We start from the raw sequence: 57671 nt of genomic DNA on the forward strand, positions 1-57671 counted from the left end.
ATACTTAAATCCTACGTTCCTTTCAATCGCAATAACCAGTTATTACTCAATCAAGCGCCTTGTCTTTAAATATTTTCCCTTCGCACAGCTAGACCAGAAAATTATCGGAATTGGTATAATCTTATAAGATAATGCTATGGCGCCCAATAAACTTGAGTTTTCAACGTAGGGTGATGTAAAAATGCTCTAATTGGCATTTCAAAAATATTTTCACTTTCTTGTGCTTGCTCTAATACTGTTTTTTTATTCTCTCCACACAAGTGTAAAAAAATATTTTCACTTTGGCTTAATGCCGAAAAAGTAAAGCTAATACGTTCGTGTGGTGCTGTTTTAGGAGTAACCTTTAACAAGGCATCCTTATTATCAATCGATAAACCTTGTTCAATTTGCTCACTACAAGGAAAAAGTGAAGCTGTGTGACCATCTTCACCCATACCTAATATCAACACATCCAGCGGTAAAACCGTCGAGTTGGCTTCGAGGTTTAAGTCATTTAATGTTTCTACGCTAAACTCCTCTCCTCGTTTTAAATGAAAGAACTTTGCCGCTGCAGCCCTATTTTGTAAAAGATTTTCATGTACCAAACGGGTATTACTATCAACACTGTCATTTTCAACCCAACGTTCATCAGCTAGAGTGATAGTAACCTGTTCCCAAGCAATATTACTTTGTGATAATTCATTAAAAAAACCTTTAGGTGTTGAGCCTCCAGAGACTGCGATGCTCGCTTTACCGTTCTTTTTAATAGCTTGGTCAAGCAATCCACTTACCGTTTGTGCTAACGATAAATCCAATTCATTACGTGTAGAAAATTCTGTTAATGTTTTCATTACTCAACCCATTGGCGATCATCGCGCGCGATTAAAGAAATTGAAGAAACTGGTCCCCATGAGCCTGCCGCATATGGTTTAGGTGCTTCACCAGAAGCCTTCCACGCATCAATAATACTATCAGCCCAAATCCATGCAGCTTCCACTTCATCACGACTAACAAATAGAGATTGATTGCCATTTAGTATTTCTAACATTAAACGTTCATAACCATCGACAACACGTTCGTTTTTATAGGTATCAGAGAAGCTTAAATCTAATTTGTTTTCTTGGATGCGCATTTGTGACGCAATACCAGGAATTTTATTCATCATTTGCAATTCAACACCTTCATCAGGTTGCAAACGAATAGTTAATTTATTGGCTGGTAGATCACTGTAACTATCTTTAAATATATTATGCGGTGGCTTTTTGAAATGGACGACTATTTCGCTGTGTTTCTTTGGCATACGTTTACCAGTACGAAGATAAAACGGAACCCCCGTCCAACGCCAATTTTCAATTTCTGCTTTAATCGCAACAAATGTTTCGGTGTTACTGTTTTCGTTCGCATCGTCTTCATTCAAATAACCAGGTACTGCCGCACCTTCTAAGAAACCATCAGTATATTGGCCACGAACAGCTTTCTCTTTGATATTGTTTAAGTTGATTGCTTTTAATGCTTTAACAACTTTTAATTTTTCAAGGCGAACACTTTCTGCACTTAAATCTGCAGGTGGCTCCATTGCTAATAAAGACAATACTTGTAATAAGTGGTTTTGTACCATATCGCGCATTTGCCCGGCATCATCATAAAAGCCCCAGCGACCTTCAATACCAACGCTTTCTGCAACGGTTATTTGAACATGATCAATACTATTGCGATCCCAGTTATTAGAAAATAAAGAGTTAGCAAAACGTAAAACCAATAAGTTGAGTACAGTCTCTTTACCTAAATAGTGGTCTATGCGGTAAGTTTGGTTTTCTGTGAAAAATTCAGAAACTTGATTATTGATAGCAATTGAAGACTCTAATGAGTGTCCTATTGGCTTCTCCATTACTACACGGTCTGCAGCCGTTATTAGATCGGCATGATTAAGCCCCTTACAGATATCACCAAAAATCGCTGGTGCTGTAGAGAAATAATAAATACGAGTTTTATTACCGTTTGCTAATGTATCAGCTAAGTTAGTAAATGAAGTGATTTCTTTAAAATCGAGTTTTTGATAAACCAAACGATCCATAAAGCGAGCTAATACAACATCGTCAATTTTTTCTTTAACAAACGTATTCAAATTTTCAAGAACAACAGTTTTAAACTCTTCAAGACTATGCTCTTGTCTAGCCGCGCCAATAATACGGCTATCTTCATTAATAAGTCCGCAAACTTCTAATTGGTATAGAGCGGGTAATAATTTACGACGAGATAAATCTCCTAATGCTCCAAAAATTACGATTTCACTTGCGGGTTGACAATCTAAATTACTCATAGAATTTCTCTTCTGCCTCATATAAGTTTTATTACTGTGGTTCTACTTTAAACGTTAATCATTGTCTATTGTATAGATGATTATACTCAATCAATATTTCATGTATATTTCATGATAATAATTGAATAAAAGTAGAGAATATTGAATATAACGAAATTAGATAATACCTTAACTTATCGCTTGTTTAATTGACAGTAAAGAAGTTTTTGTAATTTTATTACAAAAAGTATTTATTTTTACATGATTTACATTTCATAAACATAAATACAGGTTCAACAACAAAACAGCATGCAGACCATAAAGTAATGGTCTTCAGTTAAGTTTAACTTAGCGCATAAATTTATAGCGCATAGTATAACGATTTAATTAATGAAATAAAATTTCATTTTTTCTGTTACTTAGCTAGAAAATAAATTACAGTGTATTCTAGTGTTATATTGTAAGGGACTCTTTAATTGTACTATTAAATAAGAATTAAAGAAGACTTAAAACATATAAAAATTGCGAGCTAGGATCAGGCCAGAATGAACATATTAGAAAAAATAACGAACGAACTAGACATGCTCAGTAAATCTGAACGAAAAGTAGCAGAAGTTATTTTAGCCTCACCAAATACAGTTATTCACTCAAGTATTGCAGCATTAGCTAAACAAGCAAATATAAGTGAACCAACGGTTAATCGCTTTTGTCGTCGCTTAGACACTAAAGGTTATCCCGATTTCAAATTACATTTAGCGCAAAGCTTAGCTAATGGTACTCCTTATGTTAACCGACACGTAGACGAAAACGATAGTGCCGATGAATATACAGCTAAAATATTTGAATCGACCATGGCCAGTCTCGAATTAGCACGTAAGAGCTTAAACGCTAATGACATTAATCGCTCTGTTGATGTACTAACACAAGCTAATAAAATTTCATTTTTTGGTTTAGGTGCTTCAGCTATAGTCGCACATGACGCCCAAAATAAATTTTTCCGTTTTAATGTACCTGTCGTTTATTTTGATGACATATTAATGCAGCGTATGAGTGCTATTAATAGCCGTCAAGGCGATGTTGTTGTTGTGATCTCACACACAGGACGTACTAAATCGCTTGTAGAAGTAGCAAGTTTAGCAAGAGAAAATGATGCAACTGTTATAGGTATTACCAGTATGGGTACCCCCCTATCGAAAGAGTGTAGTATTATACTTTCAGTGGATGTAACTGAAGACACTGATTTATATATGCCAATGTCATCTCGCATTGCGCAACTTGCCCTAATTGATGTGCTAGCGACTGGTTTTACTTTACGTCGTGGTAGTAAATTTAGAGATAACCTGAAAAAAGTAAAAGATAGTTTACGAAGTTCTCGCTTCGATAGAAAAGACTAATTGTTAATCACTGATATTTAACTGGTTATTTTAAATATCATTCACAATTTTGATAAACGTAATTTTAATAAACGTAACTTAAAAACGTAAGAGGATTAAAATGTCTAGAAGAACTAAAATAGTTGCGACCTTGGGTCCGGCAACAGATGATAAAGCAATTTTAAAAAGTGTATTAGCTGCAGGGGTAAATGTAGTTAGGCTTAATTTTTCACATGGCAATCCACAAGATCATATAGACAGAGCCAATGATGTACGAGCGATAGCAAAAGAGCTTGGTATTTATGTTGGTATATTAGGTGACTTACAGGGTCCCAAAATACGTGTTTCAACTTTTAAAAATGGCCCTATAAAATTAGCTGTTGGTGATAAGTTTGAATTAGACGCCACCTTAGAAAAAGGTGAAGGTTGCCAAGAAAAGGTTGGTATCGATTATAAAAAACTTGTTCAAGATGTTGGTGCTGGCGATATATTATTACTTGATGATGGCCGAGTACAGTTAAAAGTATTATCAACTTCGGACACTTCTGTATTTACAGAAGTTACCGTTGGTGGACCTTTATCGAATAATAAAGGTATTAACCGTCAAGGCGGCGGATTAACAGCCCCTGCCCTTACCTTAAAAGATAAAGAAGATATTAAACTTGCTGCACAAATTGATGTTGATTTTCTGGCGGTTTCATTTCCTCGTAATGCTGATGATATGCATGAGGCACGAAAACTTGCTGTCGAAGCAGGTTGTCACGCTAGCTTAGTCTCTAAAGTTGAACGTGCCGAGGCAGTAAATGATGATGAAGTGCTCGATGCACTTATTTTAGCTTCTGATGTTGTTATGGTGGCACGTGGTGACTTAGGTGTTGAAATTGGAGATGCTGCACTTGTTGGTAAGCAAAAACATATTATCGAACGCTCTCGTAAATTAAACCGCGTTGTGATCACCGCGACCCAAATGATGGAAACGATGATCGAACAACCAATGCCAACTCGCGCTGAAGTAATGGATGTATCTAATGCGGTATTAGATGGTACAGATGCTGTAATGTTATCAGCTGAAACGGCTGCAGGTAAATATCCGATAGAAACAGTTAAAGCGATGGCTAATGTATGTGCCGGTGCAGAAAAACACCGTTCTGTAAACAAATCTAGCCACAGACTTGAACGAACCTTTGATGGCGTATCTGAAACTATTGCTTTATCTGCTATGTATGCTGCCAACCACATGCAAGGCGTTAAGGCTATTGTTGCGTTAACTGAATCTGGCGAAACATGTAAACTGATGTCGCGTATCACTTCAGGACTACCAATTTTTGCGCTTTCTCGTCACGAAAAAACACTTAATACCAGTGCTATTTATCGTGGTGTTTACCCCGCATCATTTGATTCAATTGATACAAACCCTGAAAAATTATCATATAAGATAATACAAGTACTAAAAGATAAAATTGATTTATCTGTTGGTGACAAACTTATGTTAACGCATGGTGATTTGATGGAAACAATTGGGGCTTCTAATACCTTAAAAGTACTGGTTGTTAACGAAAGCCATCTTAAGTAACTGAAAGCTTAGCTTGTCATGCTACCCATGTAAGTAAATTACATTGTAGATAACTAACGATAACTAACAGTGTAGTAAAACTAAAATGATTTTTATCAAGACCAGATGCTTTGCATCTGGTCTTTTTATTTAAGATACTGACAATACACTAATTAATACCAATTCAGTATTAACTACAGCCAATGTATGGCTAATGCATATCGAGTTTAAAGCATAATAATCTGCTACAGTTATCCTATATTTCATATAACGCCTTTGATAAAGTAGGTATACTATAAACTCATTTATATTTAATGCTTAAGGTTAACTCATGACAAAAAAACACCTTATTTGGGATTTACCCCTTCGTATTTTTCATTGGTGCTTTGCTTTTACTATTTTCGGCTCTTGGTACACAGCCGAAAATAAAGATGATTATATAGACCTTCATATGCAACTTGGTTATGTTGCTTTAGGTTTAATTATATTTCGCGTGTTATGGGGGATTATTGGGCCTAAACATGCTCGCTTTTCACAATTTATTCCTTCACCAAAAACGTTAATTACTTACCTTAAAAAGTCAGATGCAAAACAAGCTACGCCCGGTCACAATCCACTTGGTGCGTTAATGGTCATCACAATGATTATTTTAATAACATTACAAGCCGTTAGTGGTTTATTTATAGATGATGATATATTTTCATCTGGGCCATATAATGGTGCTGTTAGTGATGGTATTGAAAATATAATGAGCTTTATCCACCACAACACTTTTAACTTTATGATTGCTGCAATTGTGATGCATATCTCGGCAATTTTTTTCTATTGGATAATAAAAAAACAAAACTTAGTTTTACCTATGATCACAGGAAAAAAGTCAGCTAAAGAAGTAAACGCTAGCGACGCTATTCCTAACTCTAAACTGTTATTGGGTATTGTTATAGCAGTATTATGTGCAGGCTTTGTTTACTGGTTAGTAGTAATTAATGCGCCTGTAATAGAAGACTTTTATTACTAAACAATTAAATAGTTGCCGACAGACTAAATAATAATCGCTACAAGCATTCTATTGAATATACCTAGCTTGTAGCGGTTTATATGTAGTTATACCTACTCGTAATCATACCTATTTTAAGTGTATACTTAACGAAAATTTAAAACATGGCCGCGTAACACCTTGAACGCTATTGAAATTAAGCAGTTAAGCTTTAAATACCCTCAAAATAACTATTATTCTTTAAGTGATGTTACTTTAAATATCAAAGCACAACGATGTACTGGCATTATCGGTCCAAATGGTGCGGGTAAATCTACTTTTATTTCAGCTTTATGTGGTTTAATACCGAATTTTGAAGGAAGTATAAAATACCCATCAAAATTGAATGAACATACATCATTAATAGACAGTGTAAAAAGTAAGGTCTCATTAGTACCACAAGAGTATGCCTTCTATCCGCAGCTAACCGTTATCCAAAACTTACATTACTTTCTATCACTCTGCCTTATTGCAAAAAACGAATGGAAAGTATTACTCGATGACATCTTAAGCCAATGCGAGCTCAGTGATGTACAACATAAAAAAGCTAAAAACTTATCAGGTGGTTATAAACGCCGATTAAACATTGCTATAGCCCTTGTGAAAAAACCTGATGTGCTCTTTTTGGATGAACCTACTGTTGGTATAGATCCTGAATCAAGGACTGTAATTATTCGCTTGCTTGAAACCTTTAAGAAGCAAGGAAAAACATTACTCTTCACTTCACACATGCTTGATGAGGTAGAAAAGATTTGTGATGATATTATTGTGTTTCGTGATGGTAAAGCGAAAATGAACGAAGAAGAACAGCAAAACAGCATTTTACTTTCAATAAGCTTTAATAAAGAACCTAAAAATAACGAATTTTTAGGTTTATATGAAAAAACTGAATTAAATACCTATCAAAAAACATTGTCTTCACAAGCTGAGTTATCAGCCCAGTTACAACTTTTAGCTAAATTTTCCGAGCAAATCAATAACATTAATTACTCTGCTAATTCTGTTGAATGTATTTATAACCAAACGCAGGCCGCTCAATGATTTTCAATAGCCTAAAAAAAGAAGCCCTGATCATATTAAGTGATATTCACAGTATTGGCGTATTGTTAATTCTCCCTGTCGCATTTATGTTAATTATGACATTCGCTATGAGTGGGCAATCACAAGATGTTATTGGTAAAATTAACATCAAAGTAACCAGCGTTGATAAAAACTTATATGTTGATGCTTATCAAGAGTACTTACAACAACAAGGTTTTAAAATAACGACAGAAGATAAAGTCGCAGATTTAGTTATACATTTACCCGATGATTTTGAAGAGAGACTCTTGACAGGCTTATCTGCTAAGTCTATTTCATTAACATTAAAAGCAAGCATTAGCCCGTCTATGCAACCTACAGTTATTCAATTAATATATGCCGGCTTTTCAAAGTTACGATTACATGCTTATATGCTAGACAGTGGCGATTTAGATGATCAGACATCGTTACTTGAGCAAATTAGCCAAGTAGAAAAAAGTACAGATGTTGAACAATATTTTGCACTTAATATAGCTGAAAAATCATTAGCTTCCCCTACTCTGTATAGTGTGCCTTCATGGATTATTTTTGGCATATATTTTATTGTTTTACCTGTGTCTATCACTGTTATAAATGAACAACAAAATGGCACGCTTATACGTTTAAAAACTTTCCCTATAAGTACTTCGCATTACTTTTTTACGAAAGTCAGTGCTTTTTGCTTACTCAGTACCGTACAATTTATAATTTTAACTCTTATAGGTATTTTTGCCGTGCCTTTAATTACAGCTCAACCAGCTATAACAGTTAATAGTTGGGCTCTTTATACCGTATCTGCTCTTATTATTGTTATTTCTGCCAATGCTCTAGCGTTTACCATTGCTGCCTTAGTAAGCAGTTATGAGCAAGCAATAGTACTTGGCGGTGGTATTAATATACTATTAGCTGCAATAAGTGGTTTTATGGTACCCATGAATATTATGCCTGAAATAATGGCTAACATTGCAAGTTGGTCACCTTTGTATTGGTCTGCGGAAATTATTAGAGCAACATTTATGGAAAGCAATACAGATTTAATATTCTCCTATCTGACTAATTTATTACTTTTTAGTGTGATAAGTTTAACGATAGCAAGATTCTTGTTTGTAATAAAAATTAGGAAATTAATGTGGAACTAGCGCAACTAAAAGAAAATCTTAAAAAGCTTATTGTAGAAGAATGTGAAAAAGAAGATGATATTGCTTGGCAAGATATCTTAGATGACGAACAATTATTTGGCTCTGAATCAAGAATTAACTTAGATTCTCTTGATGGTTTACAATTATCCCTTGTTTTAAAAAAATCTTTTGGCGTAAAGATAGAAGGCTCAAAAGATAGTCGTAAACATCTCACAACCGTTAATAGTATTGCAGCATTGATCACAGAGAGTAAGCAGTGATCAAAGAGTATCAGTCAGTCTATGTAGTAGCCTCATCTTCCATTAGTGCATTGGGTAAACAACAAGATTTACTCAACGATAATAAAACAAAGATAGAACTCGCCAATATTCCTACAGGTGAGCATCAAGCATTATATTATCCAATAAAAGATAACGTTTTAAACAAATCTTACGAAGTGATGATGAGCTTGCTCGCTGAACAAATTGACAAGTTATTGAGTCAAGCTGAGCTTACTAAATCACAACAACAAAAAGTCATGTTGTTTATTGGCTCTACATCTTTAGATATAAGCTGTATTAAACCTGATGATACAAAAGAAATTTGGCTATCTCAAACAGATAAAATAGGGAAAGCGCTGGTAGAATACTTTTCATTGAATGCCTTACATTTTACTTTTAATACTGCTTGTACAGCCGGGGCAAACGCGCTGCTCTACGCAACTAATTTTATTAAGCAAGGTAAAATTGATCATGCCATTGTTATAGGTTTTGAATTTTTTAATCAACTTTCTCTTAATGGCTTTGATTCTCTAGATTTAATTACTAAAAATAGCGTGAAACCTTTTTCAACTACACGAGACGGTTTAATATTAGGCGAAGGTATAGGTGCGATATTGCTGTCTAATGAGCCACCTATAAACCAGGTAAAGTCGCCTACTGAACAACCTGCTGAACATGGGTATTTAGAAATACTTGGCGGTTACTCATCTTGTGATGATCACAGTTTAACTATCACTGAAGAAGAAGGAACTCATATCGTTGAAGTGATAGAAAAGTCATTACACAACGCGGGTGTGAAACAAGCGCAAATAGATTTAATTAAAGTACACGGCACTGCTTCTATTAAAAGTGATTTAGCTGAATATAATGCTTTAAGTAAACTATTTACCACGATGCCAAAGGCCTTGGCATTAAAATCATTAATCGGTCATACCTTAGGGGCTTGTGGTGTTATTGAGTTAGCTTTATTTGATCATTTTAGTCATCATCAATATTTACCTAATATCCCCTATCAACAAAAAACCGATCTTTTAGTTCCATTCATAGACTCTTCTCATCAATTAACACAGTCCAATATTATGCTATTTAATCATTTTGGTTTTGGTGGAAACAACGCGGCTTTAATTATAAAAAAATGGGAATCAACATAAGATGAAGAAACTCATATTAAAAGCACATGAGAGCGTTCACTTTGCCGGTGATTTATCAGATAAAGACATTAGGAATATCGTAAAAAATGAAACAGGTCTTTCCGTCAGACGTTTAGATCGCTTCACGCTAATCGCATTAAATGCTGTTGATCGTTTAATAAAGCGTAATGAAACCTCGAAACATTTAGCTTTATATAGTGCTGCAGAATATATGTCGATTGAATTGTTTCAATCCGTTATTTTCGCCTTAGAAAATAATGAAGCAATACGTCCTTATGATTTTATTGCTACCGTAGGTAATGCTGCTAACTTCTATATATCTAAAGAATATAAAATAAATGGCCCTAATGTTTTTATCGGCGCTAGTGAAAATATTTTATTAAAAACAGCTTTATTAGCCGAAACGGATATCGAGTTAGGTCATTGCCAACAAGCTGTTATAGTGATCTGGCAAATAAACAATAAAGAGCGCAGTTGCCATGCTTTATTAGTTGAGCAAATAGAGGATAATTCGAAAGAAATAACTAATGAATGGCATAGTACTTTAAATAGCTGTAATGATTTATTAGAATTAACCGCTGATACAAAGTTGCCTATGTTATTAAATTTAAATTATAACTAACAATACAATGACGACCATTATTATCTCTGCTGATATTAATAGCCCTTGGTTTGTCGAACAACAAGCTTACTGGCTTGATCAACTAAATGATAAAGAGACTTTCCGATATAGTGCAATAAAAAGTCCTCGTAAAAAACAACAAATGTTATTAAGCCGTGCCTTAATAGCAAAAGCATTAACTAAATTTAATTGCAGACTCAATGGCAATTACGACATTATCAATTATGCTCATTTAGTTTTGCCTCTATATAACCAAACCTTTTCAATATCAATCACTCATAGTGGCACTATGGCAGCAATTATCTTAAGTGATAAGCAAATAAAGTTAGGTATAGATATCGAACAAATAAAAAAACGTAATTTTACCGAATTAGCAGCGGAGTTTTGCACCGATAGCGAGTTGTTATCAGTTAATCAAAATAACAATATAGAAGCAGACTTTTATCAGTTATGGACAGCAAAAGAATCCTTAGCTAAGGCAAGTCATTACCCGTTACATACTTTATATCAATGTGATTGCTCTATAGTACTGACAAATGATACAGGGGTAATACATTGGCAAAAAAACACTTTCTATTTTAAACTTTTTATTCTTCCTGGTTACAAAGGTACCGTTGTCCTAAATAGCCAAGAAAATATAGAAATAATCCCCTCCAACTAATTCCCTTTTTACAGATAACTATTTCACCTACAAATTTAAAACGTATAATGTAAGTTAATTAAATCTATTTAGTTGAATTGACTTGGGCGCTTAGGTAGAATTCGCGTCTCTTATATGTGCAATTGATTCACTCGATATAATTCAAATACAGGACAGTAAAGTTACCATGGAATTCCATATTGAAAAATTGTCCGCTTGGTGTGGAAATTTACACACAAGCCAACAGTGGCAACAATGGGCATTAGGTGAAATAACATATCAAGATGAAGATGAATTACCTGCATTGAAACAAATTCCCGCAATGCAGCGTCGACGTTTAAGCCGTTTTGCTAAATTAACAATGCAATGCGTTCTAGATGTAACGACCGAAGCGTCTATTGATGAGAGTAACCATATCCCTTGTGTATTTTCTTCGCGACATGGTGATTTACATAAAACATCAAAATTAATTGAAGATGTAGCACAAAAGCAAGATTTATCGCCTACCCACTTTGGCTTGTCTGTTCATAATGCGGTCGCAGGTTTATATAGCATTTTTTCAAAAAACAAACAGCCAATGACCGCTACTTCAGCTGGTGAAGATACTTTTTTAATGGCGCTTGTTGACGGTTATGCTAAGTTAGAAAGCCAAAAGCTAGATAGAATATTAGTGGTTTATACTGATGAAATAGTTCCTGAAAAATACACGCCTTATGTACCTGACACCGAAAAAACTATCTCTGTTGCTTTAATTTTAACGCGACAAAAAAGTCATCATAACGTAACCATAAACTTTACATCGCAACAAAATAAAAATATTGAAACTGAATTTCAGGCCTTATCTTTTTTATCTTTTCTTTATGGCAAAGAACAACATATTAATGTTAACTCCACTCGCTACCAGTGGAAATTAACTAAACTATGATTAATCATTACTGGCGACTATTTGCTACAGGAACTGCTTTTTTCTTATTTAGTTTAGGTGGAGGTATTCTTTCATTATTTGTTTTTCCTATCGTAAGATTATTATATCTAAGCAATGAAAATAAACGCCGCTCATGTGCACGTAAAATTGTTCATAAAACATTTAAAATGTTTATTGGCTATATGCAATTAGTCGGCATTATGAAAGTGGAATTTGAAAATGCTGAATTACTTAAAGCGAGCAAAGGCAATATTGTTATTGCAAACCACCCTTCATTAATTGATGTTGTTGTACTCATATCCATTATTGAAAATGCTGACTGTGTTGTTAAAGCTGATTTATGGAAAAACCCATTTTTAAAAGGTGTTGTCAGAAATACTGGTTATATTAATAACGAATCTGATCCTGATAAATTCATGCAAGATTGCACAAACTCATTCAATGAAGGCAATAATTTAATCGTTTTTCCTGAAGGAACCAGAACCACTCCAGGTAAAGCTATGCAATTTAAACGCGGTGCTGCTAATATAGCGCTGCGTACTAAAACAAACATGACACCAATATTATTATTTGTTACACCCTCAACGTTAAGTAAAGAATTAGCTTGGTATCAAGTACCAGAAAGACGCTTTACTTTTAAATTAGTGGTAAAACCAGAAATAGACGTAGCAAAGTACTTATCCACAGATGTTGTTTCAAATTCGGTAAGAGAGCTTACCAGAGACTTACTTAAATATTATAATGAGGAACTCAACCTTTATGAACGAGTTAATTAACGAAGTAAAACAATTAATTATTGAAACTTTAGAGTTAGAAGATATTGAACCTGCAGATATTGCCGACGACGAAGCATTATTTGTTGACGGCTTAGGGCTTGACTCAATTGACGCGTTAGAACTGGGCGTAGCAATAAAAAAAGCATATAATGTGAAAATTGATGGTGATTCAGCTGACAGTAAAAAACATTTTTACTCAGTAACTTCATTGTGCCAATTTATAGCTGAAAATAGATAACTAGGGTTATATTTTACATGAAAGATAGAAACGATATTTACAAAATGGTAAATGACATTTTGGTAACTATGTTTGAAATTGATGAAGACGATATTTCAATGGATGCACACTTATATGAAGATATGGATCTTGATAGTATCGATGCTGTAGATTTAGTCGTAAAGTTACGCGAAATTACAGGCAAAAAAATAGATCCTGAAGACTTTAAACAGGTAAGAACAGTAAAAGACGTCGTAGACGCCGTTGAAAAAATAACGAACACATAATAGTGATTAAAAATGTAGCGCTAGGACTGGTTTTTATTTTATACCCATTTATTATTTTTTTTGGGTTGAAATGGATAGAACCATCAGTACTTGCGCTAATTTTAGTTAGTTTAACATTACTCAGAATTTATGTTTCAAAAAATAAGAAAGCTATACCATTAGTTAAAGTAGTCGGTATTAATGCTGTTTTACTGCTTAGCTTAAATATATTTGTTAATTCAACAATCTTACTTAAGTTATACCCAGTCATCATTAACTTTAGTTTTTTAAGTGTTTTTATATATTCTATTTTCAACCCTCCTGCAGTTATAACGCTTATTGCCAGTAGCCAAGAAAAACTCACTGAAAATGCTGTTCATTACACTAGAAAAGTAACTTTAGTTTGGTGTGTTTTTTTTATGGTAAACGGACTGATTGCATTATGGACAGTATTTCAAAGTGATGAATATTGGACTGTGTACAATGGCATTATCTCTTATATTTTAATGGGGTTGCTATTTACGTGCGAATGGTTAGTTAGACGAAATTTCAAGAAAAATGATCAATCAAATTACATTACCTAATTCAAAGACCTTTTTTGTTGAGCAAAACACCAGCTTTGCTCAATGGCTAAGTTCAGTAAATTTCCATCGAAATCGCTTTATTAATACCTCAGGTAATACTTGGTTATTATACAGTGACGATGCTTATCAGTTTTCAGTATTGTTTTTTAGCTTATTAGCCGCTAATAAAACAATAATCCTTCCTCAAAACGGTACCACCAATCAATTACAATTATGTATGCAATCTGCTGATGGCTTTGCTGGTACTGCAGATATAAATGCTACTAACATTGTTGAATTTTGCACTCAAGGAAGTTTGCCTGTAACAGCCCCCTTAACAATAAACCCTAGCACCGACATTACCCTGTATACTTCAGGTTCAACCGGTGAAGCAAAAGCAATAAATAAAACGTTCCAACATTTATTAACCGAAGTTACCCAACTGGAAAACTGTTTTGGTGCTAAATTAGGTAATTCAACCATACTTTCCACGGTATCTCATCAACATATTTATGGGCTTTTAGTAAAGTTAATTTGGCCCATTTGGTTTGGTCGTGATGTTATTTTACAACCTTATGAATATCCAGAGCACTTATGCCATGATTTAGCTAAATATCAGTTAAATAAAATCGCCTTGGTGAGCAGCCCCGCACATTACCATCGATTAGTTAAAGATAACGTGTATTGCGATATTGCTGAAAATATCTGTGCTTTATTTTCTTCTGGCGGACCATTAAGTGAAGAGGCAAGCAAACAGCTCACGACTCAATTAAAACAAAGTCCTATTGAAATTTATGGCAGCACAGAAACAGGTGGTATTGCATGGCGACAAAGGTCACCAATAAACAGTAACCATTGGCAGCCGTTTAGCGACATTGAACTGTCGACACAGGAAGATACCCAGTGCTTAATGTTAAAGTCTCCTTATTTTGATCATGATGGTTGGTATACTACAGATGATCAGATAAAAATTGATATTGATGGTAGCTTCGAATTATTAGGCCGCGTTGATCGTATTATTAAAATAGAAGAAAAGAGAGTTTCTCTTGACCACGTACAGCAATGTTTAAAAGCTCTCGACTTTATCGACGATGCCCTTTGTTTAACACAATTAAATAAACGTGGTTTACAAATAGTCGCCGCTATCGTGTTAACAGAAGAAGCAAAAGCTGAATTACTTAATAGTAGAAACCTCGTCTTTAACCGTAAAATAAAAGCGCAGTTAACACACTCATTAGAAGTAGTAGCAATACCAAAAAAATTTCGTTATTTGCCCTCTTTACCTTATAATTCGTCTGGAAAATTAAATAAATTAGCGATGGAGAAGCTTTTTGAATAACGACGCTACACTACCTGAAGTAAATTATATTGAAAAAAATGAAGACACGGTAACTTTATCGTTAACCATTTCTGAAGATATTAAGTATTTCACAGGTCACTTTCCTGATGCACCACTTTTAGCCGGTGTAGTACAGGTTCACTGGGTTTTATACTACATTAATCAACACTTTAATATGCAAGTAAGTGATTATAAAACGATTGACGCACTTAAATTCCAAGTTATTATTGCTCCTAATAGTCAGGTAAACCTTTGCCTTAAAAAAATCACTGATAGTAAGTTTAGCTTTAGCTATAATTCAGACCATGGCAGCCATTCTTCTGGCAGAGTTGTTTATCAATAATGAAATATTGTTTTGTTATCCCTTGTTATAATCATGATTTGGTTATTCGCGAAACGGTTTTAGCCTTAACACAGCACCCCTTTCCTATTATTATTGTTAATGATGGCAGCCAGGCATCAACCAAAAAAATACTAGAGCTTATTGAACAAGAGTTTGATCAAGTTCAATTAATTCATAGAGCGGAAAATGGTGGTAAAGGTGCTGCTATGCAAACGGGGCTCACAGCGGCTATAGATAACGGTATGACCCACGCTTTACAAATAGATGCCGACGGACAACACGATTTAACTGACTTACAAGCTTTTTTGTTAGAAGCAAAGCAGCACCCTAAAGCATTAATCAGTGGTCAACCGGTTTATGATGATACCATTTCTAAAGGTCGCTTCTATGGCCGTTATATCACCCATTTTTGGGTTGCACTTGAAACCTTATCTTTTAAAGTTATTGATACCATGTGCGGTTACCGTGTTTATCCTCTCGCTGAATATCAAAAGCTGATCAGTAGCCAGCGCTTAGGTATGCGCATGGATTTTGATATAGAGGTAATGGTTAAGCTGATCTGGCAAGGTGTCGAAGTACGTTTTGTTGATACTAAAGTGCATTACCCTGAGTTTGGTATATCACACTTTCATGCATTTAAAGACAATGTATTAATTACTAAAATGCACACTCGTTTATTTTTCGGCATGCTCTGGCATTCACCGAAAATTATATATCGAAAGTTATTTTCAAGAAGAAATAGATAAAATTTATGAGCACTAAAGAAGACTTACATTGGTCTAAATTTAAAGAACGAGGTTCAATTCTCGGTATTGAAATACTCGTATTTATCCATAAATACCTCGGTAACTGGGTATTTAAAGTGATCCTTTTCCCGGTAATGATATATTTTTATCTTACAGGAAGTATTGCGCGCCAAAGTATTCATCATTATTTAGATAACCTTCATAAACAAAACAATATCACTCTTTCTAAAAGCCAGCGCTTTAAAGAAGGCTTTAAAGTCTTTTATAATTTTGGCTTAGCGATAGTTGATAAATTTGATGCTTGGTTAGGTAAAGTAAATATTGATGATATCGACATTGTTAATGACGGAGCTTATCAATCTCTCCTTAACGCTAATGGTGCGGTAATTTTTAGTGCGCATTTAGGTAATATGGAAGTTTGTCGTGCTATTTTCAGCTCGGGTGAGCATAAGCGCAAACTCAACGTCATTACCTACAATGAGCACACGCCTTCTTTTAATAACTTTCTCAAAAAAGTTAACAAAGATGCTGCAATAAACTTTATTCATATTAATAATTTTGGCCCTGCTGATTCAATTCAATTAAAACAAAAAATAGAAGACGGTGAAGCCATTGTCATTTTTGCAGACAGAACTTCAGTGAATAACCCTGACAGTGTTTATCAAGTACCCTTTTTGGGAGAAGATGCTCCTTTTGCCAAAGGGCCTTTTGCACTTGCGACTATTATGGAATGTCCGGTATTTTTAATGTTCTGCGTTAAAGAACAAGGTAGATTTAAAGCCTGTATTGAAGAATTTGCACAACCGCAAAAAGTAAAACGTAAAGAACGAACTGAATACTTTACTGGTCTTGCTGTAAGGTATGCTCAACGATTAGAATATTATTGTCAAAAGTCTCCATATCAATGGTTTAACTTTTTTAGTTTTTGGCATAACACCAAAAAATAATAACCAAATAATATCTAGAAATAGAACCTAATAAATAATAATCATTTTATTAAAATATATAATATTAGAATGTATAGTTAAAACAGCTTTGGAGAGAAGATAAGTGAGCCCCCTTAAAAATAAAAAAGTTTTATTTGGTGAAGGTAATTTAACCATTGAAGATATTGTAAATGTATCTAAATCAAATGATCCTATTGCTTTATCTGAAGCAGAAGACTTTAAACTTCGTATTGACTCTGGTGTAAAATTTTTAGACAAGATATTAAGAGAAGAAGGTCACATCTACGGCGTAACAACCGGTTATGGCGATTCAGTAACATTCGAAGTACCAACCGAACTTATTGATGAGTTGCCTATGCACCTCACTCGTTTTCACGGTTGTGGTTTAGGGGATTTCTTCACACCAGAGCAATCTCGCGCTATTTTAGCAACACGCTTAACATCTTTAACTCGCGGTTATTCAGGGGTTAGTTGGAACTTATTAGACTTATTAGTTGAATTACTTAACCGTAATATTTTACCTGTTATCCCTCAGGAAGGCTCTGTAGGTGCTAGTGGTGATTTAACTCCACTATCTTACATTGCAGGTACTCTAATAGGCGAACGCGATACTTACTATAAAGGTGAAGTAGTTGTTGCCGCTAAAGCATTTGAGCAAGAAGGATTATCGCCAATTAAGCTTCGTCCTAAAGAAGGCTTAGCTATTATGAATGGCACAGCGGTAATGACAGCTTTAGCTTGTACCGCATATAAACGCGCTGAATACGCAAGCAAATTAATGGCAAGAATTACCGCTTTATCGAGTTTGGCATTAAAAGGAAACAGTAACCATTTTGACGATATATTGTTTAGTGTTAAACCACACCCTGGTCAAAACCGCATAGCAAAATGGATCCAAAGTGATCTTAATCACCATGAACATCCTAGACACTCTCATCGTTTACAAGACAGATATTCAATTCGTTGTGCGCCGCATGTAATTGGCGTGCTCGCTGATAGCTTACCTTGGCTAAGAAGCATGATAGAAAATGAATTAAACAGCGCTAACGATAACCCTATAATTGATGGTATTGGTGAGCATATTCTTCATGGCGGTCATTTTTACGGTGGTCACATTGCTATGGCAATGGATTCAATGAAAAACTGTGTTGCTAACTTAGCTGATTTAGCTGATAGACAAATAGCCACATTAGTCGATATTAAAATGAACAATGGTTTACCACCTAATTTAACCGCATCAACCGGTGAAAGAAGACACATTAACCATGGCTTTAAAGCAATACAAATAGGTTGCTCTGCGTGGACTGCTGAAGCATTAAAGTTAACTATGCCTGCAAGTGTTTTTTCGCGTTCAACAGAATGTCATAACCAAGACAAGGTTAGCATGGGGACTATTGCTGCAAGAGACTGTTTAAGAATATTACAATTAACTGAACAAGTATTAGCCGCAACACTACTTGCTGCAGTACAAGGTATTCGTATTAGACTTATCAATAATGAAATTAGTCAAGATTCATTAACCGACGATGTTCAAGTAATGATTAATGACGTATCAAGCTTTTTTGAATTACTAGAAGAAGATCGCCCTACCGATACAATATTACGTCAAACTATTGAATACATTCAGCAAGAACGTTGGACTCTCTATGAGGAATGTTAAAGGCTTTTTAACCATTGCTCATGAAATTGATGTGCAATTTTATGATGTTGATGCCATGCGTGTTGTATGGCATGGCAACTATGTTAAATACATTGAAGATGCCCGTTGTCAGTTATTACGCAAGTTTAATTATGACTATAACGACATGGAAGACTCTGGTTACCTGTGGCCGATTGTCGATATGCGACTTAAATATGTAAAATCAGCTGCATTTACGGACAAAATTCGTGTGGAGGCAACACTGGTTGAGTACGAAACACGATTAAAGATTTCTTATCGAATATTCAATGCAAAAACTAATGAAACGTTAACAAAGGCCTACACTGTGCAAGTTGCCGTTTCTATTGAAAGCAATGAAATGCAGTTTGAGTCACCTGAAATATTACTCAAAAAATTAGCACCTTTATTAGCAGAAAAAGCAGCTGAAAAAACAGCTGACAAAAATAATTAACAATGAAGATAATAGCCGCTTTAATCTTAGTTTTTTTCTCTACGTCAGCTACTCAGGTGTATGCTGACGTGTCTGATAAAAGCGGTATTGGTGAGCAAGAAACTAATCAATTGAGTGTTAAAACAACGGGTATTAATGCTAGTAGTGCTAATAAAAAGGACACTAACCTAACAACTGCTCAAAGTAATCAAAGCTTAGAAACGTTTTTAACGCTACTTAAAATAGAACAAGGTACCGCACACTTCACCCAAAAAAAGCACTTTACCTTTCTTAATAAACCTATTGTTTCAAAGGGGGTTTTAAAGGTTTATCAAACTCGCGTCATTTGGCAAGTTAACAGCCCAGTTTTTTCTAAATTACTTATCATTGACAATCAAGTTTTACAGTTAGTGACTGCAAATGACAAGAACACTCCAGAGCAATATCAAGAAGTAGCCAGTCACTCTAGTATCGAAGCTTTAATTCGCGCAGTTTTTACTGGAGAAATAAATAGCACTCAATGGAACATTGCCTTTGATGAGCAACAATGTCTGCAGTTAGCGCCTAAAGATTTAGTTTTATCACAAGCAATTAAAGGCATTAACGTCTGTGTGCCAAGTAATCCTAAACAGCGATTTATAACACTTGAAGATGCACAAAATAACTTAACTGACATTGAACTAAATATAATAACTAATCAACTTTCAGATGAAGATATTCGTGAATTTAACAGCAATTAATAAGCTCTACCTTTGGCTAATACAGTTCGCATTACTGGCATTGATTTTAGTGTTAGTAGTCATGGAAAAACCGATTTCATTTAACAGTAACCTTACCTCGTTATTCACTGCAAAACATGACAATCAGTGGCAATCAATACAAACAAAAATAGAATCAAACATTAACAATAGTCTGCTCTATCTAGTAGGGCACAAACAACAAAGCCAAGCCATTGAAGCAACCAATGAACTGGTTCAGCAGTTAAAGAAAATAAAGGGTATTGCAACGGTATCAGCTCAATTAAAAAACATTCCTAATCAAGACAGTATGATTAATAGTTACACTGGTTTCGAGCAACAGCTGTTAACATCAAATTACCGAGACCACTTAACTAACGAACAAAACAATATTTTTGATTTACAGTTTCAATTATTAAATCAACTAGGTGATTCATTAGTCGCTAAAACTATTGATAAAGACCCTACCCTCGCATTTGCTAGTTTTTTAAATAGATCGCCTCTCCCTTCCAATAAATTAACTATCACTGCAGATGGTTACTTAACATTACACTATCAAAACATGCACTACATGTTAGTGACGATGAAAACAACAGATGGGGCATTTAACCTTAATACGGCAAAAAGCATAGTAGTGCAGCTTAACCAGTTACCTAAAATATCCGGTGTCGATTATGTTCGCTCAGGCGCTTTATTTTATAGTTATGAGGCAAGCGAGCAGGCAAAAAATGAAATGCAATGGCTAGGTGGTTTGTCAATTATAGCGACACTCTTATTAATTTATTTTGCCTACCGTCGCATGGTTACCGTTATATGTACTGTTTTTTTAATCGTTATCAGCATTGCTTATGGCTTCTTAGGATTAAATTTACTTTTTGATGAAGTGAATATTTTATCGATTGTTTTTGCTATTACTTTAATAGGTATTGCTGCAGATTATAGCTTCCATAGTTTGACCGAACTACAAAAGATACTGCCTAGTAACCTTAATCCATTAACAAATATTAGCTCATCCTTAGTACTCACCTTTTTAACAACGGCGCTAGGCTATTTATTATTGATTATTGTGCCTATTGTTATTTTTAAACAAATAGCTGTTTTCACTATTTTTGGTTTACTTGGCGCTCTGCTTACCGTGTTATTGGTATTTCCTTACCTACACCAAAAAGTGAATTTTCAAAGTAATAACTCCCGTACTCTAGACAATAATTCGTGGTTTAACCTGATTAATAAAATTCATAAAAAAATGCTTAAACATTGGAAGGCCCAAACCTATTTTTTGATTTTATTATTCGCCACATCTATCACAGTGTTAACTCAAATCCCCTTTTCAGATAATGCTAAATCATTCTATCAAGTAGCACCGCATTTAGTAGAAAATGAAAATAAAGTGAAAACAATGCTCGGACAAAAACTTGATAATCAGTACTTATTATTACAAGCAGATACCCCGCAAAAACTACTTGAAAGCGAAGAAACAGCGATAGCATTACTTAATAAGATGCAATTAAATAATGTATTTAGTAGCTACCAAGCTGTTGCGAGCTGGATCCCCTCAGTTAAACAGCAGCAATATAACAACCAATTATTACTTAACTCTTATACTCAAGGTGCATTTGATTCGTTAAAAGAAATGTTAGGGGTAAATCATCTTGATGTTGACTCAGCAAAAGAATACTTATTACCCGAACCTTGGTTTGACAGCCCTATTGGTCAAATATTTAAAAACCTTTGGCTTAAAAGTGATAGTAAATATTATTCTATTATTCGCTTTTCAGGCATAAAAGATGTTAATCAATTAACACTTGAGTTAAACGTTATTGACAATAGTATTTTCATTGATAAATTAGCCGATACAGAAAAAGAGCTCGCCACTTTTAGGCTTGTACTCGCTATTATATTTATTGCAGCGTGTTTTGCTGGGCTTATTGTATTTACCCTTCGTTATGGGCTAAAAAAAGCAAGCTTTGGTGTAGCGGTGCCTGCTAGTGCTTTTGCTATGGCGTTAGCATTAAGTGGGGTTATTCAAGGAGACATAACCTTATTTAACCTAGCCGCAGGCTTAGTTATTTTAGCATTAGGACTTGATTACTCAATATTTTACGCTGAGCATGGTTTTTCAACATCAATTACTAAAACCACATTAATGTCGGCATTAAGTTCTATTTTTGTCTTTGCCGTATTAAGTTTTAGCTCAACCCCCGCTATCGCAAGTTTTGGAAAAACCGTATTTTTGGGCATTGTTATTACTTTTATATTTGCCCCAATAATCACTAAAATCTTAGGAAAGAGAGACCAATATGCCAGTAAATGAGAAGTTTGATGTAATTATTATAGGTGCCGGCCCTTCGGGCGCAATAGCCGCCAGCATACTTGTTCAAAAAGGTTGGAAAGTACTTGTTATTGAAAGAGAACAATTCCCTCGCTTTTCTATTGGTGAAAGCTTATTACCTCAATGTATGGCGTTTATTGAAGAAGCCGATATGTTAGATGTCGTGCAATCGCAAGCTGAAGCCTTAGGCTTTCAATACAAAAACGGTGCAGCTTTTTATCGCAATGGTGAACACTCAAACTTTGATTTTACCAAAAAATTTAGTGACGGTGCAGGTACTACTTTCCAAGTAAAGCGCGCTAACTTTGATAAAGTGCTTGCCGACAGAGCTGATGAAATCGGTGCCGACATTCGTTATAAACATACCGTTAACGCAGTAGACTTCAAAGATGATTCAGCTGTTGTTTCAGTGACTAATGAGCAAGAATCTCTTCAGTTTGAAGCTAAATTTATACTTGATGCCAGTGGTTATGGCCGTGTTCTTCCGCGTTTATTATCTTTAGAGTTACCGAGTACACTTTCTGATAGGCGTGCCGTTTTTTGTCATTTTGAGGATGGCATAATCGATGAGCACTACGATAGAGATAAAATATTAATTACCGTACATCCAGAAAAAAATGATATCTGGTATTGGTTAATCCCTTTTTCAGATGGCACGGTAAGTTTTGGGGTTGTGGGTGATGTTAAATATTTTGACTCTACTCAAACAGACGAAGCCGTCTTTGATAGCTTTTTAGCGCAAGAGCCTTATTTGGCTGAGTTACTTAAACAAGCAAAAAAAATCACTCCAGTAAGATCGTTACAAGGTTACTCTTCAGATGTAACCAAATTATATGGTGATCGCTTTGCGTTATTGGGTAATGCCGGTGAATTTTTAGATCCAGTCTTTTCATCTGGCGTTACTATTGCCATGTATTCATCTTCATTAGCAGCCAACCTTCTTGATAAACAACTTTCAGGTGACGATGTCTCGTGGCAAACTGATTATGCTGATAATTTAAAAGCCGGTGTAGAAGTGTTCAAGCATTTTGTGATGTCTTGGTATGACACCGAATTACAAAATGTTATTTTTTTCCAAAAAGATGACAATGATGTTAAATCAATGATTTGCTCTATTTTAGCTGGCTATGCATGGGATAAAGAAAACCCTTATGTGAGTAAAACAGAGCGTCGACTCAATGCATTAGTCGATATTTGCCGACAAGGTAACGACGGTTAGTGAGCTACTTTAATAAGCTACACAAAAGGCTGCTACTTATATCCTTGTCTTTGCTTATTAGTGCTTGTTCATTAATAAAAAATGACCAAGCTGTGACGGACTTTTATCAGTTGCAGCCACTACCCTATGCATTAAAGAATAAAACCTATTTAGAGTCGTTAACATTTGAACAAAAAGATAAGCGCACTTTATTAACGCAGATAGAAACCCAAGAGCATACATTAAGTCTTGGCGCTATGACCTATAGCGGTTTACCTATTATGCAAGCAAAATGGGAAAGTAATAAAGGGCTGATTGGTTTTTCAAGCGCCGTATTTGATGAAAGCATGGTCTTACGCATCATAAGAGATATACAACTAATAAAATGGCCAGATAGTGATGTTAGTAACGGCCTTTTAGCTGGTTATCAAGTAACAACCACGCAAAAAAATAGCGTTGAGGGAGTAAGAGAAATAACACAACTAGGTGAGACAGTTATCTCTATTACTTACACAAAACAAAAAATCGTATTAAGCAATATTACCGAACAGTACCAATTAACGATCGAGCAAGTTAATGAATAAAAAAAATCCCCCTGAAATATATATAAGTGACTTTGCCTTAGTCAATCCACTTGGTTGTAACTTAACCGAAATCAAAACTAATATGCTACAAGGTACCCGTAGTGGGTTAACTGAAAATAACATTCTTCCTAATGAAGGCAGCTTATTTATTGGTGCGGTACAAGGTGAATTACCAAACCTATCAGGCAAAGCTCAACACTTCAATACTCGTAATAATCAGTTAGCTAAACTTGCTTTAGCGTCTCTTCAAGATGAAGTAAATGATTTAAAGCAGGCTGTATCCTCTGACAGGATCGGCGTAATTGTCGGTACAAGTACTTCAGGTATTTACGAAGGTGAGAATGCAGTAAAAGCTGAATTAAGTACTGGAGCATTGCCTGAAGATTATGATTATCGTATGCAAGAGATGTTCAACTTAGCTGAGTTTATTGCTGACGAACTTGAGATTCAAGGCCCTGCTTTTACTATTTCAACCGCTTGCTCTTCAAGCGCTAAAGCATTTATAACTGCTAAAGAGCTTATATTATCGGGTGTGATAGATGCTGCGATTGTTGGCGGCGTTGATGCTTTATGCGGCATGACTGTTAATGGTTTTTCTGCGCTTGACTCTACCTCAAGTAACCTATGTCAGCCTTCAAGTATCAATAGAGATGGAATCAACTTAGGTGAAGCCGCTGCTTTATGTGTTTTACGAACTGACAAAGGTAACATCAAACTCTTAGGTTGCGGCGAATCAAGTGATGCACATCATATGTCGGCACCCCATCCCGAAGGTGAAGGTGCTATAACAACAATGCAACAAGCATTAACAACCGCCGGCATTCTTGCTAGCGACGTTGATTATATTAATTTACATGGTACGGCCACAATTAAAAATGATGCGATGGAATCAATCGCGGTGCATAAAGTCTTTGGTAATGATACACCATGTAGCTCTGTTAAAGGGATGATAGGTCACACGTTGGGTGCAGCTGGTGCAACTGAAATTGGTTTGTGCTGGTTAATGATGCAAGATAACAACCAAATACTGATCCCACATTGTTGGGATAACATAAAAGATGACTCTTTAGCACAAATAGCCCTTACCCACACAGGACAAAAAAGTAAAAATCCGATAAAATATTGCCTTTCTAATTCATTCGCGTTTGGTGGTAATAACGTCAGTATAATCATCGGATTTTAGTATGAAACAGTGGATATGAAAAAATGAATATGACCAAAACTAGCAATAAAGACTTTACTATAGAACAACTACTTCCACATCGAGCCCCTATGATATTGCTCGACTCACTGGAAAGTTTTTGTGAAAATACGGCAACCTGCTCTCACCTAATTACCGAGCAAAGTCTACTTTTTGACTCAAATTTACAAGGTGTTCCTAGTTACGTAGGCATAGAGTATATGGCACAAAGTATCGCCGCTTATGCAAATGCTAACGAATTAGTGAATAATCGTTCTGTGCAAATCGGCTTTTTAGTCAGTAGTCGAAAATTTAAGTGTGATTACTCTGTATTTCCCCTTGGTATGGCGTTAACGATAAACGTAAAGAAACTTTATAAAGATGAGTCTGGTTTAAGTGCCTTTGACTGCGAGATATACAATAATGATACAGAAATCGCCTCGGCGAGGATCAATGTATTTCAACCTGAAAACCCAAGCCAATTTTTAGCTGAGCAGCTATAATGGCATGTGTATTAAAGTAGCACTTTTAAAGTGTTAACATTAATTTTATAAGAGGCGTATTGTAAACATGAGACGTGTTGTTGTTACAGGAATGTCAGCTATAACAGCTTTAGGGCATAACTGGCTAGATTTTGAAAAAAACTTACGCCAAAAACAAAATGCTGTTCGAATTGATGAAAAATTCAAAAGTATAGATGGGCTAAACACTCAACTATCTGCACCTATTTTAGACTTTGTTAAACCTGAACATTATAAACGTAAACAAATTCGTTCAATGGGTAGAGTTTCGTTAATGGCAACTACTGCTACAGAAACAGCTCTTAAGGATGCTAACCTTTTAAAAGATGAATATTTTAAATCTGGTCGTATGGGTATTGCTTACGGCTCATCAATAGGCTCAACCGAGCCGATTATTGCTTTTGGTGATTTATTAAAGTCAGGTAATATGCAAGGTGTTACAGCGACCAGTTATATTAAAATGATGAGCCATACTACGGCGGTAAATATCGGTGTATTCTTCGGTATTGCAGGTCGTGTATATACAACAAGTTCTGCTTGTACATCAAGCTCACAAGCTATTGGCTACGCTTATGAAGCAATAAAATTTGGCAAGCAAGAGATAATGGTTGCAGGTGGCGGTGAAGAGCTTTGCCCAAGTGAAGTGGCCGTTTTTGATACCCTTTATGCTACTTCAACCAAAAATGATCAGCCTACACAAACTCCTCGACCTTTTGATAAAGATCGTGACGGCTTAGTTATCGGTGAAGGTGCATGTACCTTGATACTTGAAGAATATGAACATGCGGTAGCTCGCGGTGCTCACATTTATGCGGAGCTAGTTGGTTATGGCACCAACTCTGATGGTGTACATGTTACTCAACCAACCAAAGAAACCATGGCAAAAGCTATTACTGAAGCGATGGAAGATGCAGGCGTTTGCGCACAAGATATTGGTTATGTTAATGCTCATGGTACTGCAACAGATAAAGGTGATATTGCTGAAACTCAAGCAACGGCTAACGCTGTTTCTAAAAACACCCCTATTAGTTCATTAAAAAGCTATCTAGGTCATACCTTAGGTGCGTGTGGTGCAATTGAGTCTTGGGCTAGTATTTCAATGATGAATAATGGCTGGTTTTCACCAACAATCAATTTAGACAATATTGACCCTGAATGTGGTGAATTAGATTATATTACTGGTGATGGTCGTATGATTGATACCCAATATGTTATGACCAATAACTTTGCTTTTGGCGGTATTAATACGTCGTTAATATTTAAACGATTTAATTAACATATCAATTAATCTGTAAATTAAATTCGTAGTTAAAGCTTGAACTTAACTTCATACTTGACACCATAAGTAATCTTGAAGCGTATAAGTAATATTAAAATTAGTAACTTAGTAACTTAGTAACTTAATAACTTAATATTATTTATACGACGCTTACTGCAGCTCAGTTATTCAGCTAAACCTGATCCAAACTAAAATATATTATATAAATTAATCAGGCGATTAAATACGTATTGCTAACAATGCCGCTTCTTCTATCGCTTTTTGTGCATCAATACCTTTCGCAAGGTGAGCACCTCCAATGACATGACATTTTTCCGGTTCAAGTCCTTGAGAGTAAAGATCGTTCTCTACTTGTCCAGCACATAAAATAATAGTATCTACATTGAGTACACGTGGCTTTTTACGAATATTAATATGTAAACCCTGCGCATCAATCTTCTCGTAATCAACGCCCGCTAACATCGACACTTTTTTATTTTTTAAGCTTGTTCTATGGATCCAACCAGTGGTTTTTCCAAGATCAGCACCTGATTTTCTAATTTTTCGTTGTAACATAAAAACGTTACGAATAGGCTCTTCATAGCTAACAGGCTTTAACCCACCATTAGATCTCAGCTTTAAATCTATTCCCCAGTGTTCAGCAAAAGCATTAGCATCTACCGGCTTAACCGTATTAGTTATATATTCTGCAACATCAAAAGCAATACCACCTGCACCAATAATTGCTACGTTATTACCAGCCAATTTTTTGCCCGTTAATATATCACCATACGACACCACGCTCGGGTGTTCAATACCACCAATATCAGGTAAATTAGCTTTAGTACCTGTAGCAATAACCACCTCATCAAATGCAGTTAATTTTGCTGCATCTACTAGGGTATTAAGATGAACTTTTACCTTATGCTTAGCTAACTGATTTCTAAAATATCGAAGTGTTTGATAAAAGTCCTCTTTACCTGGAATTCTTTTAGCTAAATTGAATTGCCCACCAATACTATCCTCTGCTTCAAATAGCTGCACATGATGACCTCTTTGTGCGGCATATAAAGAAAAGGCCATTCCTGCAGGCCCAGCGCCTACAACAGCAATATGTTTAGGTTTGTTGGTTGGATGCAAGGCGAGCTCTTCCTCTCTCGCTGCAAATGGATTAACTAAACAAGTAGCCACTTTATTTAGAAAAATATGGTCTAAGCAAGCTTGGTTACAACCTATACAGGTGTTAATTTCTTCTGCTTTATTATTTTTTGCTTTAACAACAAAATGACTATCTGCAAGTAATGGCCTTGCCATTGAGATCATATCTGCCCAATCGTTTTCTAAAATATTTTCTGCTACTTCAGGAGTATTAATTCTGTTACTGGCAACAATAGGTAATGCTATTTCAGACTTTACATATTGACTAATGCTGGCGTATGTACCTGGAGGTACCATACTCGCAATGGTTGGTACTCTTGACTCATGCCAACCAATACCCGTGTTAATAATAGTTGCCCCTGCTAACTCCATTGCTTTAGCCAGCATAATAACTTCTTCAAGAGAGCTACCATTGTCAACTAAATCAAGCATTGATAATCTAAAAATAATGATAAAGTTTTTTCCAACACGTAAACGCGTTTGTTTAACTATTTCAACAGCAAAGCGAATTCTATTTTGGTAACTACCGCCCCACTCATCCTGTCGGTGGTTCGTTGTTTTAACAATGAATTGATTAATTAAATATCCCTCTGAGCCCATTATTTCTACACCGTCATAACCTGCATCTTGTGCAAGTACCGCTGTATTTACAAAGTCTGATATTTGTTGCTCTACCTCCACACTAGAAAGCTCTCGTGGAGTTAACGGGATAATAGGCGATTGTAACGGCGAAGGCGCTACGATTTGTTTTTGATAAGCATAGCGACCTGCATGCAAAATTTGCATACATATTTTGCCTTCCACATTATGGACCGCTTGTGTTATCAGTTGGTGATCTTTTACATCGTTACTGCTTGTCATTAACGCTCTATTCGGCGCTAATTTCCCTTCAACATTGGGTGATATACCCCCGGTCACAATTAAGCCGACACCGCCTTCTGCTCTTAGCGCATAAAAAGAAGCTAAACGCTTAAAACCATTTTTCGCCTCTTCAAGGTTGGTGTGCATAGATCCCATTAACACTCGGTTTTTTAATTGAGTGAAGCCAAGATCTAAAGGGGTTAACAGTCGAGGATAATACATATAATAAATCAGTAAACGATACTTAAAAATAAAAGGGGTATTTTATCAGGTGTATACTGACTAGCAATAACGAGATTGAGTTTTATTCTATTTATTGCCAAAATAGCTACGGATAAAAAGCAAACAACAAACAAACACACATTATAAGGAATATAGTTCATGAAAAAATTTAAACTAAAAAATAGTATTAATACTGCAGTGTTGTCATTATTAGCTTCTAGCTTGGTTGCTTGTATGTCAACTTCAGAGACTTCCTCTGCTCCACAAGACCCAAACTTTACTGAAGGGGCTAAGGTTGTTGCTCTAGTAAATATACATGCTGATTATGCCAACAATCGTTTATATGCATTAAATTATCAAATGTCTAATTTAATCCCTATGTGTAGTGAGTTTGTTATTAAAGATATTGATGATAAAGAAATAGAAATATCATACCAAGGTAAAACCTATAATTACTTATGGGACAAACATACACGCTCTGCAGGACAATCTTTAGAACAAAACTTTAAAACGTTTTTTGGCGAACGTTGTGATAGCGATAAAGTTGCACAATTAAGTGCAATTGACCAAGAAGGTATTGAAAAAGGCACACCATTACTTGGTATGAGCAAAGAAGGTATTACCTATGCTATGGGTAAACCACCAATGCATGCAACACCTTCGCTAGATAACAATAGCTGGACTTATTGGGTAAATAGATGGTCAAGAAATATTCTAAAATTTGATAATGAAGGTAAGTTAGAAAGCATTATTAAATAGTTACGAGCCTTTAGTTTAACGCTAAAGTTAAACATTAAAGTGTATTAGTAATCATTATAAGGCAGTCCATTAATAATTGGGCTGCCTTTTTATTTCTAATGCTAAAGAGGACGCTAGTCATAGATACATAAACGTATCGTCATAACAAAGCCACTACTGACCACTTAAACTAAATATAACCTAACCTTTCTAATTATTTATTTCGTTTTTTTCTCGGTTTTTTATGCTTAAGGTTTATTGAGATAATAGTGTCTTGTGTTACGTTTATCACGCTGTCTTCAGGTGTTGGCTCTCCGCCAAACAAACTAGGATTATTTGAAAAACCTATCGGCTCAACAGGTATGTCACTTGATGACCTATCAAGAAAGCCATTATCGTTAAGATCTTGAAAAACTCTCAGTGCATATCGACCATTTTCTATATTAGAAAAGGTGAATTCAGCAATTCCTTGTTGATTTTCAGTACCTAAAAGAATTCTTTTTTTATCTATCAGTTGAGCTTGCATCCAATCCGTAGACTCAGCTTCTGCCAATAAAAACAACTCCATCATGATGACTTTATCTAATACTTCTACTTTTTTAATATTTACGGTTAATTCTGAGGAAAAAGCGAGATTTGAACATATTGCAACGCAGACAATAGAAATAATTGTGGTTAACTTAATCATGAGCTTGTTTTATTTAGAACTTATTTGGGTATAATACCCGACTTAAATTTATTGAGCAATTATGGTGGTTATTGGTGCGTAAAATCCTTGTTGTTAGCTACTCACAAACAGGTCAGTTAACTAAAGTTGTAGACTCTATAATAGAGCCAATACTTAATGATGAACACATTCAAGTTGACTCTCTGACTATTAAACCTAAAGTAAAGTACCCTTTTCCGTGGCCTTTTTTTAAATTCTTTCAAGTTATGCCTGAATCAGTTTATATGAAGAAGGTCGAATTAGATGCAAGTACCTTGGTTACCCGCTCGACAAAAAATACGACTAATCGAACCGATATAGAGAACAACGACTATGATTTAATTATTCTTTCATATCAAGTATGGTTTTTGTCTCCTTCACTACCTATATCGAGTTTTTTACAATCAGACCAAGCTAAAAAGCTTTTTCATAACACCCCTGTTATGACTGTTATTGGTTGTCGAGGTATGTGGCTTACAGCTCAAGAAAAGATGAAATCATTATTAACTAATTTACAGGCTAATTTAGTTGATAATATTGTCCTTACCGATGAATGCGGTGCTGGATTTAGTTTTTTAGCTACACCTTTATGGATGCTAACAGGTAAAAAGAAACCGTTATCTTGGGTTCCTCCAGCAGGTATTTCTGATCAAGAGATTACACAAGCACAACGGTTTGGAGAAGCGTTAAACCAAAGATTACTCAAAGATAGTAATATAATTGAAACCCCAGTAATGAAAGGTTTAGGTGCCGTAAAAATTAATGAAAAATTAATTTTTAGTGAAAAAATAGGCCACCGCAGCTTTAAAATATGGGGAAAGATTTTAATGTTACTCGGTCCTCAGAACTCTTTCCGACGATATACCGGGTTATTTTTTTATTCTATGTTTTTACTTGCATTAATTGTTACAATTGTACCAATTACTGCGCTAGTGATTAAATTAATAACCCCTCTTTTTAAGAAAAAAATAGCAAGACAGAAAGCCTATTACGCACAACCATCAGGAGAGTAAAGCACAATGGGAAAACGCGTTTTCATCAATAACATTTCAGCATTCTTACCAAACGAAAAAGTAAGCAATGCTGAAATGGAAGATATCATTGGAAAGATTTCAGGAAAGAAATCGAGAGCAAAATCGGTAATATTGCGTAGTAATGGTATAAAATCTCGTTATTATGCCATCGACAAAAACACTGGTGAATATAACTATACTAATGCATCTCTTGCTGCAGAAGCTGTTAGAGGCTTATTTGATAATGAAGCCGAATTAAATTCAGTTGATTGCTTAGTTGCAAGCACTTCTATGGCTGATCAAATAATGCCTAATCATGCTGTAATGGTACATGGCGAATTAAAAAACCCACCTTGTGAAGCTGTTTCTACCTCGGGGATTTGTTTATGTGGACTTACCGCCTTGAAATATGCTTTTTTAAATATTAAAGCCGGTGAAAGTAGTAAAAGTGTTGTTGTTGCCAGTGAAGTTGCTTCAAGCATAATGCGTTCTGAAAAATTTGAAGCAGAAACAGAATTTAAATTAACTCAATTAGATGAAAAGCCTGAAATAGCATTTGAAAAAGATTTTCTTCGTTGGATGTTATCAGATGGCGCTGGCTCAGCTTTATTATCAGACAAACCTAACAGCGAAGGATTATCACTTGAAATTAATTGGATAGAGACGTTATCTTTTGCTGATGAAATGGCTGCATGTATGTATGCTGGTGCTGAAAAAACAGATGGACACTTTCAAGGCTGGATGCGATTTACTGACGAAGAGCGTTCGCAACAATCAATTATGTCGGTAAAGCAAGATGTAAAACTTTTAAACGATAACATTGTAGCCGTCACCGTAGAAAAAGCCTTATCCAAAATAAAAACAAAACGTGATATAAAACCAGAAGATTACACTTATTTTCTACCACATTATTCATCGCAGTATTTTAGAGAAAAGCTTTACGCAGGATTAGAAAACATTAACTTTAGTATTCCTTATGAGAAGTGGTTTACTAATCTAACGCAGAAAGGAAATACGGGTTCAGCTTCTATTTTTATTATCCTTGAGGAGCTTTTCAATTCAGGGCAATTAAAGCCTGGGGATAAATTACTGTGTTATGTTCCTGAAAGTGGCCGTTTTTCAAGTGGTTTTATGCAACTAACAGTATCGTAAGAGCAACATATTATGAAAAAAGATCAAGTACCTCAAGATAGCTGTAAATCCTATGATGGCCATAAAAAGCTTATTTATGCCGTTGACGATACAGGACATTATCAAGGTGTACAGTCTTCAGGCTGGGAAGTTGAAGGTTTTGCCACAGAAATGGCTGTTCAACAACTAGATGAACAATTAAATGAAATGAAAGTGGCTTTAATTGCAGGTAAAGTTTCACCTATTGCTTATTATTTACCATTTTTTCGATTTGACTTAATGTCTCTTGCTCATGCAACGGGCTTTTTTCAATGGCAAATTAAACGTCATATGAAAACAGATGTTTTTGCTAAGTTGTCTGTTAAAAAACTCAATAAATATTGTGAAGCGTTTAACGTTTCATTAGAAGATTTAAAGCAACCGGTTATTAAAGAATGAATGTGATTGAAAATAATATAAACCATCAGCAATCATCACACTGTGAATCAGGTGTGGTTGCAAACATGCTCAACTCTCAAGGAATGAATCTGTCTGAACCTATGGTCTTTGGATTATCTTCTGCACTTACTTTTGTATACTTACCTATGATAAAAGTTGGCGGGCTCCCCTTGATTGCCTACAGAATGCCGCCTAAATCAATTATTTCTGCCGTGTGTAAAAAATTAAACGTGAAAATGAATTCACAAAAATTCTCTACCCCTGAAGCAGGCATGAAAGCATTAGATAAAGCATTAAGTGAAGGCAAATTAGTCGGCTTGCAAACCTCTGTTTACTGGTTACCTTATTTCCCTGAAGATATGCGATTTCAATTTAACGCACATAACTTAACGGTTTATGGTAAAAATGAGCAAGGTGATTATTTAATTAGTGACCCTGTTTTTGAAGACGTTGTTACCTGCCCTGCTGAAGATTTAAAACGAGCACGTTTCGCCAAAGGTGTATTGGCTTCTAAGGGCTTAATGTACGAAATGACATTACCTACATCACCTGTTGAACTAGAGCCTCAGATCAGAGCAAGCATTAAAAAAACAGCTAAAATGATGAATGGTCTTATATTGCCTTTTTTCGGAACGAAAGGTGTTAGGCACCTAGCCAAAAAAATTAGAACACTCAAAAGCAAACCGCAAAAAGAAGCCGCTTTATTCTTAGGTAACATAGTAAGAATGCAAGAAGAGATTGGTACTGGTGGCGCGGGGTTCCGTTTTATGTATGCAAGCTTTTTAGATGAAGCAGCAACAATATTGGATGATAAAGCGTTATTCGAATTATCAAAATTCACTACTGAAATTGGTGATTTATGGCGTGAATTTGCAATGAAATCAGTATTATTTTGTAAAAAAAGAAAGAATGTATCAATAGATGATGTTGCTGCTAGCCTTGAAGTATGTGCCGATCAAGAAGCTATATTGCGTACAAAATTATTACAATGGAGTAAATAAGATATGAATCGCAACGTACTGGTAACAGGTTCAAGCAAAGGTATTGGTAAAGCTATTGCAATAAAATTAGCTGACATGGGCTTTAACATTTGCTTGCATTGCCGATCTGATCTTAGCAGCGCTCAACAAGTGGCTGATGAAATTACAGCTAAAGGCGTAAAAGCGACTATTGTACAGTTTGATGCTAGCGACAGAGAAGCAACCAAACAAGTACTTGAAGCGTATATTGCCGAACATGGTAGTTTTTATGGCATTGTTTGTAATGCAGGGATTTCTGCTGACACCGCTTTTCCGGCAATGACAGATAACGAGTGGGATCGTGTAATTCATACCAATTTAGATGGTTTTTATAATGTGCTCCATCCTTTAGTAATGCCAATGGTAAGTGCCAGAAAAGGCGGCCGTATTATTACGATTTCATCGCTATCAGGTGAAGTGGGTAATCGCGGACAAGTTAACTACAGTGCATCAAAAGCAGGGATTATTGGCGCAACAAAAGCCTTAGCTCTTGAGCTTGCTAAACGAAAAATCACCGTAAATTGTGTTGCGCCTGGCTTAATAGAAACTGAAATGACTGACGATCTTCCCGTTGCTGATTTAAAAAATATGATCCCATTGAGAAGAATGGGTAAACCTGAAGAAGTCGCAAGTGCCGTGGCCTTTTTAATTTCTGATGGTGCAAGTTATGTGACAAGACAAGTTATTTCAGTTAACGGTGGCATAGCTTAGCAGTTGGAAACTATCAAGCTCTTCATCGTATTTTTAATGTTTGCTGCTCAAAGTAGCTCAGCAACCGAAGAAAAATACTCAAAAGATTATCAAGCTACTAAACGCCCTGCCGATTATTCAATCGGTATGGGAGTATCAATGATGTCTATTCCTGACTATATTGGCTCAGATCAATCACAGTTTTATATCGTTCCAACCCCTTATGTTTTTTACGAAAGCGATACGGTTGTTATTGATAGAAGTGTGTTTGAAGGTAACTTATTTAATCAAAAAAACTGGCATTTAACCCTAGATGCTTCCGGCTCCATTCCTGTTGATAGTGATGATAATGAAGCTAGAAAAGGTATGGATGATTTGAATTGGGTTGGTGAATTAGGGCCATCGCTAGAATATTATTTTGTTGGTGATAACCGCTCACAAAATCGCACTTATCTTGATTTTTCTATACGAAAAGCAATTAATACGGATTTTAGAAAAATATCAGATACAGGTTGGACTGGACAATTTAGTTTAAATAATAAATATCAATTTAGATCAGGCGTGGCTCGAGGAGAGACAATTGTTGATAGCTCAATTGCCTTATTATTTCATTCAGATAAATATGCACAATATTTCTATGCTATTCCTACAGACAAAGCAACAATAACGAGAGAGGCATATAACGCTCAAGGTGGTTACGCCGGCGCCAGGTTATCTTTAGGTGCAACATGGAAAAGAGAACATATTTGGATAGGCTTATTCTCACGTTATACCTATTTAGGTAATGCTTCATTCGAAAATAGCCCCTTGGTACGTTCGAATAACAATTTATTAGTGGGGATCTCTATCGCATATATATTTTTAAATAGCGATTACTAGTTTTAACTAATCACTAAAGGTAAAACTAAGATCTAAAACTAAGATCTAAAACTAAGCTCTAAGCGCTAATAAGTCTCCAATCTATTTTTTAATAGTTGCTTTAAAAGTTACGCTTTATCAAGAATAATTAGTTAAAAAAAAGCCTTAGAAGTATCTCTAAGGCTTTTTATAGATTAACAATTAATAGCTAGTCTTTCTTAAAGTCATCGTGACAACCGCCACATGTTTTCCCAACACCGCCAATCGCTTTTTTAATCGCACCTTCATCATTAGATTTTGCAGCAACAACTAATGCTGCAGATGCAGTCGTTAAGTTTTCAATAGCTTTACTAAAGTGTTCTGCTTCTTGCCAAATTTTAGGTAACGCTTCTGTTTTAACATCAAATTTTGATGTGTCAGTACGCATATAGTCAGCGAGCATTAAAGATAGCTGATTAATGCGTGTAGCATTAGTTTCAACAGCTTCGGCGTTCATAGGTGCTTTACCTTTAGCCATTGCACCTAATGGTCCCATATTGCTACCTAGTAATTTAAAGATAGATTGGCGTAATTCTGTCGCTTTAGCTGCTTGTTTTTCTGAACTGGCAGGTTGCGCCATACTTGTTGTAGCAACAACTAAAGTGGTTGAAGCAGCAATGGCTAAAATACTCTTTGTTATGAATTTCATGTCTTTACTCTCTCTTAAATAAATTATTGTCTATATCGTTATTTTGCTATAGCAACGTAACTTTATTTAACTTAATACAAACAATATAGCTGTTAACTATCAGGACGATAAGTACAAGTTATAACAAACCTGAAGCTAATTTCATACTGCTAATTTCATCAGCTTTACTTGCTCTCTTTAAATTTTAAGCGTATTAACGAATAAAAAGCTTAAAATAATACTCATAGCTATATTCAAATAAGTATTCAATTATAAACCGTTAACAATTTCTTTAACTAACGGCGGACCTTGATAAATAAACCCCGTATAAACTTGTACTAAGCTAGCACCCGCTTGTATCTTCTCGTTAGCATCAAGGCTTGATGCTATGCCACCGACACCGATTATTGGTAATTTATTATCAAGGGCTTCACTTAGTAATTTAATCACTTGTGTACTTTTGTCTTTAACCGGTTGCCCACTTAAGCCACCTTGCTCACCACCAAATTCAAGGTCTTCAACACCTTCACGTGATAATGTGGTATTGGTAGCAATCACTCCATCTATTTCATTATCTATTAACGATTGAGCAATAGAGTTAACTTCTTCTGCGCTTAGATCTGGGGCGATTTTCACGGCAAGAGGAATATATTTTCCATATTTTTCAGCAAGCACCTTTTGCTCAGCTTTTAATGCGGATAATAATTCATCTAACGCTTCACCGTATTGTAACGAGCGTAATCCAGGCGTGTTTGGCGAAGAAATATTAACAGTAATATAAGTCGCTAAGTCGTACACTTTACGCATGCAGTGTAAATAATCATCTTTAGCATTTTCTTCTGGTGTATCTTTATTTTTACCTATATTAATACCTAAAACACCTTTAAAGTTTGCCGCTTGTACTTGCGAAACTAAGTAGTCTACGCCTTTGTTATTAAATCCCATACGATTAATAACGGCATTAGCTTCAGGTAATCTAAAAATACGCGGTTTATCATTACCCGGTTGTGGCCTAGGCGTAATAGTACCTACTTCAACAAAACCAAAACCCATAGCCGCAAATGCGTTAATACATTCACCGTTTTTATCAAGACCTGCTGCTAAGCCAACTGGATTAGGGAAGTTAATGCCCATTACGTTAACGGGTTTGTCTTGAACTTGTTGCTTATAAAAAAAGTTGAGTGGTGATTTACCGGTGTTTTTTAAACTTTTAATGGTTAGTTCATGAATTGTTTCAGGATCAAACTGAAAAAGTACTTTTCGAATAGCTGGATAAAACATAATGTCTCGGCTTTGTTAATTGGATATAAACCAAGTCTGCTTAGAGTTGGCATTGGTTTTAGCTTCGATTATACCAAGTGTATTAGTAAAAAATCCCCGCAATGCAGGGATTTTACCAGTTAACAGTAGCATTACAATAAGGCTAAGTTATTTTGCCCGTAATAACTTATTGATTTATCCATAGGGTAAGTGAAAACCTTAATTACCAAGTAAAATCGGACCTTCCCAACTTAATTTTAATCCACCAATTACTTACTCGTCGCTATAGGCTCGCAATTTAAGCTTAATAACATTAATTCTCTTAACCCCACAGAAAATTTAGCAAAATCATGTGACTGTCCGATTTTAAAGTCTGCCAAAATGTGTTTCCAGCGTTCAAGCGGTTGTTTATTAGTAATTATCCAGTCATCAATTAAATTATCTAGGTTAGTAAACTGTTCAACACATTGACAACGTAACACCACCGAGGTTAGCGAACGTTGTTGCCAGTCCAACTCTTCTCTAAATGATGCTCTGGCAAGTGCTTGCCAATGATTTGCCACAGGTTGACGGGTTATTTGATCTAAAAACCAATGTAAATCTAAACGCGCTCCCAATTTAAAGTACAAGCTCGCGGTTTGTTCAACCGTACAATTATTTTCCCGGGTAGTTTCGGCAATATCCATCGTTGAAAATAACCTACTTAATTGAGAAATACGTGTCGCAATAGCTTTTGGTACTCCTTCGTTAGTTAAATCATTAACGACTCTAGTTAAGACTTCTGTTTCTTCAGCAACCATAAAATTCGATAAATTAGTCGCCAGTACAGTGAAAGTCGGTTGATACAAAGCGATTGAGTCTGCAAGCGATAGTGATTTATTACGATGGCGAAGAAACCAACGCGTTGCTCGTCTCACCGTTCGACGGTACTGAAATAACATCTCGGTTTGAATAGCCGTGGTCGTTTGATTATCGAGTACTACAATTTGTTTCCAAAAATCAGCTAATTCAAAAACCGCACTTGCTACAGTATAGCAGTTTGCTATCTCGGTAACGCTAGCGCCTGTTTCTTCTTGCATACGATTAACAAAATTAAAGCCCATATCATTACCTATTTTATTGGCAAGTTTGGTGGCTATAATTTCGGCGCGTAATGGATGTGATTGCATTTCATGTTGGTACTTTTTACGTAATTGCGCGGGAAAGGCGGCAACAAGTAAGTTGTTATGATAAGAGTTGTCAGTTATTTCAACATCAACTAAATCATCTTTAAGCACCATTTTACTGTAAGCAAGTAATACCGCTAATTCAGGACGTGTTAATCCCTTACCTTGCGCTAATCTGTCAGCAATTTCATCATCATCAGGTATAAATTCTAAGGATCTATTTAATTTTCCCGAGCGCTCAAGTTCATGTATAAAACGAACTTGTTCTTTTAATTGATTAACACCACGCATCGCGGTAATAGATAATGAATGAGTTTGACGATAACAATCGTCAATAACAATGTCACCAACCTCCTCTGTCATATCGTACAATAACTGATTGCGTTGCTTAACGGTTAAATCGCCTTTTTGTACTAAGGTATTCAGTAATATTTTTATATTTACTTCATTATCTGAACAATCAACCCCTCCCGCATTATCTACCGCATCGGTGTTAATCCGACCACCTTTTGCTGCGTATTCAATTCGCCCTAGTTGGGTAAAGCCTAAATTCCCGCCCTCTCCTACAACTTTTGCTTGTAGATCAGCGCCGTTTATTCTCAAGCTATCATTAGCTCTATCGCCAACTTCTAAATGCGTTTCTTTTGAGCCTTTTACGTAGGTACCAATGCCGCCATTCCAAAGTAGGTCTACTTTCATACTTAATAATGCTTGCATTAAATCGGTAGGCGCCATGCTTTGTTTTTGTGTGCTCAACATTTTTTTAATTTCAGGTGATAATTTAATAGATTTAACATGACGGCTAAATACCCCACCACCTGATGAAATAAGTGTTTTGTTGTAATCCTCCCACGAGCAACCGGGTAAATTAAATAAGCGCTGTCGCTCTTTATATGAGCTATCAGTCTCAGGGTTAGGATCAATAAAAATATGCATATGGTTAAAGGCTGCTTGTAAACGAGTATGTTTTGATAACAACATGCCATTGCCAAAAACATCACCCGCCATATCTCCTATAGCAAGACAGGTAAAATCTGTTGCTTGGCAATCTATATCCATTTCTCTAAAGTGCCGTTTTACTGATTCCCAAGCGCCTTTAGCAGTTATTCCCATCGCTTTATGGTCATAACCAACACTACCGCCTGAGGCAAAAGCATCGCCTAACCAGAAGTTATATTCCTCAGAAATAGCATTGGCAACATCTGAAAAAGTTGCAGTGCCCTTATCTGCTGCAACCACTAAATAGGCATCATCTTCATCTAAACGTACCACACCTTTAGGTGGCACAATTTCGCCATCAACAATATTGTCGGTGATATCTAATAAGGCGCGAATAAATGTACGATAGCATGCTTTACCTGCTTCAAATATCTCTTCTCGTGAGCCATTAGGCAGTTGTTTACAAACAAAGCCGCCCTTAGCGCCTACAGGAACAATAACCGTGTTTTTAACTTGCTGCGCCTTTACCAAGCCCAACACTTCAGTGCGAAAATCTTCACTTCTGTCAGACCAACGCAAACCGCCACGCGCCACCTTACCGCCACGTAAATGTACACCTTCAATTTGTGGTGAATACACAAAGATTTCAAATTTAGGCATAGGTAGCGGCATTTCACTGATTTTTTCTGGTTGAATTTTAAATGAAATATATGATTTATAATTTTTATTACTGTCTTTTTGAAAGTAATTTGTTCTGATTATGGCATTGGTTATTTCAACAAAACGTCTGATAATACGATCATCATCAAGATTAACAACATCATCCAGTGAGCCTTCAATATCCACTAAAAGTTTACTTATTAACTTGTCTTTACCGGCGGCTGTTGATTTATTCTCAGGATTAAATCGATGAATAAAAAGATCGATTAATAGCTTTGCAATATCAGGATAGCGAGCAAAAGTATTTTCAATATAGTTTTGACTAAAGCGGCCTGCTATTTGTCGTTCATATTTAGCAAAAGCACGCAAAATAGATACTGCACGACCTTCAATACCGGCTCCTAGGATTAAGCGATTAAAACCATCATCTTCTAAATCACCCTGCCATACTTTGGCAAAAGCATCTTGAAATAGTAGCCTGACTTTGGATATATCAAATGGGCCTTCACTTATTAACGACATAGAAAAGTCGTGGATCCAACACATTTCTTGCTCATTTGTTTTGATCGCATACGGGCTTTCGCCGATAACACGTAAACCAAAGTTTTCTAATATGGGTAATACCGTACTCAAATGAATAGGAGAGCCTTTATGAAACAGTTTTAACTTAACTAAGTGACTATCTACTTTTTCTTCCAGTGATTGGTAAAAAAGCATACCTAAACCATACTTAACATTAAGCTTTTCAAATTGTTCTATATCCGCAATAGCTGAGCCTGGTAGTACATCATCTTTATAAGATTCGGGGAATTTAATATATTTTCGGCTTAATTTTTTAGCTTCGCTTTCGCCATAATTAGCATTTAATGCGCTAGCTAATTTGTCATCCCAAGTACGCGCGGCTTCATTTAAGTCACTTTCAATTTCTTTGATATTAATATCAGCTTTAGTCGAGTTAACGCGAACAATATAGTGCGTTCTTGCATGCACAGACTCAGAAAAAAAGGTTGTAAACTCTACCTCTTGTTGGCTGTTAAAGGCGGTTTTCAATAAAGCTTGCGTTTCCATACGCAGCTTTGTGTTATAGCGCTCTCTTGGTACATACACCATACAAGAATAGAAACGGTCAAATACATCCCGGCGAACAAATAATCCGGTATAATCACGCTCTTGCATTTGTAAAATACCCATAACATTGTGCAGTAACTCTTCAACTGTCGATTGTAATATTTCATCCCTTGGGTAAGTTTCTAATATATTAATCAGTGTTTTGTAATGATGGGTGCCGGTTGAATAAGGTGATGTTGTACACACAGCATTAACTTTTGTATTGATTAGAGGTAAATCTAGGGCGCTGTTCGTGTAATAAGAAGAACCAAATAGCCCGATAAAACGATGTTCTCCTATGATTCCACCTTTATTATCAAAGCGTTTCACTCCGATATAGTCTAATTGTGCAGGCCTATGTACACGCGATTTTGTATTGGTTTTAGTCAGAATTAGGTGATTATCTCCTAATGCAACATCACGACCTGCCTCATTTAATTTAGATAGTAATCTGGGTTGAGATATGGGCGAATTTTTCATTAAACCCAAGCTAGAGTTAGGATCACCTTCTAATGAAATATCGCCTTTAACCGCTTTTACATCATAATAACGATACCCCATTAAGGTAAAATTATTCATAGACATCCAGTTTAAAAAGCTAAGTGTGTCATCTTTAGCTGCTTTAGTTCCTGGTAGTTTTCCTTTTCTAACCTCCTCAATAACGTTCATTAAACAAGATAACATTGGCTGCCAATCATTCACGGTTAACTTAATATCTCCAACAACCGATAATAAATTACTTTTAATAACATCTAATTCATCCTGTTGAGATTGCCTGTCTATTTCAATTAAAAAAACCGTTTCATTTGAACTGATTTTACTTTTCTTACTTTCAATAGCTGATAATTCAATAATATCTAACGTCTTATCACGTACTATATTAATGGGGCTATTTAACATTAAATGGGGCGATAAACCTAAACGGTTAAGTGCAATACCAACCGAGTCGACTAAAAATGGCATATCCTCAATAATTATTTCAATAATTGTATGGCTAGACTTCCAACCATTCTGGCTAACAGAAGGATTAAATACATTTATAATGGGGGTGTTATGCGTATGTTTGTTTAAAGACCCCCACAAACCTAAAGCGGCGCCATACATATCACTATCGTTTCGATTTTCTAAATCGAATGACGACATATTGCTATAAAGTAACTCCGCAAATTTAGCGATTAATGACGCAGTGTTATTAGTGACTTTTTGATGAATGAGCTTAGTAACGTTACTGATAATTACCGATGATGAGCCGTTTGCTAATACCATAAATATTTCCTTTACTTTGAAAAAGAAAGTAAAAATAACCTGTTGTTAGTATTAACAAAACGTCATATTAAACTAACACCAAGTGATCAGTGCCGTCTTTCAGTATTATTCTTAATTGCCTATCTATTAGAGTAGACTATTAAAAAAGTTTTATGACAATTTTTGCTTTTTAAGTCTTTGTAATTAAATATTAATGAAATTGATTCTAGTTATTTTTTGTTGATTTATGTACAGCGAGTAATACCTTAAAAATAATAAGCTCATCTGTGCAGTCAAAAAAAGGCTTAATAAGATACTTTTCATCTTATTAAGCCCTTTAATACACTGTTATTCTTTATTTTAGAAATTAATATTCACACCTTACTTGTTTATTCTTTACGCTTTTTATCACGCCATAAAAAAGCTGATAGTGCAGGTAAAATAATAATGGCTGCTAACATATTAACCAAGAACATAAAGGTTAGTAATATGCCCATATCTACCTGAAATTTCAATGTAGAAAAGAACCACGTAGAAACGCCAATAGCTAAGGTTAAGCCAGTAATGAGTACAGCACTACCTCGCTCTTTTAATGCGGTAAGGTATGCTTCATGCACATTCATTCCTGATTGAAGTTTATTGCTCATAGTAGAGAGTATATAAATGCCGTAATCAACACCAATACCAACACCTAATGCGATTACCGGTAAAGTAGAAACCGTTAAGCCAATATCAAGTACCGTCATTAACCATTGCGCTAACGTCGACACAACATACAAAGGTAAAACTACAACTAAAGTGGCTCGCACGCTTCTAAAGCTAATTAAACATAGCGCGATAACAGCGCCGTAAACATACATTATCATAGGAAGCTGCGCTTCAGCTACGGCTTCATTCGTTGCCGCCATAACCCCTACAGGACCAGAAGCTAAGGTAAACTTCATATGTTCACTTTCTAAATCAACCGCCGCGGCTTTTACCGCAGCAACCACTGTATCTATAGTATGAGCTTTATGATCTTCTAAAAATAAGATCACTGGCATAACACTACAATCATTATTAAGTAAGCCACTTGAAGAAGGCACTCGTGCAATTGATTGAACAAGCGTTTGCTGATTGCGAGGAATAACGCGCCACTTAGGGTTACCTTCGTTATAACCGGCATTAACTACCTTAGATATTGAAGATAAGCTGACTGCAGATTGAACACCTGGTACGTTTTCCATAGTCCACTGAAAACGATCCATGGTCGACATTATATCGTAAGATGTACAAGCGTCAGCGTTGGTCTCAACAATGACTGACATATAGTCAACACTGATCGCATACCTGTCAGTAATTAAAAAAGTATCTTGATTGTAACGTGATGATTCATGTAATGCAGGTGCTCCCGCATGTAGTTCTCCAATTTTAAGGCCTTGTCCTTGGTAAAAGCCTACAACAAATAAAATAGCGGTAACAATGAGAATAACTCTGGCACGTGGTTTTTTAGCGAAGCTAGAGATAAAAATCCAAAAAGTACTATCTTCACTGAGTACACCAACTTTAGCATTCGCTTTTATTTTAGTGTAAGAAAGTAAGATAGGTAATAAAATAAGATTGGTTAAAATGATCATCGCTACACCAATTGAGGCAGTAATAGCTAGCTCTTTAATAATACCAATATCAATTGACAATAAGGTTAAAAAACCAACCGTATCAGATAATAAAGCAACACCTCCCGGAATTAATAAAGCTCTAAAACTTGCTTGTGATGCTGCTGCTGCGGTTAAACCAGTGGCAACTTTTTTAACCACTGAATTAATCATTTGCACACCATGGCTGACACCAATAGCAAACACCAGAAATGGGATTAAAATTGACATGGGATCTAAACCAAACCCTAGGGTTGATAACATTCCCATTTGCCAAATAACCGCAATCAATGAACAAGCAATTGGTAACAATGTTAAACGGATAGAATGACTAAAGATATATACCATTACTGCTGTTATAGCGATAGCGATAGCAAAAAAGAGCACAACGCCCTTCGCACCTTCGGCAACATCACCAACCATTTTTGTAAAACCAATAATATGCACACTAATATTATTGGTTTCAAAAGATTGACGAATGTCTTGCTCTAACGTTTGTGCTAATTCAAGAGTATCTAGCTTATCTCCTGTATCAGGATTAAATTCTAGTAACGCTGTTTTTACCATGGCGCAACTGTAATCATCGGCAACCATACTGCCAACAATCCCTGCTTTTTCGATATTCGCTTTAACAACACCTAAACCTTGCGCTGTGGGTTGGAAGTCTGCAGGAATAACAGGACCACCAGCAAAACCATCTTCTACCACTTCAACAAAACGAGTACTAGGCGAGAATAGTGATTTAACCTGTGTTCGATCTACCCCTGGAATAAAAAACAGTTTGTCGTGAACACCTTTTAAGCCGTTAAAAAATTCATCATTAAATATATCGCCTCGACTATCACAAACCGAAATTAAAATATTATTTGCACCACCAAAGTTAGCCCTATGCTTTAAATAGGTTTTCATATAACTGTGATTGAGCGGAATGTTTTTTGTAAAAGACGCATCAAGCTTTATTTGTGTTGCTTGAAACATAAAAAAGACACTGGCAAGCACAAATAGTAATAAAACTAATAACTTATGGCGAAAAAGAGCCATTTCGATGTGGCTAGCGATAGATATTTTCATATTGATAAATCTTCAATAATTAAAGTGAATGACGATATGTTTTTTGAATTTAGATGTTATTTAGCTTGTTGGTCGCTCGTGACTTAGCAGTTTTAGTTGCTAGGTAATGCAACCACTTTTATCCCTACGTCTGATACCGTGACAAGTTTATTTTTAAACCAAACACCGGCAATCAATGTTTTGCCATCTTTTTGAGGGTGTTTAGTAAAGCTAACACCGTCATCTGTACTTATAAGTAACATACCATTATTCCCTAATATGAAAATACGTTCATCATCAGACAATACAATGTCATTTAATAATACTGTAGTGTTGGTTGCAACTTCCTGCCAGTTTGCATCTTCGCCATTACGGCTAAAAACATGTCCGCGTAAACCCGCAACTAATAGATGATTTTTATTGATAGATGCCAGCGTAAAAAACGAGCCTTGATAAAATTGTTCAAATGGTTGCCAAGTACGCCCAAAGTCATCACTTTGCGCTAATAAACCCATTTCACCTATTAAGAATAAGTTATCGCCTTCAGCCACTAAAGTATTAAAGTGAGGTAAAATAAAAGCAATCTCATCTAAATAAGCTGCTTCGTCTTCTTGTTTTAATTCATTAATATATTCAACATCATCACTTAAAAGAAAAGCTTGATGAAACTCACTCTGCCAAGTTAAACCACCATCCTTAGTACGAAAAAATTGCCCATAAGCACCAATAGCAACGCCTTCTTTAGCGTTTTTAAAAAACACATCAAACAGTGGTTTTTCTAATAAAGGGAGGTATTGCTGTATTTGCCAATTAAGACCACCATCGCTGCTGTACAATATAGTTGCATCATGGCCAACAGCCCAACCTAATTTGTCATTTAGAAAATATACCGCTGTTAACGTTGCTTGAACTGGTACATTAACTTGTTGCCAATTTTCCCCGTCACTTGATACTAAAATATTGCCGTGTTCGCCAACCGCGACTAATCTATCAGTACCAACGGGGGATATATCTAATAATAAAGACTTAGCCGCTAATGGAGACTTTGTTGCAGGGGATGGCATAACAGCACTATTTTGTTTAGCGCTTAGTGCGGTAATAGAAGAAAGGAAAATACAAAAAACGGCTACACAAGTAATTATGCGCATAATTCTACTCTTATGGTTTACTGAAATATTTATCTAAATCGGTTTAAGCTAACCGTAACGTAAGCTAAACCTACTTAGATTGAATCTGCTTAGGTTAACATGATTAAAATGAACTAGTGAATATGAAATAATTTTTATGAAACAGGCTATATAAAAATGGCTGACATCGTCAGCCATTTTAACTCAGTAATTATCTACGGCCATCGCGTCTTAACGCCGCAGGTGTATAGTCGCCTTCATCCAACTTAGTCTTAAAGTCATACATATCAGCCTCGTTGTCTAAGCCTAAAGCAATATAACGTCTTGACTGAAGATCGTGAAATACATCAAGTGTTGACCAAAGAGTTGGTACTTCATAATAATTTACGGTATGCGAAATACCAACGCGATAGAGTTCATCACGGTTATCATAAATATCTGTCGCTGCTACTTGCCAACTGTCTTCATCTATATAGAAAACACGTTTTTTGTATATATGACGCATCCCTTCTTTAAGATTTGCTTCAACAACCCAAACACGGTGTTTTTCATAACGTACTAAATCAGGGTTAATGTGACCTGCATGTAAAATGTCATCATATTTTAATTTATCACTGTGAAGTCGATAATCATTATAAGGGATCAATAACTCTTGTTTGCCTATTAATGTCCAGTTATAACGATTTGGTGCTCCGTTATACATATCAAAATCATCAGTTGTTCTTAATCCATCTGACGCTGTACCCGGTGCATCATAAGCAACATTAGGTGCGCGACGTACACGGCGTTGTCCTGTATTATATACCCAAGCTTGACGTGGTGTCTTAACCTGATCCATGGTTTCATGAACAAGTAAGGCCGAGCCAGCTAAGCGTGCAGGCTCTGTGACTTTTTGTTTAAACTTAAATAAAATATTTGATTCTTCAAGCTCTGTCGGTGAAGCTCCTTTAATATTATAAGGCAATATTAAAGATTCATCTAACCCCACATAAGTATAGCTACCTGATGCTGTTGGTGCTGCTTGACCAGCCTCTCGAATAACACTTTCACCACGGTAACGTAACGAATGATTCCAGATAGCTTCTAAACCATTTTCAGGAATAGGAAATGGAATACCAACAGCCGCTTGCTTTAAACCATTACCACCTTCATTTAATGTTGCTCTAGTTGCATTATCAAGCACTGCTTGATAAACAAAATCAGGATATGAAGCACTGCGGTGTGTCTTATAAATATTCATTTTGAAGGTTTCAGGGTATGTCTCAAATAATTTAATTTGCCCTGGTGTTAATACGTTTTTATATTTAGAAACATTTTTAGCGGTGATAGTAAATTCTATTTTATCATCAGGGTAAGGATCAAGGTGATGGTCACCTACTTCATATCCTGCTGGAGGCTTAGTGATACCGCCAGTCCAAGCCGGAATTGAACCATCTTTGTTACCTGCACGCTCTGCACCTAAAGGTGTTAAGTCTGTTGATAACCTTGCTGCTTGCTCTGCTGTTATTTTAGCAAAAGCGCTCGTTGATGTACTTAACGATACTGCCATAGTAATGGCTACTGATAATACTGTGACTTTATTCATGTTATTTCTCATGAGTTATGCCTTAAAATTAGATTGAATATTTGATGCTGAAAGAAGCGTAATCACGGTCGCTCATCTGGTTAGTTGTACCAACCCCGTCGAAGAAAGTATTATAAGTTAAATCTGCCGACCAACTGCTTTGGTATTCAAAGCTTACTCCTAATGAGACACTTTTTCTTTCCTCGATAAACATAAATAGAGGATCAGGTGTTATGCCAGAGACATCATGAGCGAATACTATGCGTGGAGCCATATTGATTCCCGCAATAACGTTAGTGTAATCAAGCTTTGCAACGGCGCGATAACCCCAAGCAAATTCAGTTGGAAATGGATTTGCTTCAACTCCACCTTGTAAAGCATTCTCTAAACCTGGACTACCTGTGATACCACCATTACGCGATGTACCGGGGCCATTTAAGCGTAAATCGTTTGGATCTGGCATATCATTAATATTAATACCACCCACTTCAATAAGCCCTGCTAACTGACTAGCACCTAAGGTTGGTCCAAATAGTTGTGTTAATGTCATTTGTGCTTGAATGGTATCAGATAAAATATAACCTTGTGCATATTCACTTGAGCCATAAGTCGATCCATCAGCTTTAGTCATTTGTGAAACACCATCTAATGCCGCATAAGTTGGTGAGCCTGTATTGGCTAGCTGTTGAGGAACAGCCGCAAATAAAAGCTCTACATCATCTATTTGTAACGGCTCATCTTGACGATAGCTTATTTCCCCAGCAAAAGCAGTGGTACCAATCGCGGTATTAAAGCTTAATGCATACATATTAATATCTTCGGGGTAATCTAACTCAACACGCGAAAAACTATTTAATTGTGAATAGTTATCGGTAGTGATAGGTGTGCTTGCTATCATACCTATATCATCAGCAATAGACTCGGCGCTAAAGTTTGCGGTGATACCTGAGAATATAGGGCGTCTACTGTGATAATTCACATAATATAAACTAAATTCAGTATCGTTTAACTCAGGTAAAAACCAAGATAAACGCAAACCGTATTGGCCACCATCATTTGGTTCATTTTCTGCTTGCGAGCTTGGTGCTCTAAGCGTGAGGTTAGCCGCGTAAGCAGAGTACATTTGACCAGCAGCGGCTTGCGCCGATGCTATGGCTGAAGGTTCACCCGACGCTATCGCTGATCGCAAAGTATCACCGATATCATTCAACCCAGATGTTAAATAATCTAAATTCATATCGGGGTTGCCGCCAAAGCCAAGTTGGACATTATTATATTGTCCGCCATCACCGGCAAAGTCATTGGTTGAAAAATAACTGCCAGGGGGTGGTAATACTGTTTTTTCCCAGCTGTATTGATAAAACATTTCAATGTTGAAATTATCAGTAACACCTAATGACGCCCATAAAGCCCCAAAAGGAATAAATGCTTCTTTAAGCTCTGCTCCTGGTGCACGTAAACGGGCAATATCAACGGGGTTAATTTCACTTATCCCATGTGAGATCAGAGAACTTTCACCCCAGCTGATCACTTGATCACCAAGGCGAACAGACAGTGGCATATCTGCTATTTCAAAGTCACCATAAACGTAAGCATCTAATAAGCGGAAATCTTGACAAACCTGCTCTTTAGCATCACTGTCACGACAAGGATCAAAAGTTGTATTAGTTAATGAGTCGCTCCATGCACGATCTTTATTCATCATTGCATAATCATAAAAATACATAAATCGAACAAACATACCAACATTGTCATAATGAACATTTAGCTCATGCAAACCTTTGATCATGGTAGAAAAGCTTTCACCTGCATTATATGACAAATTGCCATTATCACCATTAGTTGAATAACTGCCAGCACCTTGCGCCCAAATATCTTCTTTAACTGGGTTTGGAGCATAAACTTTATAATTACTAAAATCTAAACCATTATTAGCGTTATTTGACTTACCGACATTATCATTCCAGTTTCTATCTTCTGTACGCCAACTGGTACCAAGACTGAAGGTAGAATCAAAAGTGATCTCTACATCAGATACATCCCACCTTGCGGCATGAGCAGTATTAAATGTTGACGTTAGTAATGACATAGAAAGTGCGGCGGCAATACCAACAGCTAACGGCTTTATATTGAAGCCATAATCTAGCTTATTATTCATCGAGTTTATCCCCTATTCCCAGCATGATGCAGAAACTTAAACATCACCTAAAATATGTCCGTAGTGATTGTTATTAATTATATTTTTACTTTTATTAGTAAATTTTAACAGCAACAATAATTACATCATTTAACTTTGGTAGCAAGCGCAATAAAGTGAGTTAAAACTCTATATTTTAATGACTTGCATCAAGCTAACAAGGTATTTTAATGTTACGTTTAAAACTAGCGTTTAAAGTCGAAAAACACAATAAAATAGTTAAAAATGTTTGCTTTACTTGTTAATAAAGTTAAAGCCAATAATTTACCTCACTATAGTCTAAATAATCTCAATTCAAGATAATGGCTACGATAACCAGTAAAAACATATATTATAAATTAAAAAGCTTGTACAGTGATGTCGATTTATCCACTAGCAAAGTAATTACCTACCTCGACCTATTAATAATAAAAACAACGCCGCTAGTGATGAAAAAAGCTTAGCTTGGTCGTATTACTATCCGAGCTGAGGTTAACGATAACCATAATGAAAGAACATTATTTCGATGATGAACAGACAGTAGAAGCTGTTATCTTAATTTTGATAAGGAAACAAATTTATTATTTTGTGTTTCTAAACAAAACCTTCCACTTATACCGCTTAATGTGAGGTGTTTACGCAGATGCATAGCCGGAAATTGCACTTTAACACCAGCTGTTGTCATGACTACAACGTTCCGAATTGTACCTTGATAGTAAGGCAAAAATTCATTGGCTGTTATATTAAGAGAGAAATAATACTTCATATTTTAATAGGATAAATTATTGCAGTAAAATATTATTGTTGAATGAGTAAAATTTTATTACTCACTCAAGCAAATACAACTTAGATAAAACTTAGATAAAACTATGTTACTAACTAAGCTGAAATTAATCAGTTAGTGCAGCATCAAGCTTCTCTTTTAAGTCATTAGATAAATTTGGTAATGCCTGTAAAGTTAATAACTCTGCCTTCATCAATTGCTGATGTTCTGCAGCAAAGTTTTTATATTGCATTAATGGCGTTATTAATCTTGAGGCGACTTGTGGGTTAATATCATTCATTTTAGCAATTTGCTGCGATAAAAATTGATAACCACGTCCCGTTTTACAATGAAAATACTTAGGATTATTCATCGCAAAAGCACCAATAACTGAGCGCGCTCTATTAGGATTTTTTAAAGTAAACTGAGGGTGTTCAATTAATTCATTAAGTTGCATAAATATATCGTCACTGACTACAGAAGCATTTAAAGCAAACCATTTATCCATTACCAATGTTGTATCATGCCATTTTTTCTCAAAGTGATTAAGCTGACCACTTAGCTCTGGCAAGTTAGACTTAGCTGAGCATGTCAGTGCTGCTAGGGTATCTGTCATGTTTTCTTGTGTAACGTCTGAATTGTTCGCAGCTAACTGATATTGCTCCGCAACTAAACTCTGATATTCAGGTAAGCGACTTAAATAAGTTAAACACACATTTTTTAGCGATCTATTCGCTACGCAATCTTGCCCATTTGCTTGCTGACAGGCTTTAAAGCTTGTTAGTAATTGTTGTTGTGTGCCTTGAGCAATAAAAAGAGATAATGCAGTGATAGCATTACAAAGTGCTAGAGGAGCAACATCTATCATTAAGCCTGCAGCTTCATCAAAACTTGGCAGTGATATTTGCTCAGCAATAAAGGCTTTATCTTCATCACTTTGTAAAATCTCATTTATCGCATTGAGTAATGTGTTAGGAATAACGTAATCACTGTTAAAAGCTAATTTATGAATTGTCGACATTAATAGTTTTTGTCCTGCATCCCAACGACAAAAACTATTGTCTGCTTGTTTCATTATTTTTAGTAAACTTGCATCATCTTGATCAAACACTAACTTAACTGGGGCACTGAAATCAGCAAGCATAGCTAGAGTTGGTTTTTCGCTAAAGCCATTGAACGTCCACTGCTGTTCTTCCCCCGTTAACTCAAGTAATTCATTATGATTACTTGTTGCATCGCCACTAATTAATTCAATCTTAACCGGAATATGTAACGCTTGCGGATCAGGCTGCTTTTTAGTTACTGGCGATTGTTGTGACAAAGTTAACGTGTAGGTATTACTACTTGGCTCAAATACTTCATTGACTTTGATTACAGGCGTGCCGTATTGGCTATACCACAGTTTAAATTGTGTTAAATTTTTACCACTAGCGTCACTCATTGCATTAATAAAGTCATCACAAGTAACGGCCATGCCATCAAAACGTTTAAAGTATAAATCCATCCCTTTTCTGAAATTTTCAACACCAATTAAGGTATGTAGCATGCGAATAACTTCTGAGCCCTTCTCATACACGGTTAAGGTATAAAAGTTATTCATCTCTAATACTTTTTCAGGACGAATAGGATGCGCCATAGGGCCAGCATCTTCTGCAAACTGTAGTGAACGTAATACTCGGACATTTTGAATACGAGTCACCGCTCCTGAATGCATATCTGCACTAAATTGTTGATCTCTAAATACCGTCAAACCTTCTTTTAAGCTTAATTGAAACCAGTCTCGACAGGTAACGCGGTTACCAGTCCAATTGTGAAAATACTCATGAGCAATAACCGCTTCAATATTAAAGTAATCGGTATCTGTAGCACATTGGCTATCTGCTAAAACAAATTTAGAGTTAAAAACATTTAAGCCTTTATTTTCCATTGCCCCCATATTAAAAAAGTCAACAGCAACAATCATATAAATGTCTAAATCATATTCAAGACCAAAGGTTTCTTCATCCCAAGCCATCGACTTTTGTAGCGACACCATGGCATGCTGCGCTTTAGCTAAGTTACCTTTATCAACAAAAATTTCTAAAGCAACTTTACGCCCAGAAACAGTGGTAAACGTATCTTCAAGTAGGTCAAAATCACCAGCAACTAACGCAAATAAATAACATGGTTTTGGAAAAGGGTCATGCCATGTAACAAAGTGCTGATTATTGTCTAACTCACCTGAGTCAATTTTATTACCATTTGATAAAAGGTATGGGTATAACGTTTTATCGGCAATGACTTTAGTGGTAAAGGTTGCCATGACATCAGGTCGGTCTAGGTAGTAACTAATTCGACGAAAACCCTCAGCTTCACATTGTGTACAAAAAGCATCACCTGATTTAAATAAACCCTCTAATGCAGTATTGTCTAGCGGATTAATTTCGGTGTTAATTGTTAAGGTAAACGTATTACTTTTAGGTAAACTTGTTGCAGGGATAGTAAGCAAAGTATCTGTAATTTGATAATCTTCTTCCATTAATAATTGGTTATCAATCTCTAATGAAACCAAAGTCAAATGCTCTCCATTCAGTACGAGTGCTTGTTGATGCTCTCCCTGTTTAACTATGGTTAACTCGTTAATAACCTTACTGCAGGTATCTGCTAACTCAATCGTTAAGTTAACGGTATTAATGGTAAAATCAGCTGGGCGGTAATCCGCTAAAAATCTTGGTGCTGTAGATGACATAGTAAAGCCTTACGTAAATAAATATATTTAATGAATGTTTGGTTGCGACTGCTTTATACTTGAACTTGTTTCTCTTGTATTTTTTACAACAATTTTCTTAATATTAAAACCAATAAAACATAAATAACTAACCACTAAGGTTAATAATATAATTAAGGTAATAATAGGTGTTGCAGCATCTAACATACTAGGTTGTTGAGTATGAGTTGAAGGCACTTTATCTTGAGGCTAATTAACATTAATCATTAAAAACCTGAGTGTAGGAGTAATTAACAAGAATAAAGCCGCCTCAATGGGCGGCTTTATTAAACGTTATTTTTTCGCAACTTTACCTAACTCGATAAAATCAAATGTGATGCGAGCGGCCTCATCTAAGAATGGGTCTACCTCATCAAGTTCATCAGTTAAGTCATCTAAGTCGGTGATTTTTTCTTTACCTAAAAGAGCTAACTGTTTGTTTACTCGGATTAACCGTTTTGCTTTACTCTCTTCACGCTCGGTTTGACGGTCGACAAGATTCAATGAAATTGTTTTATCATCTTTTTCTGCCTGATAAACACTGATATCTTCAAGTAAATAATTAAATTCAGGATTAGTTTTTATACGCTCTTGATAACGCGCTGTTAAATATTCCACATCTTTACTTAAATCATTTAAAGGTGTGTATTTAGCACGTTGAATTTGATCCCATGGTAAGGCATTTTCTTCTTTACTCTCGCCCCAATCTTCAGGATCAATTGCGGTAGGAAATGCAATATCTGGTAATACACCACGATGTTGAGTACTACCACCATTAATACGATAAAACTTAGCGATAGTATATTGAATACTTCCTAATGGTTTTTCATATAAGTCATAAACACGACCTAAACCACGATGTTGTTGGACCGTACCTTTACCAAAAGTATGCTCTCCAATAATTACACCACGACCGTAATCTTGAATGGCTGCTGAGAATATTTCAGACGCTGAAGCACTGTATCGGTCAACCATGACGGTAAGTGGGCCATCAAAGTAGCTAATACCGTCTCTATCACCTTGTACTTCTATACGATTTGCACCATCTCTAATTTGCACGACAGGACCTTTATCGATAAACAAGCCTGTTAATAAAGATGATTCAGGTAAAGAGCCACCACCATTACCGCGTAAATCAACAATAATACCTTCAACACCAGCTTCTTTTAACGAAGCAATTTCTTTTTTTACATCGGTAGATAGGTTGTTATAAAAACTTGGAATTGTGATTACGCCAAGTTTTTTACTGTTTTCCATTTCAGGGTTTTGTAAATAAACTTCTGATTTTGCCGCTCGGTCTTCTAACTTTATAATGTCACGAACAATTGAGACAACTTTTATATTTGCTTCATCATCACTATCACCAGATAATATTTGTAGGCGAACCTTTGTACCTTTAGGCCCTTTGATAAGTTCTACAACATCGTCTAATCGCCAACCAATAACATCTTCAAATTCTTCTTTGTCTTGAGCAACGCCAACAATGCGATCTTTCGATTTTAGTTGATTAGACTTATCAGCAGGTCCACCAGTGATCACTCGTTGAATAACCGTGTAATCTTCCTCAGAACGTAATTCAGCGCCAATACCTTCTAGTGATAAGTTCATATCTACTTGAAAGCGTTCAGCATTACGTGGAGAAAGGTATGATGTATGAGGCTCTACTACACGAGAAAAACTATTCATAACAAGCTGAAAAGCATCTTCACTTTCACTTTGCTTCAATCGTTTAATCGCATAATTGTATCGTTTAGTTAAGATTTCTTTAACTTTCGGCCACTCTTTTTTAGTCAAGGTAAGGTTTAATACATCAAACTTTACTTTTAAACGCCATAACTCATTTAATTCTGCTTCACTTTTTGCCCAAGGCTCATCTTCACGATCAAATAAGTAAACATCTTTTTTAGTGAAATCGAACGGGTTTTTACCTTCATTAGTATCTAATAAATTAATCGCATACTCATAACGCTCTAAGCGTCTTTGCATATTAATATTATAAATAGCATAAGGCGCTTCTAGTTTACCGCGAGTTAATACGGTATCAAATTCATTACGGTATTGTTGAAAGCTTTCAATATCACTTGCTAAGAAAACATTACGTGCATAATCAAGTTGCTTGATAAAACGATCAAATATTTCGGCTGATAAGGCGTTATCAATGGCAATTTTTTTATAATGTGCGCGGCTAAATCGAGCTGTAACGCGTTTTGTCGCTATAGCGTGCTGAGATTCAGGAATAAGCACAGGAAGTTCTTCAGGTGTGTGTATTTTTTCAAACGCGACTGCGTTAGCAGATAAACCTAAAGATAAAGAGATGGCGAGAGCGATACGACAAACTTTTTGCATGCATTAATTTCCTATTCAATTTCAATTTAACCTAACAACTTTACTATGCTACATATAAACAACCGACATTCGTGATGAATATCGGTTGTTTATCTTTCCACCATAGCCACTACTGTGCACTACCGCTTATGCGTAAATGTTTTTAAGCTGTGTCTTAATAACCATGCCAGAATCAAGTTGTACACTGATATCTTTGCCAGATATTTCAGTGATAGTAGCATTCATTGGTGAATTACCTAATTGAACTCTTACACTACTACCAATTTTGATAGTATCTGATTCTACAGGCTTAAGTGGCGCAGCTTCTTTTTTAACTACTTTTTTAGGCGATGATTTAACTGTTTTAAATTTAGCTGAATCTTGTTTTTTATCGCCAGTTCTTTTATTTCCTGACTTAGCATTATCTGTAGCAGCTGCGTTTACTTTACCTTTATAAGGTTTTTTAGCATCGCTGTCTGTCGCTTTTTTGTTACCAAATTTTTCTTGGCTTTCTTTTAATGTTTTACTTGCATAAGTAGCTTGCTCTTCGTCAATTTCAGCCACCTCTTTGCCATCAATATCAACACGATAAGCACCAACTTTGATAACTTTTAAATAACGCCAACTACTTGTATAGTGTCTTAAGGCTTGGCGTAAACGTGTTTTACTTACCGTTTCGTCATCACTAAGCTTTTCAGCTAAATCTTGGAATATACCAATTTTAAGCGGCTTAACAGGACCTTTAATTGAGAAACACTCAGGAAACTTTTCAGTTAAATAAGCAATAATATCTTTTGTACTTGTACGTTTAATTTCAGTTTCCATAACTACACTTTTGTTTACACTTTTAATTAATTTTAAGCTAGCTTCATTTGTCTGTTAAAGCCATTCAATTTGAATTACTTTAACAAGAAAATAGCGCCAATGTTGAACTTTTTATTCTTCTGATTGGAGATGTTGCTCGGGATTATCAAGCACATGTTTACACCAATCATATATATCATCTGTTTCTATTTCGGCAATTTCTGCTTGGCCTATCCAGGTATCCCATACAAGCGCCAATAACTGCTCTAAAACTTCTGTATCAATATCTTCATCTGCCAAGTCGTACATTGTATGATAAATTTCATTAATACGCTCCGCCACTTCTTCTTCCTGGCCATCCCAGTCACCGACAATTTCTTGAGTAACTAAATAGTCATGAATGACCACAAACTCTTTCATTAAAACTTCACTTTTTATGAGTAAATATCATTTAATAAAATATTCACAAGGT

The 57671-nt window shown here is 35.8% G+C and carries 50 protein-coding genes; 34 read left to right on the forward strand and 16 right to left on the reverse strand.

All coding sequences use genetic code 11. The features are described 5' to 3' along the window. Positions 1-134: 134 nt before the first annotated feature. Together pgl and zwf are read right to left on the reverse strand one after the other, a co-directional pair. Positions 135-830 (reverse strand): 6-phosphogluconolactonase, encoded by a 696-nt coding sequence (gene pgl, locus KO502_RS13055; protein ID WP_216023005.1) that lies wholly within the window; start codon positions 828-830, stop codon positions 135-137. Next, positions 830-2299 (reverse strand): glucose-6-phosphate dehydrogenase, encoded by a 1470-nt coding sequence (gene zwf, locus KO502_RS13060; protein ID WP_216023006.1) that lies wholly within the window; start codon positions 2297-2299, stop codon positions 830-832. The genes pgl and zwf overlap by 1 nt, the downstream gene beginning before the upstream one ends. 524 nt (positions 2300-2823) lie before the next feature. Here zwf and KO502_RS13065 point away from each other — a divergent pair. From KO502_RS13065 to KO502_RS13195, 27 genes are all read left to right on the forward strand, one after another. Beyond that, positions 2824-3672 (forward strand): MurR/RpiR family transcriptional regulator, encoded by an 849-nt coding sequence (locus KO502_RS13065; RefSeq protein WP_216023007.1) that lies wholly within the window; start codon positions 2824-2826, stop codon positions 3670-3672. A 100-nt stretch (positions 3673-3772) separates the two neighbouring features. Beyond that, entirely contained in the window at positions 3773-5224 is a 1452-nt protein-coding gene (gene pyk / locus KO502_RS13070) for a pyruvate kinase (protein WP_216023008.1), read from the forward strand. A gap of 310 nt (positions 5225-5534) precedes the next feature. Further along, positions 5535-6221 (forward strand): cytochrome b/b6 domain-containing protein, encoded by a 687-nt coding sequence (locus KO502_RS13075; protein WP_216023009.1) that lies wholly within the window; start codon positions 5535-5537, stop codon positions 6219-6221. 159 nt (positions 6222-6380) lie between these two features. Then, positions 6381-7280, forward strand: a complete 900-nt coding sequence (locus KO502_RS13080) for an ABC transporter ATP-binding protein (RefSeq protein ID WP_216023010.1) — start codon at positions 6381-6383, stop codon at positions 7278-7280. Further along, the gene (locus KO502_RS13085) at positions 7277-8437 is read left to right on the forward strand and encodes an ABC transporter permease (protein WP_216023011.1); all 1161 of its coding nucleotides are present in this window, start codon (positions 7277-7279) and stop codon (positions 8435-8437) included. The genes KO502_RS13080 and KO502_RS13085 overlap by 4 nt, the downstream gene beginning before the upstream one ends. Then, positions 8428-8697, forward strand: a complete 270-nt coding sequence (locus KO502_RS13090; RefSeq protein ID WP_216023012.1) for an acyl carrier protein — start codon at positions 8428-8430, stop codon at positions 8695-8697. The genes KO502_RS13085 and KO502_RS13090 overlap by 10 nt, the downstream gene beginning before the upstream one ends. Next, complete coding sequence (locus tag KO502_RS13095; RefSeq protein WP_216023013.1) at positions 8694-9848, forward strand: beta-ketoacyl synthase N-terminal-like domain-containing protein; 1155 nt, start codon at positions 8694-8696, stop codon at positions 9846-9848. Before KO502_RS13090 ends, KO502_RS13095 begins: the two co-directional genes overlap by 4 nt. A 1-nt stretch (position 9849) precedes the next feature. Continuing rightward, on the forward strand, positions 9850-10470 hold the full coding sequence (locus KO502_RS13100; RefSeq protein WP_216023014.1) for a hypothetical protein: 621 nt from the start codon (positions 9850-9852) through the stop codon (positions 10468-10470). A 7-nt stretch (positions 10471-10477) separates the two neighbouring features. Further along, positions 10478-11131, forward strand: a complete 654-nt coding sequence (locus tag KO502_RS13105; protein WP_216023015.1) for a three component ABC system middle component — start codon at positions 10478-10480, stop codon at positions 11129-11131. A 166-nt stretch (positions 11132-11297) separates the two neighbouring features. After that, positions 11298-12035 carry a beta-ketoacyl synthase chain length factor gene (locus tag KO502_RS13110; RefSeq protein ID WP_216023016.1) on the forward strand — a complete coding sequence of 246 codons (738 nt, stop codon included), beginning with the start codon at positions 11298-11300 and terminating at the stop codon, positions 12033-12035. Beyond that, positions 12032-12811 (forward strand): lysophospholipid acyltransferase family protein, encoded by a 780-nt coding sequence (locus KO502_RS13115; protein WP_216023017.1) that lies wholly within the window; start codon positions 12032-12034, stop codon positions 12809-12811. Before KO502_RS13110 ends, KO502_RS13115 begins: the two co-directional genes overlap by 4 nt. Beyond that, positions 12795-13049 (forward strand): phosphopantetheine-binding protein, encoded by a 255-nt coding sequence (locus KO502_RS13120; protein WP_216023018.1) that lies wholly within the window; start codon positions 12795-12797, stop codon positions 13047-13049. Before KO502_RS13115 ends, KO502_RS13120 begins: the two co-directional genes overlap by 17 nt. 17 nt (positions 13050-13066) lie before the next feature. Beyond that, positions 13067-13315: an acyl carrier protein gene (locus KO502_RS13125; protein WP_216023019.1), complete on the forward strand. Its 249-nt coding sequence runs from the start codon at positions 13067-13069 to the stop codon at positions 13313-13315. A gap of 2 nt (positions 13316-13317) precedes the next feature. Further along, positions 13318-13878 carry a hypothetical protein gene (locus KO502_RS13130; RefSeq protein WP_216023020.1) on the forward strand — a complete coding sequence of 187 codons (561 nt, stop codon included), beginning with the start codon at positions 13318-13320 and terminating at the stop codon, positions 13876-13878. Next, on the forward strand, positions 13853-15196 hold the full coding sequence (locus KO502_RS13135; protein WP_216023021.1) for an AMP-binding protein: 1344 nt from the start codon (positions 13853-13855) through the stop codon (positions 15194-15196). The genes KO502_RS13130 and KO502_RS13135 overlap by 26 nt, the downstream gene beginning before the upstream one ends. Next, entirely contained in the window at positions 15189-15539 is a 351-nt protein-coding gene (locus KO502_RS13140; RefSeq protein WP_216023022.1) for a thioester dehydrase, read from the forward strand. Before KO502_RS13135 ends, KO502_RS13140 begins: the two co-directional genes overlap by 8 nt. Then, entirely contained in the window at positions 15539-16285 is a 747-nt protein-coding gene (locus KO502_RS13145; RefSeq protein ID WP_216023023.1) for a glycosyltransferase family 2 protein, read from the forward strand. Before KO502_RS13140 ends, KO502_RS13145 begins: the two co-directional genes overlap by 1 nt. Positions 16286-16290: 5 nt before the next feature. Next, positions 16291-17232: a family 2 glycosyl transferase gene (locus tag KO502_RS13150; protein WP_216023024.1), complete on the forward strand. Its 942-nt coding sequence runs from the start codon at positions 16291-16293 to the stop codon at positions 17230-17232. 103 nt (positions 17233-17335) lie between these two features. Continuing rightward, a complete protein-coding gene (locus KO502_RS13155; protein ID WP_216023025.1) occupies positions 17336-18892 on the forward strand; it encodes an aromatic amino acid ammonia-lyase in 1557 nt (518 codons plus the stop codon). Further along, positions 18879-19343, forward strand: coding sequence for a thioesterase family protein (locus KO502_RS13160; protein WP_216023026.1), 465 nt, complete (start codon positions 18879-18881; stop codon positions 19341-19343). The genes KO502_RS13155 and KO502_RS13160 overlap by 14 nt, the downstream gene beginning before the upstream one ends. Positions 19344-19411: 68 nt before the next feature. Beyond that, entirely contained in the window at positions 19412-20062 is a 651-nt protein-coding gene (locus tag KO502_RS13165) for a hypothetical protein (RefSeq protein ID WP_216023027.1), read from the forward strand. Next, entirely contained in the window at positions 20043-22373 is a 2331-nt protein-coding gene (locus tag KO502_RS13170) for a hypothetical protein (protein WP_216023028.1), read from the forward strand. The genes KO502_RS13165 and KO502_RS13170 overlap by 20 nt, the downstream gene beginning before the upstream one ends. Continuing rightward, entirely contained in the window at positions 22360-23610 is a 1251-nt protein-coding gene (locus KO502_RS13175; protein ID WP_216023029.1) for an NAD(P)/FAD-dependent oxidoreductase, read from the forward strand. Before KO502_RS13170 ends, KO502_RS13175 begins: the two co-directional genes overlap by 14 nt. 44 nt (positions 23611-23654) lie before the next feature. Next, entirely contained in the window at positions 23655-24173 is a 519-nt protein-coding gene (locus KO502_RS13180) for a DUF3261 domain-containing protein (protein ID WP_216023030.1), read from the forward strand. Next, positions 24166-25356, forward strand: coding sequence for a beta-ketoacyl-[acyl-carrier-protein] synthase family protein (locus tag KO502_RS13185; protein ID WP_216023031.1), 1191 nt, complete (start codon positions 24166-24168; stop codon positions 25354-25356). Before KO502_RS13180 ends, KO502_RS13185 begins: the two co-directional genes overlap by 8 nt. Before the next feature lie 23 nt (positions 25357-25379). Continuing rightward, complete coding sequence (locus KO502_RS13190; RefSeq protein ID WP_252730760.1) at positions 25380-25856, forward strand: hotdog family protein; 477 nt, start codon at positions 25380-25382, stop codon at positions 25854-25856. A gap of 67 nt (positions 25857-25923) precedes the next feature. Next, a complete protein-coding gene (locus KO502_RS13195; RefSeq protein WP_216023032.1) occupies positions 25924-27150 on the forward strand; it encodes a beta-ketoacyl-ACP synthase in 1227 nt (408 codons plus the stop codon). 222 nt (positions 27151-27372) lie between these two features. Here KO502_RS13195 and KO502_RS13200 read toward each other — a convergent pair whose 3' ends face one another. Next, on the reverse strand, positions 27373-29373 hold the full coding sequence (locus KO502_RS13200) for an NADPH-dependent 2,4-dienoyl-CoA reductase (protein WP_216023033.1): 2001 nt from the start codon (positions 29371-29373) through the stop codon (positions 27373-27375). Between the two features lie 159 nt (positions 29374-29532). Between KO502_RS13200 and KO502_RS13205 the strand changes: the two genes are divergently transcribed. Then, on the forward strand, positions 29533-30132 hold the full coding sequence (locus KO502_RS13205) for an outer membrane protein assembly factor BamE (RefSeq protein WP_216023034.1): 600 nt from the start codon (positions 29533-29535) through the stop codon (positions 30130-30132). Positions 30133-30325: 193 nt separating this feature from the next. On the opposite strand, the gene KO502_RS13210 is transcribed toward KO502_RS13205, so the two are convergent. Continuing rightward, the gene (locus tag KO502_RS13210) at positions 30326-30799 is read right to left on the reverse strand and encodes a DUF2141 domain-containing protein (protein WP_216023035.1); all 474 of its coding nucleotides are present in this window, start codon (positions 30797-30799) and stop codon (positions 30326-30328) included. A 74-nt stretch (positions 30800-30873) separates the two neighbouring features. Between KO502_RS13210 and KO502_RS13215 the strand changes: the two genes are divergently transcribed. From KO502_RS13215 to KO502_RS13240, 6 genes are read left to right on the forward strand one after another with little or no spacing between them, the layout of a single operon-like run. Continuing rightward, positions 30874-31830, forward strand: coding sequence for a dialkylrecorsinol condensing enzyme (locus KO502_RS13215; RefSeq protein ID WP_216023036.1), 957 nt, complete (start codon positions 30874-30876; stop codon positions 31828-31830). Positions 31831-31836: 6 nt separating this feature from the next. Further along, positions 31837-32982 carry a beta-ketoacyl-ACP synthase III gene (locus KO502_RS13220; RefSeq protein WP_216023037.1) on the forward strand — a complete coding sequence of 382 codons (1146 nt, stop codon included), beginning with the start codon at positions 31837-31839 and terminating at the stop codon, positions 32980-32982. Positions 32983-32994: 12 nt separating this feature from the next. Then, positions 32995-33399, forward strand: coding sequence for a helix-turn-helix domain-containing protein (locus KO502_RS13225; protein WP_216023038.1), 405 nt, complete (start codon positions 32995-32997; stop codon positions 33397-33399). Further along, positions 33396-34400 (forward strand): BtrH N-terminal domain-containing protein, encoded by a 1005-nt coding sequence (locus tag KO502_RS13230; protein ID WP_216023039.1) that lies wholly within the window; start codon positions 33396-33398, stop codon positions 34398-34400. Before KO502_RS13225 ends, KO502_RS13230 begins: the two co-directional genes overlap by 4 nt. A gap of 3 nt (positions 34401-34403) precedes the next feature. Next, on the forward strand, positions 34404-35129 hold the full coding sequence (locus tag KO502_RS13235; protein WP_216023040.1) for a 3-ketoacyl-ACP reductase FabG2: 726 nt from the start codon (positions 34404-34406) through the stop codon (positions 35127-35129). A gap of 36 nt (positions 35130-35165) precedes the next feature. Then, on the forward strand, positions 35166-35987 hold the full coding sequence (locus tag KO502_RS13240) for a MipA/OmpV family protein (protein ID WP_216023041.1): 822 nt from the start codon (positions 35166-35168) through the stop codon (positions 35985-35987). A 187-nt stretch (positions 35988-36174) separates the two neighbouring features. Here the strand turns inward: KO502_RS13240 and KO502_RS13245 are convergent, their stop codons facing one another. The 12 genes from KO502_RS13245 to KO502_RS13300 form a co-directional block, all read right to left on the reverse strand. Further along, entirely contained in the window at positions 36175-36654 is a 480-nt protein-coding gene (locus tag KO502_RS13245; protein ID WP_216023042.1) for a cytochrome c, read from the reverse strand. Between the two features lie 249 nt (positions 36655-36903). Next, positions 36904-37914, reverse strand: a complete 1011-nt coding sequence (pyrD, locus tag KO502_RS13250) for a quinone-dependent dihydroorotate dehydrogenase (RefSeq protein ID WP_216023043.1) — start codon at positions 37912-37914, stop codon at positions 36904-36906. 248 nt (positions 37915-38162) lie between these two features. Then, a complete protein-coding gene (locus KO502_RS13255) occupies positions 38163-43031 on the reverse strand; it encodes an NAD-glutamate dehydrogenase (RefSeq protein WP_216023044.1) in 4869 nt (1622 codons plus the stop codon). Positions 43032-43399: 368 nt separating this feature from the next. Beyond that, entirely contained in the window at positions 43400-45715 is a 2316-nt protein-coding gene (locus KO502_RS13260) for an MMPL family transporter (RefSeq protein WP_216023045.1), read from the reverse strand. Positions 45716-45807: 92 nt separating this feature from the next. Beyond that, positions 45808-46842: a YCF48-related protein gene (locus KO502_RS13265; RefSeq protein WP_216023046.1), complete on the reverse strand. Its 1035-nt coding sequence runs from the start codon at positions 46840-46842 to the stop codon at positions 45808-45810. Positions 46843-47032: 190 nt separating this feature from the next. Then, positions 47033-48418 carry a DUF1329 domain-containing protein gene (locus KO502_RS13270; protein WP_252730762.1) on the reverse strand — a complete coding sequence of 462 codons (1386 nt, stop codon included), beginning with the start codon at positions 48416-48418 and terminating at the stop codon, positions 47033-47035. 16 nt (positions 48419-48434) lie between these two features. Next, entirely contained in the window at positions 48435-50543 is a 2109-nt protein-coding gene (locus tag KO502_RS13275; protein ID WP_216023047.1) for a DUF1302 domain-containing protein, read from the reverse strand. Positions 50544-51111: 568 nt separating this feature from the next. Then, positions 51112-51327 (reverse strand): DUF2835 domain-containing protein, encoded by a 216-nt coding sequence (locus KO502_RS13280; RefSeq protein WP_216023048.1) that lies wholly within the window; start codon positions 51325-51327, stop codon positions 51112-51114. Positions 51328-51451: 124 nt separating this feature from the next. Continuing rightward, positions 51452-54052, reverse strand: coding sequence for an aminopeptidase N (gene pepN / locus KO502_RS13285; RefSeq protein WP_216023049.1), 2601 nt, complete (start codon positions 54050-54052; stop codon positions 51452-51454). Between the two features lie 312 nt (positions 54053-54364). Beyond that, positions 54365-56416, reverse strand: coding sequence for a carboxy terminal-processing peptidase (gene prc, locus KO502_RS13290; protein ID WP_216023050.1), 2052 nt, complete (start codon positions 56414-56416; stop codon positions 54365-54367). A gap of 126 nt (positions 56417-56542) precedes the next feature. Then, positions 56543-57220, reverse strand: a complete 678-nt coding sequence (proQ, locus tag KO502_RS13295) for an RNA chaperone ProQ (protein ID WP_216023051.1) — start codon at positions 57218-57220, stop codon at positions 56543-56545. A gap of 111 nt (positions 57221-57331) precedes the next feature. After that, positions 57332-57619 (reverse strand): hypothetical protein, encoded by a 288-nt coding sequence (locus tag KO502_RS13300; RefSeq protein WP_216023052.1) that lies wholly within the window; start codon positions 57617-57619, stop codon positions 57332-57334. Positions 57620-57671 lie beyond the last annotated feature (52 nt).

This window comes from Colwellia sp. E2M01 (assembly GCF_018860585.1).
Classification (GTDB): Bacteria; Pseudomonadota; Gammaproteobacteria; order Enterobacterales; family Alteromonadaceae; genus Colwellia.

Bases quoted from the DNA above. Each gene is read 5' to 3' on its own strand.
- KO502_RS13120 (WP_216023018.1), top strand. From the start codon at position 12,795: ATGAACGAGTTAATTAACGAAGTAAAACAATTAATTATTGAAACTTTA.
- KO502_RS13160 (WP_216023026.1), top strand. From the start codon at position 18,879: ATGAGGAATGTTAAAGGCTTTTTAACCATTGCTCATGAAATTGATGTG.
- prc (WP_216023050.1), bottom strand. From the start codon at position 56,416: ATGCAAAAAGTTTGTCGTATCGCTCTCGCCATCTCTTTATCTTTAGGT.
- KO502_RS13145 (WP_216023023.1), top strand. From the start codon at position 15,539: ATGAAATATTGTTTTGTTATCCCTTGTTATAATCATGATTTGGTTATT.
- pgl (WP_216023005.1), bottom strand. From the start codon at position 830: ATGAAAACATTAACAGAATTTTCTACACGTAATGAATTGGATTTATCG.
- KO502_RS13195 (WP_216023032.1), top strand. From the start codon at position 25,924: ATGAGACGTGTTGTTGTTACAGGAATGTCAGCTATAACAGCTTTAGGG.
- KO502_RS13225 (WP_216023038.1), top strand. From the start codon at position 32,995: ATGAAAAAAGATCAAGTACCTCAAGATAGCTGTAAATCCTATGATGGC.
- zwf (WP_216023006.1), bottom strand. From the start codon at position 2,299: ATGAGTAATTTAGATTGTCAACCCGCAAGTGAAATCGTAATTTTTGGA.
- KO502_RS13100 (WP_216023014.1), top strand. From the start codon at position 9,850: ATGAAGAAACTCATATTAAAAGCACATGAGAGCGTTCACTTTGCCGGT.
- KO502_RS13125 (WP_216023019.1), top strand. From the start codon at position 13,067: ATGAAAGATAGAAACGATATTTACAAAATGGTAAATGACATTTTGGTA.
- KO502_RS13240 (WP_216023041.1), top strand. From the start codon at position 35,166: ATGTTTGCTGCTCAAAGTAGCTCAGCAACCGAAGAAAAATACTCAAAA.
- KO502_RS13175 (WP_216023029.1), top strand. From the start codon at position 22,360: ATGCCAGTAAATGAGAAGTTTGATGTAATTATTATAGGTGCCGGCCCT.
- KO502_RS13115 (WP_216023017.1), top strand. From the start codon at position 12,032: ATGATTAATCATTACTGGCGACTATTTGCTACAGGAACTGCTTTTTTC.
- KO502_RS13245 (WP_216023042.1), bottom strand. From the start codon at position 36,654: ATGAAATTCATAACAAAGAGTATTTTAGCCATTGCTGCTTCAACCACT.
- KO502_RS13200 (WP_216023033.1), bottom strand. From the start codon at position 29,373: ATGTATTATCCTCGACTGTTAACCCCTTTAGATCTTGGCTTCACTCAA.
- KO502_RS13280 (WP_216023048.1), bottom strand. From the start codon at position 51,327: ATGAAGTATTATTTCTCTCTTAATATAACAGCCAATGAATTTTTGCCT.
- KO502_RS13205 (WP_216023034.1), top strand. From the start codon at position 29,533: ATGAAAAAATTTAAACTAAAAAATAGTATTAATACTGCAGTGTTGTCA.
- KO502_RS13275 (WP_216023047.1), bottom strand. From the start codon at position 50,543: ATGAATAATAAGCTAGATTATGGCTTCAATATAAAGCCGTTAGCTGTT.
- KO502_RS13075 (WP_216023009.1), top strand. From the start codon at position 5,535: ATGACAAAAAAACACCTTATTTGGGATTTACCCCTTCGTATTTTTCAT.
- KO502_RS13185 (WP_216023031.1), top strand. From the start codon at position 24,166: ATGAATAAAAAAAATCCCCCTGAAATATATATAAGTGACTTTGCCTTA.
- pyrD (WP_216023043.1), bottom strand. From the start codon at position 37,914: ATGTTTTATCCAGCTATTCGAAAAGTACTTTTTCAGTTTGATCCTGAA.
- KO502_RS13085 (WP_216023011.1), top strand. From the start codon at position 7,277: ATGATTTTCAATAGCCTAAAAAAAGAAGCCCTGATCATATTAAGTGAT.
- pepN (WP_216023049.1), bottom strand. From the start codon at position 54,052: ATGTCATCTACAGCACCAAGATTTTTAGCGGATTACCGCCCAGCTGAT.
- KO502_RS13265 (WP_216023046.1), bottom strand. From the start codon at position 46,842: ATGCGCATAATTACTTGTGTAGCCGTTTTTTGTATTTTCCTTTCTTCT.
- KO502_RS13105 (WP_216023015.1), top strand. From the start codon at position 10,478: ATGACGACCATTATTATCTCTGCTGATATTAATAGCCCTTGGTTTGTC.
- KO502_RS13135 (WP_216023021.1), top strand. From the start codon at position 13,853: ATGATCAATCAAATTACATTACCTAATTCAAAGACCTTTTTTGTTGAG.
- KO502_RS13235 (WP_216023040.1), top strand. From the start codon at position 34,404: ATGAATCGCAACGTACTGGTAACAGGTTCAAGCAAAGGTATTGGTAAA.
- KO502_RS13300 (WP_216023052.1), bottom strand. From the start codon at position 57,619: ATGAAAGAGTTTGTGGTCATTCATGACTATTTAGTTACTCAAGAAATT.
- KO502_RS13260 (WP_216023045.1), bottom strand. From the start codon at position 45,715: ATGAAAATATCTATCGCTAGCCACATCGAAATGGCTCTTTTTCGCCAT.
- KO502_RS13190 (WP_252730760.1), top strand. From the start codon at position 25,380: ATGAATATGACCAAAACTAGCAATAAAGACTTTACTATAGAACAACTA.
- KO502_RS13230 (WP_216023039.1), top strand. From the start codon at position 33,396: ATGAATGTGATTGAAAATAATATAAACCATCAGCAATCATCACACTGT.
- KO502_RS13255 (WP_216023044.1), bottom strand. From the start codon at position 43,031: ATGGTATTAGCAAACGGCTCATCATCGGTAATTATCAGTAACGTTACT.
- KO502_RS13065 (WP_216023007.1), top strand. From the start codon at position 2,824: ATGAACATATTAGAAAAAATAACGAACGAACTAGACATGCTCAGTAAA.
- pyk (WP_216023008.1), top strand. From the start codon at position 3,773: ATGTCTAGAAGAACTAAAATAGTTGCGACCTTGGGTCCGGCAACAGAT.
- KO502_RS13210 (WP_216023035.1), bottom strand. From the start codon at position 30,799: ATGATTAAGTTAACCACAATTATTTCTATTGTCTGCGTTGCAATATGT.
- proQ (WP_216023051.1), bottom strand. From the start codon at position 57,220: ATGGAAACTGAAATTAAACGTACAAGTACAAAAGATATTATTGCTTAT.
- KO502_RS13270 (WP_252730762.1), bottom strand. From the start codon at position 48,418: ATGAGAAATAACATGAATAAAGTCACAGTATTATCAGTAGCCATTACT.
- KO502_RS13110 (WP_216023016.1), top strand. From the start codon at position 11,298: ATGGAATTCCATATTGAAAAATTGTCCGCTTGGTGTGGAAATTTACAC.
- KO502_RS13220 (WP_216023037.1), top strand. From the start codon at position 31,837: ATGGGAAAACGCGTTTTCATCAATAACATTTCAGCATTCTTACCAAAC.
- KO502_RS13150 (WP_216023024.1), top strand. From the start codon at position 16,291: ATGAGCACTAAAGAAGACTTACATTGGTCTAAATTTAAAGAACGAGGT.